At 60.4% G+C, this 57,671-nt stretch carries 43 protein-coding genes, 4 tRNA genes and 1 pseudogene (1 of these 48 running past the window's edge); 23 read left to right on the plus strand and 25 right to left on the minus strand.

Features of this window, described 5'->3' with window-relative positions; all coding sequences use genetic code 11:
* The first annotated feature begins 108 nt into the window (after positions 1–108).
* Positions 109–1,001: pseudogene (locus AC07S6_RS19755) on the plus strand (GNAT family acetyltransferase).
* Positions 1,002–1,250: 249 nt separating this feature from the next.
* Here the strand turns inward: AC07S6_RS19755 and AC07S6_RS19760 are convergent.
* The 5 genes from AC07S6_RS19760 to AC07S6_RS19780 all read right to left on the minus strand — a co-directional run bounded on the left by AC07S6_RS19760 (position 1,251) and on the right by AC07S6_RS19780 (position 7,421).
* On the minus strand, positions 1,251–2,270 hold the full coding sequence (locus tag AC07S6_RS19760; protein WP_003192309.1) for a branched-chain amino acid aminotransferase: 1,020 nt from the start codon (positions 2,268–2,270) through the stop codon (positions 1,251–1,253).
* 205 nt (positions 2,271–2,475) lie between these two features.
* A complete protein-coding gene (gene lpdA, locus AC07S6_RS19765; protein ID WP_038450611.1) occupies positions 2,476–3,855 on the minus strand; it encodes a dihydrolipoyl dehydrogenase in 1,380 nt (459 codons plus the stop codon).
* A gap of 4 nt (positions 3,856–3,859) precedes the next feature.
* Positions 3,860–5,125, minus strand: coding sequence for a dihydrolipoamide acetyltransferase family protein (locus AC07S6_RS19770; RefSeq protein WP_495112852.1), 1,266 nt, complete (start codon positions 5,123–5,125; stop codon positions 3,860–3,862).
* Positions 5,126–6,184 carry an alpha-ketoacid dehydrogenase subunit beta gene (locus tag AC07S6_RS19775; RefSeq protein ID WP_005789444.1) on the minus strand — a complete coding sequence of 353 codons (1,059 nt, stop codon included), beginning with the start codon at positions 6,182–6,184 and terminating at the stop codon, positions 5,126–5,128.
* 1 nt (position 6,185) lies between these two features.
* Entirely contained in the window at positions 6,186–7,421 is a 1,236-nt protein-coding gene (locus AC07S6_RS19780) for a 3-methyl-2-oxobutanoate dehydrogenase (2-methylpropanoyl-transferring) subunit alpha (RefSeq protein WP_003192305.1), read from the minus strand.
* A gap of 195 nt (positions 7,422–7,616) precedes the next feature.
* Between AC07S6_RS19780 and bkdR the strand changes: the two genes are divergently transcribed.
* Complete coding sequence (gene bkdR, locus AC07S6_RS19785) at positions 7,617–8,105, plus strand: Bkd operon transcriptional regulator BkdR (RefSeq protein ID WP_003174877.1); 489 nt, start codon at positions 7,617–7,619, stop codon at positions 8,103–8,105.
* A gap of 767 nt (positions 8,106–8,872) precedes the next feature.
* On the opposite strand, the gene AC07S6_RS19790 is transcribed toward bkdR, so the two are convergent.
* Positions 8,873–9,736, minus strand: a complete 864-nt coding sequence (locus tag AC07S6_RS19790; protein WP_495112853.1) for an MBL fold metallo-hydrolase — start codon at positions 9,734–9,736, stop codon at positions 8,873–8,875.
* Positions 9,737–9,830: 94 nt separating this feature from the next.
* Here AC07S6_RS19790 and AC07S6_RS19795 point away from each other — a divergent pair, with 94 nt between their 5' ends.
* The 6 genes from AC07S6_RS19795 to AC07S6_RS19820 all read left to right on the plus strand — a co-directional run bounded on the left by AC07S6_RS19795 (position 9,831) and on the right by AC07S6_RS19820 (position 20,656).
* A complete protein-coding gene (locus AC07S6_RS19795) occupies positions 9,831–10,166 on the plus strand; it encodes an ArsR/SmtB family transcription factor (RefSeq protein WP_003174875.1) in 336 nt (111 codons plus the stop codon).
* 51 nt (positions 10,167–10,217) lie between these two features.
* On the plus strand, positions 10,218–11,462 hold the full coding sequence (locus AC07S6_RS19800) for an NAD(P)/FAD-dependent oxidoreductase (protein ID WP_197881895.1): 1,245 nt from the start codon (positions 10,218–10,220) through the stop codon (positions 11,460–11,462).
* A complete protein-coding gene (locus AC07S6_RS19805) occupies positions 11,463–12,269 on the plus strand; it encodes a sulfite exporter TauE/SafE family protein (RefSeq protein WP_495112854.1) in 807 nt (268 codons plus the stop codon).
* A gap of 137 nt (positions 12,270–12,406) precedes the next feature.
* Entirely contained in the window at positions 12,407–17,680 is a 5,274-nt protein-coding gene (locus AC07S6_RS19810) for an SET domain-containing protein-lysine N-methyltransferase (protein WP_495112855.1), read from the plus strand.
* 190 nt (positions 17,681–17,870) lie between these two features.
* Positions 17,871–19,514 carry an MFS transporter gene (locus AC07S6_RS19815; protein ID WP_014719011.1) on the plus strand — a complete coding sequence of 548 codons (1,644 nt, stop codon included), beginning with the start codon at positions 17,871–17,873 and terminating at the stop codon, positions 19,512–19,514.
* Positions 19,511–20,656: an HlyD family secretion protein gene (locus tag AC07S6_RS19820; protein ID WP_003192298.1), complete on the plus strand. Its 1,146-nt coding sequence runs from the start codon at positions 19,511–19,513 to the stop codon at positions 20,654–20,656. The genes AC07S6_RS19815 and AC07S6_RS19820 overlap by 4 nt, the downstream gene beginning before the upstream one ends.
* On the opposite strand, the gene AC07S6_RS19825 is transcribed toward AC07S6_RS19820, so the two are convergent.
* The 9 genes from AC07S6_RS19825 to copC all read right to left on the minus strand — a co-directional run bounded on the left by AC07S6_RS19825 (position 20,645) and on the right by copC (position 29,194).
* Positions 20,645–21,520 (minus strand): aldose 1-epimerase, encoded by an 876-nt coding sequence (locus AC07S6_RS19825; RefSeq protein ID WP_495112856.1) that lies wholly within the window; start codon positions 21,518–21,520, stop codon positions 20,645–20,647. The genes AC07S6_RS19820 and AC07S6_RS19825 overlap by 12 nt on opposite strands.
* 163 nt (positions 21,521–21,683) lie before the next feature.
* On the minus strand, positions 21,684–22,964 hold the full coding sequence (locus AC07S6_RS19830) for a TRAP transporter large permease (RefSeq protein ID WP_014719008.1): 1,281 nt from the start codon (positions 22,962–22,964) through the stop codon (positions 21,684–21,686).
* A 1-nt stretch (position 22,965) separates the two neighbouring features.
* Complete coding sequence (locus AC07S6_RS19835) at positions 22,966–23,493, minus strand: TRAP transporter small permease (RefSeq protein ID WP_014719007.1); 528 nt, start codon at positions 23,491–23,493, stop codon at positions 22,966–22,968.
* Between the two features lie 65 nt (positions 23,494–23,558).
* On the minus strand, positions 23,559–24,521 hold the full coding sequence (locus AC07S6_RS19840) for a TRAP transporter substrate-binding protein (protein WP_495112857.1): 963 nt from the start codon (positions 24,519–24,521) through the stop codon (positions 23,559–23,561).
* 45 nt (positions 24,522–24,566) lie between these two features.
* Positions 24,567–25,442, minus strand: a complete 876-nt coding sequence (locus tag AC07S6_RS19845) for an SMP-30/gluconolactonase/LRE family protein (protein WP_130174839.1) — start codon at positions 25,440–25,442, stop codon at positions 24,567–24,569.
* Positions 25,443–25,468: 26 nt separating this feature from the next.
* Positions 25,469–26,287: an NAD-dependent epimerase/dehydratase family protein gene (locus tag AC07S6_RS19850; RefSeq protein WP_495112858.1), complete on the minus strand. Its 819-nt coding sequence runs from the start codon at positions 26,285–26,287 to the stop codon at positions 25,469–25,471.
* Positions 26,288–26,518: 231 nt separating this feature from the next.
* On the minus strand, positions 26,519–27,781 hold the full coding sequence (locus tag AC07S6_RS19855; RefSeq protein WP_495112859.1) for an OprD family porin: 1,263 nt from the start codon (positions 27,779–27,781) through the stop codon (positions 26,519–26,521).
* A gap of 183 nt (positions 27,782–27,964) precedes the next feature.
* A complete protein-coding gene (gene copD / locus AC07S6_RS19860; RefSeq protein ID WP_038450599.1) occupies positions 27,965–28,825 on the minus strand; it encodes a copper homeostasis membrane protein CopD in 861 nt (286 codons plus the stop codon).
* A 3-nt stretch (positions 28,826–28,828) separates the two neighbouring features.
* Complete coding sequence (gene copC / locus AC07S6_RS19865; RefSeq protein WP_020301677.1) at positions 28,829–29,194, minus strand: copper homeostasis periplasmic binding protein CopC; 366 nt, start codon at positions 29,192–29,194, stop codon at positions 28,829–28,831.
* A gap of 116 nt (positions 29,195–29,310) precedes the next feature.
* Here copC and AC07S6_RS19870 point away from each other — a divergent pair, with 116 nt between their 5' ends.
* Positions 29,311–29,931, plus strand: a complete 621-nt coding sequence (locus tag AC07S6_RS19870; protein ID WP_014719000.1) for a TetR/AcrR family transcriptional regulator — start codon at positions 29,311–29,313, stop codon at positions 29,929–29,931.
* A gap of 124 nt (positions 29,932–30,055) precedes the next feature.
* Here the strand turns inward: AC07S6_RS19870 and preA are convergent, their stop codons facing one another.
* The 3 genes from preA to hydA form a co-directional block, all read right to left on the minus strand.
* A complete protein-coding gene (gene preA / locus AC07S6_RS19875) occupies positions 30,056–31,330 on the minus strand; it encodes an NAD-dependent dihydropyrimidine dehydrogenase subunit PreA (protein WP_495112860.1) in 1,275 nt (424 codons plus the stop codon).
* Positions 31,330–32,697, minus strand: coding sequence for an NAD(P)-dependent oxidoreductase (locus AC07S6_RS19880; RefSeq protein WP_495112887.1), 1,368 nt, complete (start codon positions 32,695–32,697; stop codon positions 31,330–31,332). The genes preA and AC07S6_RS19880 overlap by 1 nt, the downstream gene beginning before the upstream one ends.
* Before the next feature lie 105 nt (positions 32,698–32,802).
* Positions 32,803–34,242: a dihydropyrimidinase gene (gene hydA, locus AC07S6_RS19885; RefSeq protein WP_495112861.1), complete on the minus strand. Its 1,440-nt coding sequence runs from the start codon at positions 34,240–34,242 to the stop codon at positions 32,803–32,805.
* Positions 34,243–34,835: 593 nt separating this feature from the next.
* Here hydA and AC07S6_RS19890 point away from each other — a divergent pair.
* Positions 34,836–36,323, plus strand: coding sequence for an NCS1 family nucleobase:cation symporter-1 (locus AC07S6_RS19890; RefSeq protein ID WP_057974954.1), 1,488 nt, complete (start codon positions 34,836–34,838; stop codon positions 36,321–36,323).
* Positions 36,324–36,470: 147 nt separating this feature from the next.
* Positions 36,471–37,754 (plus strand): Zn-dependent hydrolase, encoded by a 1,284-nt coding sequence (locus AC07S6_RS19895; RefSeq protein ID WP_495112862.1) that lies wholly within the window; start codon positions 36,471–36,473, stop codon positions 37,752–37,754.
* A gap of 119 nt (positions 37,755–37,873) precedes the next feature.
* On the opposite strand, the gene AC07S6_RS19900 is transcribed toward AC07S6_RS19895, so the two are convergent.
* The 3 genes from AC07S6_RS19900 to AC07S6_RS19910 are packed head-to-tail and all read right to left on the minus strand — an operon-like array spanning position 37,874 to position 43,653.
* Positions 37,874–39,289 carry an efflux transporter outer membrane subunit gene (locus AC07S6_RS19900; RefSeq protein ID WP_495112863.1) on the minus strand — a complete coding sequence of 472 codons (1,416 nt, stop codon included), beginning with the start codon at positions 39,287–39,289 and terminating at the stop codon, positions 37,874–37,876.
* Positions 39,273–40,442: an efflux RND transporter periplasmic adaptor subunit gene (locus AC07S6_RS19905; protein WP_073454061.1), complete on the minus strand. Its 1,170-nt coding sequence runs from the start codon at positions 40,440–40,442 to the stop codon at positions 39,273–39,275. The genes AC07S6_RS19900 and AC07S6_RS19905 overlap by 17 nt, the downstream gene beginning before the upstream one ends.
* Positions 40,432–43,653: an efflux RND transporter permease subunit gene (locus AC07S6_RS19910; RefSeq protein WP_495112864.1), complete on the minus strand. Its 3,222-nt coding sequence runs from the start codon at positions 43,651–43,653 to the stop codon at positions 40,432–40,434. The genes AC07S6_RS19905 and AC07S6_RS19910 overlap by 11 nt, the downstream gene beginning before the upstream one ends.
* Before the next feature lie 206 nt (positions 43,654–43,859).
* On the opposite strand from AC07S6_RS19910, the gene AC07S6_RS19915 reads away from it, so the two are divergent.
* Complete coding sequence (locus AC07S6_RS19915; RefSeq protein WP_034127951.1) at positions 43,860–44,270, plus strand: PA0061/PA0062 family lipoprotein; 411 nt, start codon at positions 43,860–43,862, stop codon at positions 44,268–44,270.
* Here AC07S6_RS19915 and AC07S6_RS19920 read toward each other — a convergent pair.
* Positions 44,267–44,428, minus strand: coding sequence for a hypothetical protein (locus AC07S6_RS19920; protein WP_164919344.1), 162 nt, complete (start codon positions 44,426–44,428; stop codon positions 44,267–44,269). The genes AC07S6_RS19915 and AC07S6_RS19920 overlap by 4 nt on opposite strands.
* 212 nt (positions 44,429–44,640) lie before the next feature.
* Here AC07S6_RS19920 and AC07S6_RS19925 point away from each other — a divergent pair, with 212 nt between their 5' ends.
* The gene (locus tag AC07S6_RS19925; RefSeq protein WP_495112865.1) at positions 44,641–45,306 is read left to right on the plus strand and encodes a cysteine peptidase family C39 domain-containing protein; all 666 of its coding nucleotides are present in this window, start codon (positions 44,641–44,643) and stop codon (positions 45,304–45,306) included.
* Positions 45,307–45,419: 113 nt separating this feature from the next.
* Here AC07S6_RS19925 and pbpG read toward each other — a convergent pair whose 3' ends face one another.
* Together pbpG and folD are read right to left on the minus strand one after the other, a co-directional pair.
* Positions 45,420–46,343 carry a D-alanyl-D-alanine endopeptidase gene (gene pbpG / locus AC07S6_RS19930; protein WP_057974949.1) on the minus strand — a complete coding sequence of 308 codons (924 nt, stop codon included), beginning with the start codon at positions 46,341–46,343 and terminating at the stop codon, positions 45,420–45,422.
* 207 nt (positions 46,344–46,550) lie between these two features.
* Positions 46,551–47,405, minus strand: coding sequence for a bifunctional methylenetetrahydrofolate dehydrogenase/methenyltetrahydrofolate cyclohydrolase FolD (folD, locus tag AC07S6_RS19935; protein ID WP_003192259.1), 855 nt, complete (start codon positions 47,403–47,405; stop codon positions 46,551–46,553).
* 275 nt (positions 47,406–47,680) lie between these two features.
* On the opposite strand from folD, the gene AC07S6_RS19940 reads away from it, so the two are divergent.
* From AC07S6_RS19940 to AC07S6_RS19985, 10 genes are all read left to right on the plus strand, one after another.
* A tRNA-Arg gene (locus tag AC07S6_RS19940) sits at positions 47,681–47,757 on the plus strand.
* A gap of 32 nt (positions 47,758–47,789) precedes the next feature.
* Positions 47,790–47,865: transfer RNA gene (locus tag AC07S6_RS19945), tRNA-His, on the plus strand.
* A 57-nt stretch (positions 47,866–47,922) separates the two neighbouring features.
* Positions 47,923–48,007, plus strand: a tRNA-Leu gene (locus AC07S6_RS19950).
* 77 nt (positions 48,008–48,084) lie between these two features.
* Positions 48,085–48,160, plus strand: a tRNA-His gene (locus AC07S6_RS19955).
* Positions 48,161–48,561: 401 nt separating this feature from the next.
* Positions 48,562–49,872: a trigger factor gene (tig, locus tag AC07S6_RS19960; protein ID WP_054917375.1), complete on the plus strand. Its 1,311-nt coding sequence runs from the start codon at positions 48,562–48,564 to the stop codon at positions 49,870–49,872.
* Positions 49,873–49,963: 91 nt separating this feature from the next.
* On the plus strand, positions 49,964–50,599 hold the full coding sequence (gene clpP / locus AC07S6_RS19965) for an ATP-dependent Clp endopeptidase proteolytic subunit ClpP (RefSeq protein WP_003192255.1): 636 nt from the start codon (positions 49,964–49,966) through the stop codon (positions 50,597–50,599).
* Between the two features lie 112 nt (positions 50,600–50,711).
* Entirely contained in the window at positions 50,712–51,995 is a 1,284-nt protein-coding gene (gene clpX, locus AC07S6_RS19970; RefSeq protein ID WP_003192254.1) for an ATP-dependent Clp protease ATP-binding subunit ClpX, read from the plus strand.
* A gap of 189 nt (positions 51,996–52,184) precedes the next feature.
* On the plus strand, positions 52,185–54,581 hold the full coding sequence (lon, locus tag AC07S6_RS19975; protein ID WP_495112866.1) for an endopeptidase La: 2,397 nt from the start codon (positions 52,185–52,187) through the stop codon (positions 54,579–54,581).
* Positions 54,582–54,730: 149 nt separating this feature from the next.
* Complete coding sequence (locus AC07S6_RS19980) at positions 54,731–55,003, plus strand: HU family DNA-binding protein (protein ID WP_003174819.1); 273 nt, start codon at positions 54,731–54,733, stop codon at positions 55,001–55,003.
* Positions 55,004–55,231: 228 nt separating this feature from the next.
* A complete protein-coding gene (locus AC07S6_RS19985; protein WP_495112867.1) occupies positions 55,232–57,106 on the plus strand; it encodes a SurA N-terminal domain-containing protein in 1,875 nt (624 codons plus the stop codon).
* Positions 57,107–57,306: 200 nt separating this feature from the next.
* Here AC07S6_RS19985 and nhaA read toward each other — a convergent pair whose 3' ends face one another.
* Positions 57,307–57,671 carry the end of a Na+/H+ antiporter NhaA gene (gene nhaA / locus AC07S6_RS19990; RefSeq protein WP_032903442.1) on the minus strand. Its footprint extends 979 nt past the window's final position, so 365 of the gene's 1,344 nt are visible here — the last part of the coding sequence; its start codon lies beyond the right edge, outside the window; its stop codon occupies positions 57,307–57,309.

The following is a 57,671-nucleotide window of genomic DNA, read 5'->3' on the forward strand; positions in this document are numbered from 1 at the left end:
GCGGTGTGTCAGCCCCATTCATCTGGCTGGCCCACCGCTATCGCAGGCAAGCCAGCTCCCACATTGGTATTGTGGTGATTGTTATCGCTGTGTCAGCCAGGAGGAACCATGTCTACCGCTGTTCGCCTTGCCCAACCTTCCGATGCCGAAGGTATCAGCCACGTCATCCTGGCTGCGCTGCACAGCAGCAACGCACGTGATTACCCCGCGGATGTGATTGCGCGGGTTGCCAGCAACTTCACCCCCGACGCTGTGCTGGCATTGCTCCAGCGGCGGGTAGTGTTGGTGGCGACTCAGGATCAACTGATCGTCGCTACGGCCGCACTGGATGGCAATGTGGTGCGCTCGGTGTTCGTCAACCCGGCGCTGCAAGGGCAGGGCATTGGCCGATTGTTGATGATCGAGATCGAACTGCGCGCCCGTGAAGCCGGCGTGACGGTCTTGAGCGTGCCGTCCTCGCTGACGGCGCAAGCCTTCTACGCCAAGTTGGGTTTTCACAACGTGCGTGACGTGTACCACGGCAATGAGCGCACGTTGGTGATGGAAAAACGCTGTTGTCCCGCCACCCCATCGGGCCTTATCGCGACCGTCAACACCGTGCCCAGGTGATTGAGTTATGGCAGCAGGCGTTTGGCTATGACACCGCGCATAACCTGCCGAGCCTGGCGATTGATAAGAAACTGGCGGTCAACGACGGGTTGTTCTTCGTTGCCACCGACAACAAAGCCGTGATCGGTACCATTCTCGCCGGCTATGACGGGCATCGTGGCTGGTTGTATTCGGTGGCGGTGCATACCGACTATCGGCGCCATGGCCTGGGATCGTCGCTGGTGCGCTATGCCGAACAGGCGTTGACGGCGCTGGGTTGCATGAAGATCAACCTGCAGATCACCGGCGGCAATGACGTGGTGGTGGGGTTTTATGAGGCGTTAGGGTATGGGGTGGAGCCGAGGATCAGTATGGGCAAGAAGATTGGCGAGAATATTGCGCCACGCTCTTGAAGGTGCAGAAACCAGTGTGGGAGCTGGCTTGCCTGCGATAGCGGTGGGCCCTTGATCGTTCCCACGCTCTGCGTGGGAATGCCGCCTGGGATGCTCCGCGTCCCGCCGGACAACAGGTGACGCGGAGCGTCAGGGGATGCATTGCATTCCCACGCGGAGCGTGGGAACGATCATATGCTGACTGACAGATCGCTATCGCAGGCAAGCCAGCTCCCACAGGGTTTTGTGGTGTCGCTGGCTTTGTGGCTGTCAGACCTTGACGATCCAACCCGCTGGCGCTTCCACGTCACCGGTCTGCACACCGGTCAGCTCTTTGTAGAGCTTCTGGGTGATCGGGCCGACTTCGGTCTCGCTGTGGAACACATGCAGCTTGCCGTTGTACTGAATGCCGCCGATAGGCGAGATCACCGCAGCGGTACCGCAGGCGCCGGCTTCCTTGAATTGGTCCAGCTTGTCGATGAACACTTCGCCCTCGACCACTTCCAGGCCCAGGCGGGTCTGGGCCAGTTCGATCAGCGACAGGCGGGTGATGCCTGGCAATACCGAAGGCGACTTCGGCGTGATGAACTGGTTGTCGTGGGTGATCCCGAAGAAGTTGGCCGAGCCGACTTCTTCGATTTTCGAGTGGGTCATCGGGTCCAGGTAGATCGCGTCGGCGAAACCGGATTTCTTCGCTTCCGAGCCGGGCATCAGGCTGGCGGCGTAGTTGCCACCGACCTTGGCGGCACCGGTGCCTTGCGGCGCGGCGCGGTCGTAGCCGGAGATCTGGAAGTTGTGCGGCACCAGGCCGCCCTTGAAGTAGGCACCGACCGGGATGCAGAACACCGAGAAGATGAACTCCGGCGCGGTACGCACGCCGATGTTGTCACCGGTGCCGATCACGAACGGGCGCAGGTACAGCGCGCCGCCACTGCCGTACGGCGGGATGAAGCGCTCGTTGGCCTTGACCACTTGTTTGCAGGCGTCGATGAACGCGTCGGTCGGCACTTGTGGCATCAGCAGGCGGCCACAGCTGCGCTGCATGCGGGCGGCGTTCTGGTCCGGGCGGAACAGGTTGATCGAACCGTCCTTGCAACGGTAGGCCTTCAAGCCCTCGAAGCATTGCTGGCCATAATGCAGGGCAGTGGAGCCCTCGCTGATGTGCAGCACGTTGTCGTCGGTCAGGGTGCCAGCTTGCCATTCGCCGTTTTTCCAGACCTGGAGAAACCGCTTGTCGGTCTTGATGTAGTCAAAACCCAGCTTGTCCCAATTGATGCTCTCGTTACCCATGACACCCTCTATCTCTGGTCAAGTCGGATTTTTTTTCTGGATGGGCGCAACAATACTGCATTCTTGGCCGGTGTGGGAGCGGGGCGGCGGACCATTCAACCTCTGCATTGGCTGATCCACCGCTATCGCGGGCAAGCCCGGCTCCCACATTGGAATGCATTCCAAGTGTGGGAGCTGGCTTGCCTGCGATAGCCACGCCACGGTTTTACAGGTGCAACGCGTGCCCCAATGCCCGCAACGCCGCTTCCTGCACCGCTTCACCCAGGGTCGGATGGGCATGAATGGTGCCGGCCACATCCTCCAGGCGCGCGCCCATTTCCAGGCTCAGGCCAAACGCAGTGGAGAGTTCCGAAACCCCAGCCCCCACCGCTTGCCAGCCAACAATCAAGTGATTGTCACGTCGCGCCACCACCCGCACGAAGCCGGCTTTGGACTCCAGCGTCATGGCCCGGCCATTGGCGGCGAAGGGGAAGCTCGACACAATGCAATCCAGGCCGGCAGCCTTGGCCTCGTCCGGGGTCTTGCCGACCACCACCAGTTCCGGGTCGGTAAAGCACACTGCCGGAATTGCCGCCGGGTTGAATTCGCGGGCCTTGCCGCTGATCAGTTCGGCAACCATTTCGCCCTGGGCCATGGCCCGATGCGCCAGCATCGGCTCGCCGCTGAGGTCACCAATGGCGTACACGTTGCGCATGCTGGTCTGGCAGCGGCTGTCGATCTTGATCGCCGCGCCGTTCATGTCCAGGTTCAGCGCTTCGAGGTTCCAACCCTGGGTGTTGGGTTTGCGCCCCACGGCGACCAGCACCTGGTCGGTGTCCAGCGCCAAGATGTCGCCGTTGGGGGCGCGCACCTGCAGTTTGCCGTCGGCAAAGCCGGTGACGCTGTGTTCCAGGTACAGCTTCACGCCGAGTTTCTTCAGGGATTCAGCCACCGGCAGGGTCAGCTCGGCGTCGTAGGCCGGCAGGATGTGCGCCTGGGCCTCGACCACACTGACGTCGGCACCCAGCTTGCGATAGGCAATCCCCAGTTCCAGGCCGATATAACCACCGCCCACCACGATCAGGCGCCGGGGCACATGGGTCGGTGCCAGGGCTTCGGTGGAGGAGATAATCGGCCCGCCAATCGGCAGCATCGGCAGGTTGACGCTTGTCGAGCCGGTGGCCAGCAGCAGGTGTTCGCACTGGATGCGCTGCTCGCCCACCTCGACAGTCTTGCCGTCGATGACCTTGGCCCAGCCATGGATCACCTGCACCTTGTGCTTCTTCAACAGCGCGGCCACGCCGGTGGTCAGACGGTCGACGATGCCGTCTTTCCATTCCACGCTCTTGCGGATGTCCAGGGTCGGTACATCCACTTCAATGCCCAGTTGCGAGCCCTGGCTATGGTGCACGGTTTGCTGGAACTGCTCGGCCACATGGATCAGCGCCTTGGAGGGAATGCAGCCGATGTTCAGGCAGGTGCCGCCCAGTGCCTGGCCTTCCACCAGGATGGTGGGGATGCCCAGTTGGCCTGCGCGAATCGCCGCCACATAACCGCCGGGGCCGCCGCCGATAATCAGCAGCGTGGTATGCAATGTCTGAGTCATGCCCTTACTCCAGGAACAGGCTGGCGGGTTGTTCGAGCAGGCCGCGAATGGCCTGGATGAATTGCGCCGCGTCCATGCCATCGACCACGCGGTGATCGAAGGAGCTGGAGAGGTTCATCATCTTGCGCACCACGATCTGGCCCTTGATCACCATCGGCCGCTCAACGATGCGGTTGACGCCGACGATGGCCACTTCCGGCAGGTTCAGCACCGGCGTGCTGACAATGCCGCCCAAGGCGCCAAGGCTGGTCAGGGTGATGGTGGAACCGGACAGCTCATAGCGGCTGGCCTTGCCTGTGCGTGCGGCATTGGCCAAACGCACAATTTCTTCGGCAGTGCCCCACAGGCTGCGGGCTTCGGCGTGGCGCACCACCGGCACCATCAGGCCCACGTCGCTCTGGGTGGCGACGCCCACGTGCACGGCACCAAGGCGAGTGATGACCTGGGCTTCGTCGTCGTAACGCGCATTGATCTGCGGGAAGTCGCGCAAGGCTACCACCATGGCCCGCACGATAAACGGCAGCAAGGTCAGCTTGCCGCGTGTCGCGCCGTGCTTCTCGTTGAGGTGCACGCGCAACTCGTCGAGGGCGGTGACGTCGATTTCTTCCACGTAGCTGAAATGCGCGGCGCGCCGGGTGGCGTCCTGCATGCGCTGGGCGATCTTGCGGCGCATGCCGATCACCGGGATTTGGTGTTCGTCGTTGCGCTCGGCGTAAGGGTTGGCGACACTGGCGCCCGTTGCCGTGCCCTGGCGCAAGTAAGCCTCCAGGTCTTCATGCAGAATCCGGCCGGCAGGCCCTGTGCCCTGGACCAGGCGCAGTTGAATCCCGGCATCCAGCGCGTGTTTGCGCACGGCCGGCGAGGCCAACGGGCGTTCGCTGGCTTCACGGGCCACGGGCGCTTGCGGCGCTTTCACTGCTGCAGCGGGCTTGCTTTCTACCGGGGCCTGTACCGGTTTGGCTTCGGCCACAGGCGGCGCGGCCTTCGCCGGCTCGGCAACCACCGGTACATCCTTGGTATTGCCTGCACCTTCCACTTCAATGCTGATCAAAATACTGCCCACTGCCATGACCTCACCCGGCTCACCGCCGAGGGAAATCACTTTGCCGTGGACCGGCGAGGGAATATCCACCATCGCCTTGTCGGTCATCACATCCGCCAGCACCTGGTCTTCAACCACCAGGTCGCCGACCTTTACATGCCATACCGACAATTCAACTTCCGCGATGCCTTCGCCAATGTCCGGCATCTTGATAACGTGCGTGCCCATTCAGACCTCCATGACCCGTTTCAACGCCGCGCCCACTCGGGACGGCCCTGGGAAATACGCCCACTCCTGCGCGTGCGGGTAGGGAGTGTCCCAACCAGTGACGCGTTCGATCGGCGCTTCCAGGTGGTGGAAGCAATGCTCTTGCACCAGCGAGACCAACTCGGCACCAAAGCCGCAGGTGCGCGTGGCCTCATGCACCACCACGCAACGGCCGGTCTTTTTCACCGACTTGACGATGGTCTCCAGGTCCAGCGGCCACAGGCTGCGCAGGTCGATGACCTCGGCGTCGATGCCGGTTTCTTCAGCGGCGACTTGCGACACATACACGGTGGTGCCGTAGGTCAGCACGGTCACGGCCGAACCCGGACGCACGATGGCGGCCACGTCCAGCGGCACGGTGTAGTAACCGTCCGGCACCTGGGCTTGGGGGTGTTTGGACCACGGCGTTACCGGGCGGTCGTGGTGGCCATCGAAAGGGCCGTTATACAGGCGCTTGGGTTCGAGGAAGATCACCGGGTCATCGTTTTCGATGGAGGCGATCAGCAGGCCCTTGGCGTCATAGGGGTTGGACGGCATCACCGTGCGCAGGCCGCAGACCTGGGTGAACACCGCTTCGATACTCTGGCTGTGGGTCTGGCCGCCATAGATGCCGCCACCGCAGGGCATGCGCATGGTCAAGGGCGCAGTGAACTGGCCGGCCGAGCGATAACGCAGGCGTGCCGCTTCGGAAATGATCTGGTCGGTGGCGGGGTAGACGTAGTCGGCGAACTGGATTTCCGCTACCGGGCGCAGGCCGTAAGCGCCCATGCCCACGGCCACGCCGACGATGCCGCTTTCCGAGATGGGGGCGTCAAACACCCGCGAGCTGCCGTACTTGGTCTGCAAGCCTTCGGTGCAACGGAACACGCCGCCGAAGTAACCGACGTCCTGGCCGAACACCACCACGTTGTCGTCACGCTCAAGCATCACATCCATGGCCGAGCGCAGGGCCTGGATCATGGTCATGGTGGTGGTGGTCATGGCGGTTTCCAGTTCGATACTGTTGTTGTGGTCGTTCATGTCACACCCCCAGCTCTTGACGCTGGCGCTTCAAGTGCTCCGGCATCTCTTTATAGACATCCTCGAACATGGTCGCGGCGCTTGGAATCTGGCCACCGGCCAGGGTGCCGTACTGTTCGGCTTCCTTCTGCGCCTTGACCACTTCGGCTTCAAGTTCTGCACTGACCGCCGCATGTTCCTCTTCGGACCACTGGCCAATCTTGATCAGGTGCTGCTTGAGGCGCGCAATCGGGTCGCCCAGGGGGAAGTGGCTCCAGTCATCGGCGGGGCGATATTTGGATGGGTCATCGGAGGTGGAGTGTGGGCCGGCGCGGTAGGTGACCCACTCGATCAGGGTGGGCCCCAGGTTGCGGCGTGCACGCTCGGCAGCCCAGGCCGAGGCGGCGTACACGGCGATAAAGTCGTTGCCGTCCACGCGCAGGGAAGCGATGCCGCAACCCACGCCGCGTCCGGCGAAGGTGGTGGCTTCACCGCCAGCGATGGCCTGGAAGGTGGAGATCGCCCACTGGTTGTTGACCACGTTGAGGATCACCGGCGCGCGGTACACGTGGGCGAAGGTGAGGGCGGTGTGGAAGTCCGATTCAGCGGTGGCGCCGTCGCCGATCCAGGCCGAGGCGATCTTGGTATCGCCCTTGATCGCCGAGGCCATGCCCCAACCCACGCCCTGGACGAATTGGGTGGCGAGGTTGCCGGAAATAGTGAAGAAGCCCGCCTCCTTGACCGAATACATGATCGGCAACTGGCGGCCCTTGAGGGGGTCGCGCTCGTTGGACAGCAGTTGGCAGATCAGGTCCACCAGCGGCACGTCGCGGGCCATCAGGATGCTTTGCTGGCGATAGGTGGGGAAGCACATGTCGTCGATATTCAAGGCCAGGGCCTGGGCGCTGCCGATGGCTTCTTCGCCAAGGCTTTGCATGTAGAACGACATTTTTTTCTGACGCTGGGCGACCACCATGCGGTTGTCGAAAATGCGCGTCTTGAGCATGGCGCGCATGCCGCGGCGCATGATCTCGGTGGAGACACCTTCGGCCCACGGGCCCAGGGCCTGGCCCTGATCGTCGAGCACACGGATCAGGCCCTTGGCCAGGTCGGCGGTGTCGGCGGGCTCTACGTCGATGGCGGGTTTGCGTACCAGGCCGGCGTCGGTCAAACGCAGGTAGGTGAAGTCGGTCTTGCAGCCTGGGCGGCCCGAGGGTTCGGGAACGTGCAGGCGCAGCGGTGCATACGGCTGGGTCATGGCTTTCTACGCTCTATCTTGTGAATTTCTTGTAGTGGGCGCGCTAGCTGACAGTCAGTCTTCGGGTAGAAGAAATCTTGTCCTACAACAATCATAGGCGTGGCGTAGAAGAATATTTATCTGTGTTTCATTGCGCTCACGGTCATTTGCGGATAAAAAAACTGCATAAACATAATAAACAGGTGATTTTGTCTCATGCGCAAACTGGACCGTACCGATATCGGCATTCTCAACGCCCTGCAGGAGAATGCCCGGATCACCAATGCCGACCTGGCCCGCTCGGTCAACCTGTCGCCCACGCCGTGTTTCAACCGCGTCAAGGCGATGGAAGAACTGGGGCTGATTCGTGAGCAGGTCACGCTGCTGGATGCTGATTTGCTGGGGCTGCACGTCAATGTGTTCATCCATGTGAGCCTGGAAAAACAGAACGAGCTGGCGCTGCAGCAATTCGAAGGGGCGATCTCGGATCGGCCTGAGGTGATGGAGTGCTACCTGATGGCGGGAGATCCGGATTATTTGATCAGGGTGCTGGTGCCGACGATCCAGTCGCTGGAGCGCTTCATGATGGACTTTTTGACCAAGGTGCCGGGGGTGGCGAACATTCGCTCCAGCTTTGCCTTGAAGCAAGTGCGCTACAAAACCGCGCTGCCGTTGCCGGCCAACGGCATCAGCCTCGGCTCCTGATTCAACACGGGACAAAATGTGGGGCTTGCCTGTGTTGACGGCCTGCCAGCCGACGCCAACCTACCTGATACCCCACGATCCAACTGTGGGAGCTGGCTTGCCTGCGATGGCGGCCTGACAGCCGACGCCAATCTACCTGACACCCCCGCAGTCCAAATGTGGGAGCTGGCTTGCCTGTGATGGCGGCCTGCCAGCCGACGCCAACCTACCTGACACCCCCGCAGTCCAAATGTGGGAGCTGGCTTGCCTGCGATGACGGCCTCCCAGGCGACACATATCTACCTGGCACCCCCGCAATCCAACTGTGGGAGCGGGCTTGCTCGCGAAGGCGGCCTGGCAGGCGACACAGTTGGATTGTGTACATATCCATTCCTGCGGTAACGGCCACCTAGGGTTCCGCTTTTACAGCGGGTCACTTTTGGAAAAGAGCCCCAAAAGTAACCAAAAGGGCTCTTGCCCCACCACTCGGCACCTCGCCCAGGCTCGGTGTGCCCGTAATCCGCCAGTGATTTGGGGGGCCGCCGCCACGCGCCATCCATGGCGCGGGGCGGCTAAACCGGCATCCCTGCCGGTTTACCCCCCAAATCCCTGTCGAATTCCGGCCATCGTGGTTTAACGGGGCGCCTAAGATCAACAGCAGATCAAGATCAAGATCAAGAGCGGCTCGCTTCGCATCGTGGTTACCGTTTGCTGCGACAGCCTAAAAAGTTGTGTAGATACCTATGGCTATCGCAGTTCAAGCCAGCTCCCACAGGGGATCGGTGTTTCTAGAGTTGGTTGAGGGGGATTTTCAGGTACGTCACGCCGTTCTCTTCCGCCGGCGGCATATTCCCCGCTCGCACATTCACCTGGATCGCCGGCAGCAACAAGGTCGGCATTCCCAACCCGGCATCACGCTGGGTGCGCATCTCTACAAACGCCGCTTCATCCACGCCGTCATGCACATGGATATTGCCCGCCCGCTGTTCCGCCACGGTGGTCTGGCATTTGGCTTCTCGACCCTCGGGCGGGTAGTCATGACACACGTACAACTTGGTGTCCGAAGGGAACGCCAACAGCTTGCGCATCGACGCGTACAACTGCCGCGCATCGCCGCCGGGGAAGTCGCAGCGGGCGGTGCCGACGTCGGGCATGAACAGGGTGTCGCCCACCAGGATCAAGCGGCCATCGATCAAATAGGCCATGTCGGCGGGGGTGTGTCCGGGCACATGCAACGCCTGGGCCTTCAAGTTGCCGATATGAAAGACTTCATCCGGCGCAAACAGGTGATCGAACTGCGAGCCGTCCACGCGAAATTCCGGCTCGAGGTTGAACAGGTTTTTGAACACGCCCTGCACCTTGCTGATCGACTCGCCTATCGCGATCTTGCCGCCCAAGGTGCGACGCAGGTAGGGCGCGGCGGACAGGTGGTCGGCATGGGCGTGGGTTTCCAGCAGCCACTGCACGTGCAGGCCATGCTCGCGCACAAAGGCGATCACCTTGTCGGCTTGTGCCGTATCGGTGCGCCCCGAAGCCGGGTCGTAATTGAGCACCGAGTCGACGATGGCGCAGGGGCCGTCATCGGCTTCATAGACGATATAGGTGTAGGTCGACGATGCGTCATCCAGAAAGGCTTGAATCAACGCTGGCATGGCGGCTGTCTCTGCTGAAGAAAAAAGTGGTTACAATCAGTTTACGTTTACACATAATGTTTTGAGCTTAAGTGACATAAAGGACCCGAGGCAAATGGAATCTACGTTGAGTGAGGGCGAGGTCGCCCAGTTGCGTGCATCGGCGTCCAAGGCCTGTGCCTTGCTCAAGGCCCTGGCCAACGAAGATCGCTTGTTGATCCTGTGCCAGTTGACCCAGGGCGAGCGCAACGTCGGCGAGCTGGAAGCCCTGACCGGCGTACGCCAGCCCACCCTGTCACAACAGTTGGGCATCCTGCGCGATGAAGGGCTGGTCGCCACCCGTCGGGAAGGCAAATACATTTTCTACGGGCTGGCCAGCCACGAAGTGATTCAAGTGATGAAAACCCTGTCCGGGCTGTATTGCGGCGCGGTCATAAAAAGCTGGGCGTGACGCCATCCGGCAGCGACCCTTGTGTGCATTGACTCAAAAAGGCAGTAGACAATGACCGAACAACACTGGGGACCCACCATCAGTGGCGATATCGTAGTCATCGGCGGCGGCTCGGCAGGCATCGGCCTGCTGGCCAGCCTGCTCAAGCGCGACCCGCAGCTGAACATCACCCTCATCGAACCTAACGACTACCACTGCTACCAACCGGCCTGGACCCTGGTCGGCGGCGGCGCCTACGACCTGCACAAGACCCGCCGGCCCCTGGCCGATGTGCTGCCCAATGGCGTCAGCTGGGTGCAGGCCGCCGTCAGCGAAGTGCTGCCCGATGAAAATACGCTGGTGCTCGACAGCGGCCAGCGCGTCACCTGGAAGAACCTCATCGTCTGCCCCGGCCTGCGCCTGGCCTGGGAAAAAATCGAAGGCCTGCAGGACACCCTTGGCCAGCACGGTGTCACCTCCAACTACAGCTACGAGCACGCCGCGTATACCTGGCAGTTGGTGCAGCAACTCAAGGGTGGCAAGGCGTTGTTCACCCAGCCGGCGATGCCGATCAAATGTGCCGGCGCGCCGCAAAAAGCCCTGTACCTGTCCTGCGACCACTGGCTCAAGCAGGGCGACCTCAAACACATCGACGTCGAATTCAACCTGGCCGGTGCCGCGTTGTTCGGTGTGCCAACCTTTGTGCCGCCGCTGATGAAGTACGTCGAAAAATACAACGCCCGCCTGGCGTTCAATTCCAACCTGGTGAAAGTCGACGGCCCGGCGCGCAAAGCCTGGTTTGAAGTCAAAGACGCCGAAGGCAACGCGACGGTCGAAGAGAAAACCTTCGACATGCTCCACGTCGTACCGCCGCAGTTGTCCCCGGACTTTATCCGCCAGAGCCCGCTGGCCGATGCCGCCGGCTGGTGCGAAGTGAACCCCCACAGCCTGCAACACCTGCGCTACCCACATATCTTCGGCCTTGGGGATGTGTGCGGCACCACCAACGCCAAGACTGCTGCGGCGGTGCGCAAGCAAATCGTGGTGGTGGCGGAAAACCTGCTGGCCCTGCGCAAACAGGCGCCATTGCCGCTCAAATACGACGGCTACGGTTCCTGCCCACTGACGGTGGAAAAGGGCAAGGTGGTGCTGGCCGAGTTTGGCTACGGCGGCAAGTTGCTGCCGACCTTTCCCCTCGATCCCACGCAGGCACGCCGTTCGATGTGGTTCCTCAAGGCCACGCTGCTGCCGTGGTTCTACTGGAACGGCATGCTCAAGGGCCGTGAGTGGCTGACCCGCCTGAGCAAGGTGGACTGAATGCTGCTTGCCAGTCTGTTAGGGGTGTTGATGGGCCTGGTCATGGGCCTGACCGGCGCAGGCGGCGGCATCCTCGGGGTGCCGGCGTTGGTGCTGGGGCTGGGCTTGACCATGACCCAGGCAGCGCCGGTGTCATTGCTCGCGGTGGGCGCAGCGGCGGCGGTCGGGGCCATCGATGGTTTGCGCCATGGCCTGGTGCGTTACCGTGCGGCGTTACTGATCGCGTTGCTCGGCGCGCTGTTTTCGCCGTTGGGCGTGTTCGTCGCCCACCAACTCTCGGAACCGGTGCTGATGGGCCTGTTCAGCGCGCTGATGGTGCTGGTGGCCTGGCGCATGCTGCAACGGGAAAAGCGCGAGGCCGGGCCGAGTGACCATGGCTCGGCGTCGTGGGGCCAGAAGAACTGCATGCTCAACCAGCAGACTGGGCGCCTGGCCTGGACCGCCAAATGCAGCGCCACCCTGGCGGCGTTGGGAGCGGTGACCGGCGCCGTTTCAGGTTTGCTGGGCGTGGGCGGCGGCTTCCTGATCGTACCGGCGTTCAAGCAGCTCACCGATGTGCAGATGCGTGGCATCGTCGCCACGTCGTTGATGGTGGTCAGCCTGCTGTCGCTGATCGGCGTGGCCGGTGCGTTTCATGCGGGCGTGAGCATCGAGCCGGTGGGCTGGGTGTTTATTGGTGCGAGCGTCGTCGGCATGTTGGCGGGAAGGCGGTTGTGTTCGGTGATCCCCGCGCGGGTGTTGCAAGTGGGGTTTGCCAGCCTATGTGGGGTGGTGGCGATTGGCATGCTAACCAGCGCGTTGCTCTGACGCTGTACCCGTGCGCTGTCACGAAATCTTGTACTTGGTCAGGAACCTCCTCATTGAGCGCTGACACTCAGTGAACGGCCGCAAGCGCCGAAACGCGCTTTTGCCTGGATGATTCTTCGACTATGCACAGGCGCTTTATGACAATTACCGCAGCACATACGCATTTTTCGCTTCCCTTGCCAGACGCTGAAAAACGGCCATCGCCCGTGGCCGATGACCTTGAACCCTCGATGACGCCCCAGCGTCCCAGCCAGAATTTGCCATTACCCAACAGTCCTGTGTTCTCACTGGGCCCTTTGGGCGGGGCATTGTCCTGGCCAAATCCCTTGAGTGCAGACGAGCAGCGGCGCTTGCGTCTTGTGACGATGAATTACGCACACCCTCTGGGCGACCAGCCGCTGGTGCTGCAAACCAAGGGTGGCGTACTGGAGTTCCTGCGCTATCGCCAGCCGCTGCCGGCAGAGGCGGGGAACGATCCGGCCAAAATACTCGAAGCGCTGGTCAATTCCCCCCAAGGGCAACGGATGGGCAAAGCGCTGCAGCAAGCGATGCAAGGTATTGACAGCGAAAGTAGCGCGAGAGACTACTTGCTGGCCGCCATCCTATTGCAGTTGGACCCTGAGTCGATCACCGCACCCGATCGCAACAAGGTCGCCGGGTTCGATCTGAGCAGTGACACCCATCAAGGGCACACCGCAGCCACGGTAGTGGCCAGCTTGGCCGAGCATTTGAGCAATACTGGCAAAAGCAGTGCTGCACTGGCGAGCGTCGGTGCGTACCTGTTGCTGGCCAAATCGGCGCCGCAGTTTCTGATCAAAGATATTCCTGCGACGGTGAAAGTCGGCAGCCAGGCATGGGCCAGCCTGGCGATTGCTGCGATGACGATTGAGGCGCAGACACCGGGCAAAGTCCCCGGCATGACGTTTGCCCAGGTCATGAGCGAGGCGCAAGAAGCGCAGCGGGTTGACCCGGCAGTCACCCAAGCGGCACAAACGGTGGCGTTACTGGACTGGGCCGTGGCCAGTGGCGTTCTCACAAAAAGACAGAATGGCGACTATCTGCCCGCGCAACTTGAATCGGCAAGAACCGCATTCAACGCGCAGCTGGACACCCGGCTTGCTGCCTCCCAGGCACTGGACAATGCATTGCCCACGCGAAAAGAGATCGTAATAGCGACGCTCAAAGAGCGATTTGGCGACCTTGGCGCGTTTTTCGAAGAAAAAGTATTTGCTGTTGATCAACACTATGTGGCGATTGAAGGGGGAGGGCTTTCGCTTGTGGATATCGCCATGATCGACTGGCTGGAACCCCGGCCTTTCAAAGCGCATGAACCCAGCAGTTCACTCAAAGGCAATGACCTGCAAAGGGTCTTGAAGGCTTTGAACGCTAACCGGCAATTTGGCGTGCCAGCAGAATTCGAACGGCAGTTCAGCCGTGCGATCAAGGACAAAAAAGCCGCCGTCAATACAACGGTCCGGCACATGATCGCGCAGCTGCCGCTGGAGGATCGCCAGCGCCTGGAGTTTGGAAAAATAAGCTTTTTCCAGGAAGGCTCATACGTCATGGATGGGCATTTCAATAATACGTATGGGCAAAATAAACCGGGACTGCTGGTCAAGACCGAGCTGCACGGTACATCCCACGCTTACGTCATCGACTTCAATAAAGGCACGATTGAAAGGGCGAGCCTTCACGATGCGAGGATCAAGGAGTCCAGGGAGGGCAACAAAGTTGCGACGACCAAAGCGTTCACGCCCAGCCATGAAGCCGATGATCTGGGGCGTGAGCGACCGCTGAATAACTCACCATGGGATAGCTTTGTCAGCGCTCGATCCCATGCGATCGGCACGGCTTTCGTGGAACATCTTGAACTCGATGATCCGGCTATCAAGCAGCAAGCTCGCGGGCAGACCGCTCTGGACACGGCGAACGCGCAGTTGAGCGAGTTTTTGTTGAACCTGATCCCGTTCAGGTCCGCCATCGTCAACTTTCAGAATGGCCAGTACGGCACAGGCACATTCGATCTCTTGCTGGATGTTTTCGGCTTTCTTACCACTGGCGCCGCTACCGCCGGAAAACTCCTCAAGGTCGGCCGCTCTGCGCTTTCCACCGGCGCAAAAGCATTGCGGGCGGCCAAGGTCATCGGTGTGGCGGCCATTGATGTGCTCAACCCTGTGGGCGGGGTGGGTGATTTGCCCCGGTTGGTGGCCAGCGGTGGTCTTTATGTGCTGTCCAAAGGCGTCAAGGCCATCAACAAGCTAAGAGGCGCCACGGGCAGTTACGAGGTGTTGAAAACTATCAGCAAACAATATGAAGGCGCCGCAACAGGCACTGTGAAGGTGGCAGGCCAGACGGTGGAGGGAGCCGCGGTGCTCAAGGGCGGCAAGTGGTATGCATTCGATGCCGACACGATGCGACCTTACGGCAGCCCGCTGGAAGAGTTCAGGGCCTCGACCCAGGCTGTTGCCGGCGAGGTGGACACGGAGCACCTTGATCAGTTGAGCGAGCTGAGCCATGAGGTGTTCGGGCACTTCAAAGTGCCTGAATCCAAAATCGCAGGGCTCACACGCAACAGCCAGGGCGTATATGTGGCAGCCGATGGGCACTCTTCGCACATACGCCATATCGACAGCAACGGTGACACAGCGGTGTATGAGGTGCGCCAGGTGTCTCGCACGGAAGACGGCACTGTGCAGGCCCGGGTTTATCACAACAACCGGCAGACCGAGCTGCTGGTCCAGCATATACAGGGTGACGAATGGCAACGCCTGGGCGCACCCGGTGGCGGGCAGATCACTGCTGAGCACTTGAAGGCCTGGGAGGCCTTGTCGCCGGATGAACAGGCCAGTCTTACCCGCAAGGGCTTTGCCAAAAAGAATAAACTTACCCAGAAAACCTTTGAGTTCTTTGTGAAGCCTGACGGTCAGTTGAGCGATAGCGGCGTGATCGTGCGTGACCGCCCCGCCAACGCATTCTCCGATAAGGTGACCGAAACGCATGTGCGTGATTGGAAAAACATGACCCAAGCGCAGCGTGACGAAATGACCCAGGAAGGTTTTGCCGTTCTTCATAATCTTCGGCCGGGCACGTTCAAAACGTATGCGCGCAAGGACGGCACCCTGATGAGCCGCGGGGAAACGCTGATCAACTCCTCCATTCGCACCAAAAACAACCAGATTACCGATGAGCATTTACGTCAGTGGAATGAGCTTTTCGGGCAACCAGACAACACATTGACGTCAGCACAGTTCGTGAGCCAGCACGGGCTAAGCCAACGTAGCTGGGCGCAGTACGTCAACGCGGATGGTTCGTTGAAGGAGGCGGGCGCGCAGCGTCTGGAACGCGCACAGCAAAACGCAGCGCGGGCGTCCACCGTTCAGGCCCCGCCCCCCATGGCTGATCATTTGCGCGCTTGGCAGGCGTTATCATTGGAGCAGCAGCAAAGCCTTACCCCCGCAGGCTTTGCCCGGCAGCAACATATCCACCCAAAAGTGTTCAAGCGCTATGTAAAACCAGATGGCCAGTTGACCGCTACCGGCGTGGCGCTACGCGACCGTGCACCCAATACGCCATTTTATGCCGTGACTGAAACCCATATCCGTGATTGGCAAGACATGCCCCAGACGGCGCGTGACGAAATGACTATCGAGGGGTTTGCCGAGCTTTATCACGTTAATCCAGGCTCATTCAAAACCCATGTGCGGCGAGACGGTACATTGGGGCCGGTCGGTAGAGAACTGATGGACAGGGTGGCCGGTGTGGCCCCTAACAAGATTACCGATGACCACCTTCGCCAGTGGAAAACCTATTTCGAGGACCCGAATAACACGGTCACCCAAGCGCAGTTCACGAGCGAGAACGGGCTCCATCCAGCCACTTGGAGAGACTGGGTCAACGTTGATGGTTCCTTGAAAAAGACCGCCAGCGAACGTCTTGAGCGCGCCGCACTGGGCCCGATCGCCCATGTTCCGAGGGCGCCCATGGAGTTGATCACGGCTGGGCATTTGCGCGAGTGGGAGGCGTTGCCGCCCGCGCAGCAACGAAGCCTTACACGCAGGGGCTTTGCTCGCCAGAAACACATATCTGCGAGAACCTTTGAGTATTACGTGCAGCCTGACGGCAAACTGAGCCCTGCCGGCGTGACGGTGCGCGACCGCTCTGCCAACATGGCGGCGGGTAGGGTGACCGAAACGCATATCGATATGTGGCAAAAGCTGACACAGCAGGAGCGTGACGCCATGACCATGGAGGGGTTCGCCGTTCAGCATAACCTGAATGTGCATTCGTTCAGAGCGCATGTCCGCACTGATGGTGGCCTGTCGGCGGCCGGCGAAGCCCTGATGAAGAATGTAACCGAGGGCGCCTATCGCAGGATTACCGCTGACCTTTTACGCCAGTGGCAAGCGCTTGCCGAGAGCCCAGGCAACTCCGTCACGCAGGCGCAGTTTGTGCAACAGCACAGACTCAGTCCAGACCTATGGGGTAAGTACGTTAAAGCGGATGGCTCATTTACAGCGATCGCCTCGCAACGTCTCGGACGGTTACAGCAAGGCACTGGGCCGTTTCCCGTTCCAGAGCAACCGGCTGCAGATACTTCACGAAAACGCCCCGCATCAGAGCCCTTGGACCCGCCGCAATCAAAGGTCGGTGCCGGCACAACGCAAGGCCTGGAGGCCCCAGCCCCCTCTTCGGCAGCCCAGCCCGTGGTGATCAAGGTTGAACCCAGCGACTTCCCGACATTACCTCCTCATCAAATCGACAACACGCTGCCGATTCTGCAGGACCCGGTGAACCCCAGAATCAGCTTGACCCAATCACTTGAAGGCCCGATCGATGACATCCGCATCTCCTACTGGAATGGCGTGCTCGACGGCCTTGATAGCCCGACTAAAGCGAGGGTTTCAGCACAGATCAAGGCATCGATCAAAGACTGGCTGCGCACCGAAGGTCAGCATCAGGCCCGATTTGATGATGCCCTGGAAGTGGTCACGCCGTTGGACGATGGTGGGCCGGCTCGCGGCGCTTCGGTATGGGCGCGGCGCGATATCCCCCAATATGAAGTGCTTGGCCCTTATGCAGGCAAATACCATGCAGACGAAGCGTCACTGTTCGAGGAGCAGCGCAAGCAGGGTTCGCGGGCTGTAATGACTTACCTGTTCGGTACGCGCTCGGGTACCCGGACGGTGAGCGGCCTGCACACTGGCAACACCCTGAGCCTGATCAATACCTCGCAACTGGGCGAGGGGCCTGTGTGGATGTCCAACAATGTCGTGTCCATCGCGGTCGGGAAAAACCTGACGTTCTATGTGGCGCTCAAGGACATCAAGAGAGGCGAGGAGCTACTGCTGGACTATGGACCGTTCTATAAGCCGGTGCCTGATATAGCGATCAAGCCGGACCCTGATCGCTGAGTTCAAGCGCTGGGCATGTAGCCCGAACGAAGGGGCAAGACAAATGATCCCAGGCAGTGGACCCCATTTGACTGTGCCCCATTGACGATCAATTGCGTCCTCAAGATGGCAACATGAACGCCTCTCAGGTTACTGTTCCTCTGTGTAACGGATTCACCGGCCTTGCACCCCGGCTTACCAAGGTCACCGAATGGATAAATACACACCCCACACCTGGCAACCCCACGAGCGGCCGAGCCTGCCTGGCTCGCCGTCGACGCCGCTGCACCCTACGCATAAGCGCTGGCTCTTCGCGCTGGTCGGCGTGCTGGTGGCAATCACCGGCGGCTTGGGTAACGCCCTGGTCATCGCCAACCTGCAATACCTGCAAGGCGCCCTGGGCGCGACCACCGCGGAAATGGCCTGGCTGCCCGCCGCCTATGTGATGACCAACGTGTGCATGAACCTACTGCTGGTGAAGTTTCGCCAGCAGTTCGGCCTGCGTGCGTTTACCGAGGTGTTCCTGGTGCTCTACGCGCTGGTGACCTTCGGCCACTTGTTCGTCAATGACCTCAGTTCGGCAATTGCGGTACGGGCCGCCCATGGCATGGTGGGTGCGGCGCTCAGTTCGTTGGGCTTGTACTACATGATCCAGGCATTCCCGGCCAAGTGGCGGCTGAAAGCGCTGGTACTGGGGCTGGGCACCGCGCAGTTGGCGTTACCGCTGGCGCGGCTGTTTTCCGAAGACTTGCTGCAAATCGCTGAATGGCGCGGGCTGTATTTGTTCGAACTGGGCCTGGCGCTGATCTGCCTGGGCTGCGTGTTCCTGCTCAAGCTGCCGCCGGGTGATCGCTTCAAGACCTTTGAAAAACTCGATTTTCTAACCTTTGCCATCCTCGCCAGCGGCGTGGCCTTGCTCTGCGCTGTGCTGTCCCTGGGGCGTATTGACTGGTGGCTGGAAGCGCCGTGGATCGGCGTGGCCTCCGCCTGTTCCCTGGTGCTGATCATGGCGGGGCTCGCCATCGAGCATAACCGCAGCAACCCGATGCTGATGACGCGCTGGCTGGGCAGCGGCGTGATGATCCGCCTGGCGTTGGCGGTGGTGCTGATTCGCATGGTGCTGTCCGAGCAATCCACCGGTGCGGTGGGGTTCATGCAGATGTTGAACATGAGCTACCAGCAGATGCACACCCTGTACGTGGTGATGCTGGCCGGGGCGATTGCCGGGCTGGTGGTCAGCGCGTTGACGATCAACCCGGCGCATTTGCTGATGCCGCTGATCATCTCCCTGGCGCTGATGGCGACCGGTTCGGTGATGGACAGTTTTTCCAGCAACCTGACCCGTCCGCAGAACCTGTATATCAGCCAGTTCCTGCTAGGCTTCGGCGGTACATTCTTCCTCGGGCCGACCATGGTGCTGGGCACCAAAAACGTACTGACCAACCCGCGCAACCTGGTGAGCTTCTCGGTGATGTTCGGGATCTGCCAGAACCTTGGCGGCCTGATCGGCGCGGCGTTGCTGGGCACCTTCCAGATCGTGCGCGAGAAGTATCATTCGAGCATGATCGTCGAGCACCTGACTCTGATCGATCCGCTTGTGGCGGCGCGGGTGCAGAGTGGTGGGGCGGCCTATGGCAAGATCGTCGCTGACCCGGAACTGCGCAACCTCATGGGCATCCGCAGCCTGGCCACGGCGGCCACCCGTGAGGCGAACGTCATGGCTTACAACGATGTCTTCATGCTGATCGCGATTATCGCGATCCTGACCATGCTGTGGATCTTCACCCGCAGCCTGTGGCTGATGAGCACTACCAAGGCAACTCCTCCTGTTCAACCCAGCGGCGCAACTTCATGACTGAACCTTCAACCACCACCACGACTGCCATTGCCGCCACGCCGGAAGGCAGCACGCCACCGGGCGCGGTACCCACCCAATTGCGGCCCTTGCGCGTGCGGATCATCTCGTCCCTGGGCTTTGCCGCCATCGCCATCATCGGTGTGCTGATCGTGTTGTACGCCTGGCAACTGCCGCCGTTCAGCAGCGCGGTGGAAACCACCGAAAACGCCCTGGTGCGTGGGCAGGTGACGATTATCGGCCCGCAACTCAGCGGCTATGTGTTCGAAGTGCCGGTGCAGGACTTCCAGTACGTCAAGACCGGCGACCTGCTGGTGCGCCTGGATGACCGTATCTACAAGCAACGCCTCGACCAGGCCCTGGCGCAACTGGCGGTGCAGAAGGCCTCGTTGGCCAACGTGGTGCAGCAACGCAACAGCGCCGAAGCGACCATCAAGCTGCGCCAGGCCGCGTTGGTCGACAGTCAGGCTCAGGCACGCAAGAGCACTGCGGATTTGCGCCGCAATGAAGAACTGATCAGCGATGGTTCGGTGTCCAAACGCGAACTGGACGTGACCCGTGCCGCCAACGCGCAGACCATCGCTGCCGTGGCCCAGGCCCAGGCCAGCCTGGAAATTGCGCGCCAGGATTTGCAGACGGTGATCGTCAACCGCGGCTCCCTGGAGGCAGCTGTCGCGAGCGCCGAGGCGGCGGTGGAACTGGCGCGCATCGACCTGTCCAATACCCGCATCACGGCGCCACGGGATGGTCAGTTGGGGCAGATCGGCGTGCGCCTGGGCGCTTATGTCAATTCCGGCGCGCAACTGATGGCCCTGGTGCCCAAGCAGTTGTGGGTGATTGCCAATATGAAAGAAACCCAGATGGACAATGTGCAGGTCGGCCAGCCGGTGACATTCACCGTGGATGCGCTGAACCACCGCAAATTCCATGGCACGGTGCAGCATATTTCCCCGGCCACCGGTTCCGAGTTCAGCCTGTTGCAGGCGGACAACGCCACCGGCAACTTCGTCAAGATCGCCCAGCGGGTGCCCGTGCGCATCACCGTGGATCCGGATCAAGCCGAGAGTGAGCGCTTGCGGCCGGGGTTGTCGGTGGTGGTGAGTATCGACACGGCAGGGCGTCTCAAAAATTCACCGCCCTGACACTGACACGCTTGGCGTGTATTTCAGGTTGAAATTGAGGTGGGTTGACTGGCCTTGCTCCAACAGCTTCAGGCCAGGCTTGCCCGCCAGGTGATGGGCATTGACCGGATGGCTCACCGGCTCGATGCAGAAAAACTCCAACCCCGGCGGGCAGTACAACAGGAAATAATCGGCGCCGCTGGCCTGGCATTCGAGACGGTAGCCAAGCTCCGGTTGTTCGATCAGGCAGTGCCCATCCCAGCCGCAAAAGCCGTTGTCCACCAGCCCCTCTGGCAATCCTTTGAGTTGCCGGAAATCCCAGGCTTCGGGAACCGGTGCCAACTCGGTGGGCAGCTTGGCTGCATCACTCATCCACACTTGCCCAGCCTTGGCCTGCAGCCGCGTACCCGGCCAGCGCGGCAAGTACGGATGCAAGCCCAGCCCATGCCACGCGGGTTGCTCGGCCAAGTGAGTTACACACAATTGGATATTCAACTCACCGTTGTTCAAGCGCAACCGCTGGCGGGCGTGATAGGCGAAGGGTGTGGCGCATTCCAATTCCAGCACCACTTCATGCGTGGTATGGCTCACCACCTGCCATGCCTGCTGCCAGGCCGAGCCGTGAATCGGTAAAGGATCAGTGAGGCTATTAGCTGCCAGTGCCAGCCAACCACCGGGGTTGTCGAACCCGCCTTGGGCGATTCGGTTGGACCAGGGTGCCAAGGGATAGCAACCCAGCTTGCCCGGCAGCCCGGTATTGATCGCCTGTGCATCGCTGTGCCGTAACAGCGGCTGCCCGGTGGCGCGCACCGTCCAGTTGACGAGGCTGCCGCCGATGGCGGGGGCGAGCACCAGATGGGTGAATTGATCCGAAAGCTCAATCACGATTGACCTGCCTGATGAAGTCAAAACAAACACTGAGGATGCAAGTGTGGGAGCTGGCTTGCCTGCGATAGCGACCTGTCAGTCAATGCATCCGTGACTGATACACCGCTATCGCAGGCAAGCCAGCTCCCACAGCTGCTCACTTTTGTTTCTGAAAGAAGGTTTACAGCACCAAGTGGGGCAACCACAGCGACAACGCCGGGATGTAGGTCACCGCAATCAGCACCAAGAACAACACCGCATAAAACGGCAGCAGTGCCTTCACGGTTTTCTCGATACTGGTCTTGCCCACCGCCGCACCAACGAACAGCACCGCGCCCACCGGCGGGGTAATCAGGCCGATACCCAGGTTCACCAGCATGATCATGCCAAAGTGCACCGGGTCGACGCCGATGCCCAGGATCACCGGCATCAGGATCGGCGTGAGGATCAGAATCAGCGGCGCCATGTCCATCACCGTGCCCAGCAACAACAGCATGACGTTGATGCACATCAGGATCACGTAGCGGTTGTCCGACAGGGTCAGGAACAGCGTGGTGATCTTCGCCGGGATCTGCATCAGGGTCATGATGTAGCCGAAGCTGGCGGCGAAGGCGATCAGGATCATCACGATGGAAATGGTGCGCACCGTGCGGTGCATCAGCTTGGGCAGCTCGCGCCATTTGTAGTCGCGGTAGATGAACATGGTCACGAAGAATGCCCACAACACCGCAATCGCCGCCGACTCGGTGGCGGTGAAGATGCCCGAGAGGATGCCGCCGAGGATGATCACCATGGCCATCAGGCCCCAGAGCGCATCGGCGGCGATCTTCAGCGCCTGCTTCAAGGGGATGACTTCGCCTTTGGGGTAGTCGCGCTTTTTCGCGAAGATCAGGCAGAGCACCATCAGGCACGCGCTCATCAACAGGCCCGGCACCACACCGGCCATGAACAGCGAGGCGATGGAGACCGTGCCGCCTGCCGCCAGGGAGTACAGCACCGAGTTATGGCTGGGCGGCGTCAGCAGCGCCTGCACCGAACCGCTGACGGTCACGGCGGTGGCGAATTCGCGCGGATAACCCCGCCGTTCCATTTCCGGGATCAGCACCGAGCCGACCGAGGCGGTATCGGCCACGGATGAGCCGGAAATCGCGCCAAAAAACGTCGAAGCCATGATATTGACCAGAGACAACCCGCCACGCACAAAGCCCACCAGCACCCCGGCAAAGGCCACCAGGCGCCGCGACATGCCGCCCTCGGCCATGATCGCCCCGGCCAGCACGAAGAACGGAATCGCCATCAGCGAAAACTTGTTCACCCCACCGGCAATCTGAATCATCAGGGCCTGGAACGGGATGTCGATCCACCACGCGCCAATCAGCGCCGACAGCCCCAACGCGTAGGCCACCGGCATGCCGATCAGAATCAATACAACAAAGCTGCCCAACAGAATCAATGCGTCCATATCAGGCGGCCCCTTCGTTTTCTTCAACCAAGTCGAAGCGCACCACCTTGCGGTTGCTCTGGTCACCGAACAGCAGCTTTTCGACCACGAACACCAGGGTCAGCACGCCGCCAATCGGGATCGGCATGTAGGTGATGCCCACGCGCAGGGTAGGGATGGCGCTCATGAATTGGTTCCAGGTGGACAGGCACAGCTTGGTGCCCCAAATCGTCATGAACACGCAGATGGTGCCCATCAGCAGTTGCGAGAGGATGCCGACGAGGCGGCGTTGGACAGGCGGCAAGCGGTCAGTGATCATCGCCACCGACATGTGCGCACCGGCACGGTAACTGGCAGCGGCGCCGATAAAGGTGAACACCAGCATCAGCAGGATGGCGGTGGGCTCCGGCCAGCTGGAACCGGTGCCGAGGGCGTAGCGGGTGAAGATACCCCAGGGAATGATCAAGGCCACCCCCAGGACCGAAAGGCCGGCGACCCAGATACAGGTCATGTAAAGGCGGTCATTGAAGCGCAGCAGTAAAGTCTTCATGGCGTTCACCGTGACCGGGCGCGTCGATGCCGACCGCGCCGGGCCTTATGCAGGGGCAGGGGAGGTTATTGAACCGCGTCGATGCGCTTGATCATGTCCGCATACGGCGCACCGTACTTGGCACGCACCTGGACGGTGGCCTCATAGAAGGGCTTTTTATCGACGGTGATGAACTCCACGCCGGCCTTCTTGAGTTTCTCTTCACTGCTGGCGGACTTGGCGTCCCAGAGCACGCGCTCATCAGCCTGGGCGGCCTTGGCAGCGGCCTTGACCATGTCCTGCTGGGCGGGGTCGAGCTTGTTCCAGGTGATTTTCGACATCACGATGGGTTCAGGCAGGATCAGGTGTTCGGTGAGGGTGTAGTACTTGGCGTTCTGGAAGTGGTTGTGTTCCAGCAAGGTCGGCGGGTTGTTTTCCGCGCCGTCGATGACCCCGGTCTGCAGGGCGCTGAAGATCTCGCCGGTGTCCATGGCAATGCCGTTGGCGCCCATGGCGTTGAAGGCTTCGATGAAAATCGGGTTGCCTTGCACGCGGATCTTCATGCCCTTGAGGTCTTCGATCTTGCGCACCGGTTTTTTGGTATAGAGGTTGCGCGTGCCGCCATCCATCCAGGCCAGGGCCACCAGGCCGAACTCGGAGTTGGTGATCTTGGCGAGGATCTCGTCGCCGATCTCGCCATCGATGACCTTGCGCATATGCGCCTGGTCGCGGAACACGAACGGCAGGTTGAACACGTTCACGTCCGGCACCACCGGGCCGACGATGCCGAGACTGACGCGGGTCATTTGCACGGCGCCAACCTGGGCCTGTTCGACCACTTCCTTCTCGGAGCCCAGCACACCGCCGGGGAAGTACTTGAAGGTCAGCTCGCCGTTGCTCGCCTTGGTCAGGGCCTTGCCCATGTTCTCTTCGGCGACCACGGTGGGGTAGCCAGCGGGGTGGATGTCGGCGAACTTGATTTCCAGCGCGTGGGCGGCGCTGCTGAGGGTGAAGATTGCAGCGGCGAGCAAGGTGCGTTTGAAGTCCATGGAAGTCACTCCTGTCTTGTTATTGTTGTATTCAAGGCACAGCGATTAAACGATGAAGCGGGGTTCGGGCAGCCCTTGGACGCCGGGGTTGAGGGCGAACACGCCACCAGACAGCGACTGCTCACTCGGGTCGTCACGGATGGAAGTGACGTACAAGGTGTCCAGGCGGCTGCCACCGAAGGCGCACATGGTGGGTTTTTTCACGGGCACGCTCAGGGAGCGGTCCAGGCGGCCGTCGGGGCTGAAACGGTGAATCAGTCCGGCGTCGTTAGCGCAGATCCAGTAGCCGCCCTCGGCGTCCACGGCTGCACCGTCGGGCCGCCCGGGGAAGTCGTTCATATCAACGAACAGGCGGCGATTGGACGGTGTGCCGGTCTCGATGTCGTAGTCGAACGCCCAGACCTTTTGCACCTTCGGGTGCGAATCGGAAGCGTACATCGTGCGGCCATCGGGGCTGAAGGCCAGGCCGTTGAGGGTGATGAACCCGTCCAGTTGCGCGTGGGGCGCAGCCCCGGACCCATAGCGATAAAGGACGCCTTCGGCGGCGTTCAAGCCCATGTCCAGCACCATGCTGCCGGCCCAGAAACGGCCCTGGCGATCGCAGCGGCCATCGTTCAAACGCATGTCCTTGCGCGAATGCTCGAGGCTGGCCAGCGGCACGGTGTCGAGGCTGCCGTCGTTGTGGGGTGTGAGTTGGAAGAAGCCGGTTTGCATGCCAGCGACCCAATTGCCTGCCTGGGTGCGCGCAATACAGGCGAGCATCTCTGGGGCTTTCCACGCTGCCAGATGGCCGGTGGCGGCGTTCCAGCGTTGCAAGCCACCGTTGGGGATATCCACCCAATACAGCGCGTTTTCTTCAGGCACCCACACCGGGCATTCGCCCACGGCATTGCGGGCATCGACAATCAATTCAGCAGTCATGGTCATTCCCTTGGGTTGCTGGGCACTCAGTCACCGAACGGCCCCGCCGCGCAGAACGCACCGCCCTGGTAGACCTTGGCCGGGTCATCGGCGGCCACGAGCGGTTGGGTTTCGATCTGGGCGCGGAACACTTCGGAGCTGTCCTTGGGGGCAAAGCCCAGGTGCGCGGCGTAGCGGTTGTCCCACCAGGTATCGAGGTTGGCCGACATGCCGTACACCACGGTATGGCCGACGTTGGGCGTGTACAGCGCGCGTTCGAGCAGTTGGGTCAGGTCGTCGAAACTCAGCCAGGTGTGCATCATCCTTCGGTTCTGCGGTTGCGGGAACGAGGAGCCGATACGGATGCTCACGGTCTCGATGCCGTAGCGGTCGAAATAGAAACTGGCCATGTCTTCGCCGTAGGACTTGGACAGGCCGTAGTAACTGTCCGGGCGGCGCGGGGAATGGGCGTCAAGTTGCTCGCCCTGTTTGTAGAAACCGATCACGTGATTGGAACTGGCGAAGATCACCCGCTTGACCCCGTGGCGGCGGGCGGCTTCGTAGATATGGAACACGCCACTGATATTCGCGCCCAGTACTTCTTCGAACGAGCGTTCCACCGACACGCCGCCAAAGTGCAGGATGGCGTCGACGCCCTTTACCAGCTGATGCACGGCGTGTTTGTCGGAAAGGTCGCAGGTTTGTACCTCTTCGCGAGCATCGGTGGCGGGGGCCATTTCAGCGATATCCGAAAGGCGCAGCACTTGGGCATAAGGACGCATGCGTTCACGCAGGACTTTGCCCAGGCCACCGGCGGCGCCGGTGAGCAGCAGGCGGTTGAAGGGAGCGGGGGTGGTGGTGGTCATGGGCCTTCCAGATTTTTGTTGTAGGTTGTCGTATGACTATGGGGGAAATAGTGTTAGGGATTCCTGGTGTTGTCAACTTCCTTCCAGGCGCATGAGATCAAAGGTGGGAGCTGGCTTGCCTGCGATAGCGGTGAGTCAGAAAAGAATGTGGTAACTGGCCCGCCGCTATCGCAGGCAAGCCAGCTCCCACATGGATAGGTGGCACCTTTGAGATCGGATTTGCCTTTGGAGCTACAACAACGAAATCGGATAGCTGATAAAAATCCGGTTCTCGTCGAACTCGTTATTGCTGAAATCCCGGCGCATGGTCGAGTTGCGCCACTTCACATTGAGGTTCTTCAGCGCACCGCTCTGCACCGTGTAGGCCAACTCCGACTCACGCCCCCACTCCTTGCCGTCGGTGATTGCCCCGGTGTGTACATTGCTGCCGCTGATATAGCGGTTCATCAGGGTCAGCCCCGGAACGCCGAGCACCACAAAGTTGAAGTCGTGGCGCACCTGCCAGGACTTTTCCTTGGCGTTGTCGTAGCTGGCGTTGTAGCTGTCGTTGGCCAGAGTGCCGCCGCTGGTGCCGTTGATGCGCATCCAGGCGCTGTCGCCGCTGAGTTTTTGCAGGCCAACGTAGAAGGTGTGGCCGTTGTATTTGGCCGAGAGCAGAGCGAACAGGGTCTTGTTATCGAGGTCGCCGGCCAGGGCGCTGCCGTCTTCCTTGCCGTTGAAGAACCCGAGGTTGGCGCCCAGAGTCCAGTCGCCCAGCGGCTGGCTGTGGGTGAGGTTGAGGTACTGCTGTTGGTAGATATCAGTCAGTTCGGCGTACCACAGGCCGACCTGGGTACGTTTGTCGTTGAAGGTGTATTCGCCGCCGCCGAAGTTGAAACGGTCCGAAGTGAACGCGGCTTTGCCGTTCATGAACATGTCTTCCATGCTCGCGTCGTTGCGCGGGCTGTTGCCGCGAAACTGGCCACCGTAGAGCGTCAGGCCGGCGATTTCATTGGAGGTGATTTGGCCGCCACGAAAGGTCTGGGGCAGGGAGCGGCCATCATCGGAACGCAGGATCGGCAGCACCGGCATCCATTCGCCAACCTTCAACTCGGTCTTCGACAGCCTGGTTTTCAGCGCGACACCCAGACGCCCGAAATTGTCGGCGGGGCGGCCATCGTCATGCACCGGCAACAGTTGGGTGCCGGCGGTGCCTTTGCCGCCATCAAGCTTTTGCGAATACAGGCCCAGCACGTCAATCCCGAAACCGACCGTGCCCTGGGTAAAGCCGGACTTGGCATCAAGGATAAAATTCTGCGTCCACTCTTCGGCCTTGCCCTGGGGGTTGGTCGGGTTGGTGAAGTTGCGATTGAAGTAGGCATTACGCAGGTTGAGCGTGGCCTTGGCGTCGTCGATAAAGCCTTCGGCGTTGGCACCCAGCGGCAGGGTGATGGCCAGGCTGCCGAGGCCGAGAAGGCTCAGGCGCGTGCAGGAATGACGGGCGGATTGACTCACAGTGAGGCTCCCTTTGCTTTGTTGTTTTTATTATTTGTCATACGTTGTCGTACAACATTGAGTGCGATATTTGCGAGGTTTTTAGGGCGTGTCAAGCAGAAGTTATACGATGACTTGGGTGAAACGATTCAACTGATGGGGGCACGGTCAGTGTGGGAGCTGGCTTGTATTGCACAAGACTCTTCAGCCCGCCATGACCATCGGCGGCAGGGTGCCAAGCAGGGAAACCGCAGCCACCGCTGCAATGCCCAACAGCCACTCCATCATCACGCTGGCTTTCAAACTGCCCAGGCGTTGCTCGCAGCGTTTGATACGCAACCGATTCAACAGCGCCAACCCGAGCATGCCCAGCACCAGCCCCACCTTGATCAGCAAAATCAAGGCAAACCCTTGGAACAGCGGCGTGGGCCACAGTTGCCCAGTGAGCACCCGCACGTTGATCAAGCCAGTCACCAACAGGCCGGCGACCAGGCCATATCCCACACCACTGAAGCGGCGCAAAATCGGCTTTAGGCGATGGTCTTGCGCATGCCTGAGGATCAGCACCAACACCAGCAACCCCCCGAGCCAGGCCCCCACGCACAGCAGGTGCACCACCTGGTTAAGGATCAGCAACCGCCCACTCAGCCCGTCGAGCATGGCGCCGTGGCCTACGGGGGCCAGGGTCGCCAGCAGCAGGGCGAGCAGCGGCAAGCGCAAGGCCGGCCAGGGCTTGATCAGCACGATCACCAGCAGCAGGTTAAGCAGCAGATGCCAGGTCCATACCTGGCCAAAAAAGGTCTTGCCCAGCACCAACTGCACGGTGGCCGGTTGCAGCGCCGAGTCCCAACTGCCAGCCATGCTGGCGGTGATCAACAGCAGCCACGCAACCCCGGTGAGCAGCCCCAGGCCGGCCAGGCCACGGGTGATGCGCAGCAATTGCCGGTCCAGTGTCGGCTGCACGACGTGAGCGCCGAGCAGCCAGGGCCTGAACACCCAGGCCCCGAACATCAGCAACACGACGCAAAAGTGCAGGAAGCGGCACAGCACCAGCAGGGTTGCCATGGGTTATTGGCCGACCTTGAAGCTGTAAGTGCCTTCGCTTTTGTGAGTGTCGACGGACACCGCATGCCATTCGACCTTATACGTGCCGCTTGCCAGCGGAGCGGCAGGCGTGACCACCAGGGTTTTCTTGTCGGCGTCCGGGGTTTCCAGGCCCTTGATGGCAATTTCGGTGCCGTCCTTGCTCAGGGAGACCTTGGTAAAGGTGGCTTCGACGCCTTCGCTGAAGGTCAGGCGCAGGTCTTTGGGTGCGGCGACTTTGCTGTCAGCCGCAGGCTCCGCGCTCTTGAGGTGGGCGTGGGCAAACGCCGTGGAGGCGCCCAGCAGGGCAGTGAACAGGACAGCAGCGGTCATGGACTTCTTGAGCAACATTGTTCAATACCGATCAGAGGATAGGAGCCGGCAGTGTACGAAGTTTCGGCTTGGCCTGTCGCCCCGATCTAGAGCCGGTGGTAGTCTTTAGGCCGTGTTGTTGTCAGGGAGCCCTTATGGGCAATCACAAGATCGGAATTCGTCGGGTCAACGTCGAGAAAATCCTGCTGGCGGCGGAGAAGGTCTTCGCCAACAAAGGCTATGGCAGCACCGCCATGGCCGACATCGCCGAAGAAGCGCAACTGCCGCGCTCCAACCTGCATTACTACTTCACCACCAAGAGCGAGCTGTACAGCGCGGTGCTGTTCGACCTGCTGGAATTGTGGAAGCAGGACGCCCTGAGCTTTGAAACCTTCGACGACCCTCGGGTAGTGCTCAGCAGCTACATCCGCGCCAAGATGCAGCGCTCGCGCACGCGCCCGTATGGCTCCAAGGTCTGGGCCAATGAAATCATCCACGGCGCGCCCACACTCGGCGAGGCCCTGGATGAAAGCCTGTACGACTGGGCCAAGATGAAGGAAGCGAAGATTCGCCAATGGGTGCAAGACAAACGCATCCTGCCGGTGGAGCCCTCGAGCCTGCTGTACATGATCTGGGCCTCGACCCAGCACTATGCCGACTTCGACCATCAGGTGAAGATTCTGAATGATCACCAGCCGTTGTCGGACAGGCAGTTCGAGAAGGCCATTCAGACCGTGACCGGTGTGATTTTGCGCGGGATTGGGTTGGAACCCTGAGCTGATCGTTCCCACGCTCCGCGTGGGAATGCCACCCTCGACGCTCTGCGTCCGCTCTTGCCAGGGTGACTCGGAGCGTCACAGGATGCGTTCCCACGCGGAGCGTGGGAACGAGGGGCAAGGATTACACCGCTTCCCGGTAAGGATTGCGCGGGTCCTGCGTCCAGTTCAAAAACGGCTTGCCGGTATCGATCGGCACCATCTCGATGCAGTCGGCCACCGGGCAAGTGATCTGGCACAGGTTGCAGCCCACGCACTCATCGTCGATCACCTCATACCGATGCGTGCCATCGGCCTGCTTCAAGCTGGCGATGGCCTGGTGCGAGGTGTCCTCGCAGGCAATATGGCAACGCCCACAGCCAATGCACGCCTCTTGATCAATCTTGGCGATGACCTGGTAGTTGATGTCCAGGTACTTCCAGTCGGTGGTATTGCCCACCGCCCGCCCGGAAAACGCCTGCAGGTTGGCATGGCCCTGGCTGTCCATCCAGCGCGACAAGCCGTCCTTCATCTCTTCAACGATGCGAAACCCATGCAGCATCGCCGCCGTGCACACCTGCACCGCGCCGCAGCCCAGGGCGACGAATTCCGCGGCGTCGCGCCAGGTACCGATGCCGCCGATGCCGCAGATCGGCAGGCCGTTGGTCTGTGGGTCACGGGCGATTTCGGCGACCATGTTCAACGCAATCGGCTTGACCGCCGAGCCGCAGTAACCGCCATGGGTACTCTGGGTGCCGACCACCGGCAGCGCGACCATGCGTTCCAGGTCCACGCTGGTGATGGAGTTGATGGTGTTGATCAGCGACACCGCATCGGCGCCACCGCGATAGGCCGCTCGCGCCGCCACGCGGATATCGGTGATGTTCGGCGTGAGTTTGACGATCACCGGCAGCGAGCAATAGGTCTTGCACCAGCGCGTCACTTGCTCCACGTACTCCGGCACCTGGCCGACGGCGGCGCCCATGCCCCGTTCGGGCATGCCGTGAGGGCAGCCGAAGTTCAGCTCGATGCCGTCGCAGCCGGTCGCCTCTACCAAGGGCAGGATGTTTTTCCAGGACGCTTCGACACAAGGCACCATCAGCGAGACGATCAGTGCGCGGTCCGGCCAGTCCTTTTTCACCTGGGTGATTTCCCGCAGGTTGATCTCCAGGGAACGGTCGGTGATCAGTTCGATATTGTTGATGCCGAGCACTTCGCGGTTGGCGCCATAGTGCGCGGAGTAACGCGACGACACGTTCACCGCCGCCGGGTCTTCCCCCAGGGTTTTCCACACGACGCCACCCCAGCCGGCCTCGAAGGCGCGCACCACGTTGTAGGCTTTGTCGGTGGGCGGCGCGGAGGCCAGCCAGAACGGATTGGGCGCTTTGATACCGGCGAATACAATCGAGAGATCGGCCATTACGCAGCCTCCACAGTCAGCATGAGTTGGGCATGCATGGCTTCAGCGGCCCGCTTGCCATGTTGTACCGCCTGAACGGTTAGGTCCTGGCCGAGGCTGACGCAATCACCGCCGGCATACACCCCTGGGATGCTGGTGCGCAGTTGCTCATCGACGAAGATGCGCTCGCCGACGCGATGCAGTTGCTGGGCCAGCGGATCGTGCAGGGCGTCGTTGTCGAAGCCTTGCCCGATCGCCTTGAAGATCGCGTCGGCGGCCAGTTCGAAGGTTTCCCCGGTAGGCAGCAGGCGACCGTTTTCCAGGCGGGTGCGGGCAAAGCGCATGCCGCGTACGCGGCCTTGGTCATCGAGCAGGACCTCGTCGGGTTGGGCCCAGGTCAACAGCCGTACTTGATTGGCCTTGGCGATGTCCTGTTCGTGGTGGGTTGCGCCCATGTCGGCCAGGCCACGGCGGTATACCAGGTTGACATCGCGGGCACCGAGGCGGGCCATCTGCACGGCCATATCAATGGCGGTGTTGCCGGCGCCGAGCACGATGCAGCGGTCGGCCAAGGGCAGTCGGGTGAGGTCGTCGGCCTGGCGCAGTTCGCGGATATAGTCGGTGGCGGCGAGCAGGCCGGGGGCGTCCTCAAAGGGCAGGCCCAGCTGTTTGCTGGCAGCGAGCCCCAGGCCGAGGAACACCGAATCGAACTGATGGTGCAGTTCGCTCAAAGTCAGGTTGTCACCCAGGCGCTGGCCGTGGCGAACCTCGATGCCGCCAATCTGCAGGAGGAAATCCAGTTCCTTCTGGGCGAAGTCGTCCACCAGTTTGTATTTGGCGATTCCGTATTCATTCAGGCCGCCGGCTTTTTCCCGCGCCTCGAATATCACCACGTCATGACCGTGCAAGGCGGCGCGGTGAGCGCAGGCCAAACCGGCAGGCCCGGCGCCGACCACGGCGATACGCTTGCCGGTGGACGCGGCGCGTTGGAACGGGTGTTCGCTGAAGTGCGCGTTGTCGATGGCGTAGCGTTGCAGCAGGCCGATCAGCACGGGGGCGCATTCTCCGGCGTTATTGCGTACGCACGCTTGCTGGCAAAGGATTTCCGTCGGGCACACCCGTGCGCAACTGCCACCGAGAATGTTGGCCGAGAGGATTTTTTGCGCGGCCCCCTGCACGTTTTCGGTGTGGATATTGCGGATGAACGAGGGGATATCGATCTCGCTGGGGCACGCATTCACACAAGGCGCGTCGTAGCAGTACAGGCAGCGCGAGGCTTCCAGTTGGGCCTGGCGGGCGTTGAGGGGCGGTGCCAGGTCGGTGAACTGGCTGGCGAGGGTAGCCCCGTCTTCGCGGGGGTGGGGGAGGTGGGTCAGGGTCTGGATCACGGTGTTGGCCTCACGGTTATTGAGGTGCTGCCTCTGATGGGCGATCGTTCCCACGCTCTGCGTGGGAATGCCTCACTGGACGCTCCGCGTCCGCTTTTTCTGGACTCAGCGGTTCACGGCCACTGGCTTGCAAAGCGCTGCCCGCTTGCTCAACTGTTCGAACACCGACGGATACGCCGGCCGCTCCACATATCGTCCGGCCCCTCGCTCGGCGCGCAGGTCACCATCGGCCCACACCAGCTTGCCCTGGCTGATGGTGTGGCTGGGCACGCCGCGCACGGTCTTGCCTTCGAAGATGTTGAAGTCCACCTGCTGATGGTGGGTCTTGGCGGAAATGGTCCGCGTGCCCTCGGGGTCCCATAGCACCAAGTCGGCATCGGCGCCTACGCGTATCGCGCCTTTGCGTGGGTAGAGGTTGAAGATCTTTGCGGTGTTGGTGGAGGTCAGCGCGACAAATTCCTGCATCGACAAACGCCCGGTATTGACGCCTTCGTGCCACAGCAGCGCCATGCGGTCTTCAATGCCGGCGGTACCGTTGGGGATCTTGCTGAAGTCGTCACGCCCGGCGGCTTTTTGCTCGGCGCAGAAACAGCAGTGGTCGGTGGCGGTGGTGTGCAGGTTGCCCGCTTGCAGGCCGTGCCACAGCGCCTCTTGATGCCCGCGTGGGCGGAATGGCGGGCTCATTACATAGCCGGCGGCGGTCTGCCAGTCGGGGTGCTGGTACACACTGTCATCGAGCAACAGGTGGCCGGCGAGCACTTCACCGTACACCGTCTGGCCTTTGCCTCGGGCATAGGTGATTTCATCCAGGGCTTCCTTCGTCGACACATGCACCAGGTACAGCGGCGTGCCGATGGTCTCGGCAATCCGGATGGCACGGCTGGCCGCTTCGCCTTCCACCTGGGACGGGCGCGACAGCGGATGGGCTTCCGGCCCGGTGATGCCCTGGGCCATCAGTTTGCGTTGCAGGTGATACACCAGCTCGCCATTTTCGGCATGCACGGTGGGCACTGCGCCGAGTTCCAGGCAGCGTTCGAAACTGGCGACCAAGGTGTCATCGGCCGCCATGATCGCGTTCTTGTAGGCCATGAAATGCTTGAAGCTGTTGATGCCATGATGGCTGACCAGCTCGGCCATTTCCTCACGTACCTGCTCACTCCACCAAGTGATTGCTACGTGAAACCCGTAGTCGGCGGCGGACTTTTCGGCCCAACCGCGCCACTGGTGGAAAGCTTCCATCAGCGATTGCTGCGGGTTGGGAATCACGAAGTCGATGATTGACGTGGTACCACCGGCCAAGCCTGCCGCCGTACCACTGAAAAAGTCTTCACTGGCCACCGTGCCCATGAAGGGCAGTTGCATATGGGTATGGGGGTCGATGCCGCCCGGCATCAAGTATTGGCCGCTACCATCGAGTATTTCAGTGCCTGCGGGAATATCCAGATTCATGCCAATGGCGCGAATTAGACCCTCTGCACATAACACATCGGCGCGGTAACTTTCATCATGGGTAATAACGGTGGCGCCACGGATCAACAGCGACATGTCGAGTTCCTCACAGGCTTGACCGGCTTGTGCCAGTTCTAAGTGTTGTAATACTGCGTACCGAGGGTAGGTTAATTCCTGTCATCGGTGACAGGAATAGAAGCTAGCCCGAGTTTTTAGAATGAGCAAGCAGATTTTTCGCAAACTTATGTGTGTTTTATCTTGTTGATATTTATAAGAAAAATCCTTTTTTCACCAAAATGAAGCATGCCCACCCTGTTTTGACGCACTTGACAGGTTCTTGATCTGATCAATATTTCTTATTGCAAATCAGGCGCTTGAGATATGCCGCTTGACGCCGTCGAGAAATAAAAATAATTGTGATGCACCAGATTGAGACCTGAAGGTTCTGGCAACTTGCGTATTGTTTAGCCTGACGCATGCGGCAAGTACCGCAGGTTCAATTTGAAAGCTGATAAACATCAGCAAGTTATACAAGCGGTGCGGGTTCAGAGGCGGTTGTCGGCACGGTTATTGAGTGCACGGGCAGTTGGCCGGAACCCTGGATGTCATGTTGTTGATGCGGTACTCCGGCCACCTGAACCTGGCGTGCAGGTGAGCAACAATAATTTTAAAAAAACCGTGGAGCGGCCATGCAACAGAACAGATCGCAAGTCATCGAGCGCAACGGCCTGTACGAACTCGACGCCGGCCCCGACGTCCTCGACAGCCCTCGCTACAACCACGATATGGCACCTACCAAAGTACACGAGCGCACCTGGAACAAATGGCACATCACGGCGCTGTGGGTCGGCATGTCGATCTGCGTGCCCACCTACACACTGGGCGGGGTGCTCACGGCGTATTTCGGGCTGTCGGTGGGGGAGGCGCTGATGGCGATCCTGCTGGCCAATATCGTGGTGTTGATCCCGCTGACCCTCAACGCGTTTCCCGGCACCAAGTACGGCATTCCGTTTCCGGTGCTGTTGCGTTCGTCCTTTGGCATCCTCGGCTCCAACGTACCGTGCCTGATCCGCGCGCTGGTGGCCTGCGGCTGGTTTGGTATCCAGACGATGTTCGGCGGGCTGGCGATCCACCTGTTCCTGGGCTCGATTTTCGACGGCTGGAAAGCCCTCGGCGGTACCGGTGAGGTGATCGGTTTCATGCTGTTCTGGTGCTTGAACCTGTGGGTGGTGCTGCGTGGCGCCGAGTCGATCAAGCGCCTGGAAACCTTGTCGGCGCCGTTATTGGTGGCGGTGGGGGTTGGGCTGCTGGTATGGGCGATGCCCAACGTGTCCCTCAGCGAGTTGATGGCGATCCCACCCAAGCGCCCCGAAGGCGCCAGTCTCACCGGTTACTTCATGGCGGGGCTCACGGCGATGGTGGGTTTCTGGGCCACGTTGTCATTGAACATTCCAGATTTCAGCCGCTACGCCAAGAGCCAGAAAGACCAGATTCTGGGGCAGATTTTCGGCTTGCCGCTGACCATGTTCCTGTTCGCTGCCCTCGGCGTGGTGATGACCGCCGCCTCGGTGAAACTGGTGGGGGTCAGCGTCTCCGACCCGGTGAGTCTGATCGGGCATATTCAGAGCCCGGTGTGGGTGGCCATCGCCATGGCGCTGATCATCGTCGCAACCTTGTCCACCAATACCGCGGCGAACATCGTCTCGCCCACCAACGACTTCCAGAACATCGCGCCCAAGCTGATCAACCGCACCACGGCGGTGATCCTCACCGGCCTGGTAGGGCTGGCGCTGATGGCCCATGAACTGCTGAAAAAACTCGGGCTGATCGTCTCGGACGTGAGTCTTGAAACCGTGTATTCCAATTGGCTGCTGGGTTATTCGAGCCTACTGGGGCCGATTGCCGGGATCATGGTGGTGGACTATTTCATCACCCGCAGACAGCAGTTGGACCTGGCCGGCCTGTACCGCGATGACGTGTACCCGGCCTGGAACTGGAGCGGCTTTGTCGCCTTTGGCGTACCGGTGGTGCTGACGCTGCTGTCGCTGGGCAGCGATGCGTTCAGCTGGTTCTACAGCTACGGCTGGTTCACCGGCTCGGCGTTGGGCGGGGTGTTGTATTACGGCTTGAACGCCAAGCGCGGGGCGAGCCCGATCACCGCCAAGGCGCCGTTGTAAACCACGGTCGAGGTGGGAGCTGGCTTGCCTGCGATAGCGGACTATCAGTTAAAGCCGTGTCGCCTGACACACCGCCATCGCAGGCAAGCCAGCTACCACAGTTGACCGCGTCAATTCATAAGAACCTGTAGCTTGAGGAGACCCCCCATGAACGCTGCCCTCGACGTTCTGCAATCGCCCCATCAGCACATCAACCGCGACCGTCTGTGGCAGTCGCTGATGGACCTGGCCAAACTCGGCGCCACGCCCAAGGGCGGTGTGTGTCGCCTGGCCCTCACCGACCTCGACCGCAAGGCTCGCGACCTCTTCGTGCAGTGGTGTGAAGCGGCGGGTTGCACCGTGACCATCGACGGCATCGGCAATATCTTCGCGCGTCGTCCCGGTCGCAACCCCGACCTGCCACCGGTGATGACCGGCAGCCATATCGACACCCAGCCCACCGGCGGTAAGTTCGACGGTTGCTTCGGCGTGCTGGCCGGTGTGGAAGTGCTGCGCACCCTCAACGACCTCAAGGTGGAAACCGAGGCGCCGCTGGAAGTGGTGGTGTGGACCAACGAAGAAGGCTCGCGCTTCCCGCCGTGCATGATGGGCTCTGGGGTGTTTGCCGAGAAGTTCAGCCTGGCCGATACCCTGGCCAAGGTCGATACCGACGGCGTCAGCGTAGGAGAGGCGTTGAACGCGATTGGCTATGCGGGAACGCGGCCGGTCAGCGGGCATAAGGTCGGCGCGTATTTCGAGGCCCATATCGAACAAGGGCCGATTCTGGAGGATGAACACAAAACCATCGGCGTGGTGCTCGGCGCCCTCGGGCAAAAGTGGTTCGACCTGAAGCTGCGTGGTGTTGAAGCCCATGCCGGCCCTACACCCATGCACTTGCGCAAGGACGCCCTGGTCGGCGCGGCAGCGGTGGTGGCCGCCGTGAACGCGGCGGCGTTGGCGCATCAGCCCCATGCATGCGGCACGGTGGGGTGCCTGCAAGCGTATCCGGGATCGCGCAATGTGATTCCCGGTGAAGTGCGCATGACCCTGGATTTTCGTCATCTTGAACCGGCGCGGCTGGATTCGATGATTGCCCAGGTGCGTCAGGTGATCGAAGACACCTGCGCCCAACATGGCTTGAGTTTCGACATGCAGCCTACGGCGGACTTCCCGCCGCTGTACTTCGACAAAAGCTGCGTGGAGGCGGTGCGCAATGCCGCCAATGGCTTGGGCTTGTCGAACCTGGACATCGTCAGCGGGGCAGGGCACGACGCGATCTTCGTCGCTGAGCTTGGCCCGGCGGGGATGATCTTTGTACCGTGTGAAGGCGGCATCAGCCATAACGAAATCGAAAATGCCGCGCCGGATGACCTGGCGGCGGGGTGTGCGGTGTTGTTGCGGGCGATGGTGGCCGCTTCAGCAGCCATCGCCAGCGGCCAGCTCGCGGCCTGATCGTTCGCACGCTCCGCGTGGGAATGCACCCTGTGACGCTCTGCGTCACGATTTTAGAGGCAGACGCAGAGCGTCCTGAGCGGCGTTCCCACGCAGAGCGTGGGAACGATCAGTGGGTATTAACCCGGCTGCCAGCCGCCGCCCAGTGCGGTCAACAGCCCTACGCTCGCCTGCAACTGCCGGGTCTGCACCGCCTGCAACGTTCTCTGTGCCTGCAACGCGGCGGTCTGGGCGGTGACCACGTCCAGGTAACTCACCGCCCCAGCCTGATAGCTGTTCATCGCCAAGGCCTGGGTATGTTGCGCCGCCTCTGCGGCCGCTTGCTCGTCCTTGGCTTGCTGCTGCAAATCCCGCAGTTGCGCGAGGTTATCTTCCACCTCGCGCACGGCTTTCAATACGTGGCTACGGTACTGTGCCGAGGCTTCCTCGAATTCGGCCTTGGCCTGGCGCTCGTTGGCGCTCAAGCGTCCGCCATCGAAGATCGGCAGGTTCATCAGCGGCCCCAGTGCCCAATACCGGTTGCCGGCGGACAGCAGGTTGCCAACGCCTTGGGTCTGCCCGCCCAGCACACCGGTCAAACTGAAATCCGGAAACCACGCCGCCTTGGCCACGCCGATCGTTGCGTTGGCCGCAAACACGCGACGTTCAGCTGCGGCAATGTCCGGACGACGCTGCAGCAGGTGGCTGGGCAACTGCGCCGGAATGCCTGGCAACGCCATTAACTGCGAGCTGGGCGGCAGTGAAAACTCACTGGCCGTCACGCCCACCAATTCGCCGATGGCATGCTCGGCGAGGTTGCGCTGGCCACGCACTTCGTCCAGCTGCGCCTTGGCTTCGGCCAGTTGGTTTTGCGCGCGGGTCAGGTCCAGTTCCGACGCAATCTGGCCTTCATAACGGCTGCGGGTCAGTTGCATCGCTTGGCTGAAGTCCTGCAACGACGTGTTGAGGATTCGGCCCTGTGCATCCAGCCCATTGAGCTGCACATAAAGGCTCGCCAACTGCTGTTGCAGGCTCAAGCGCACCACCGCCAAATCATCAAAGGACGCTTGTGCCTGGGCATCGCCCGCGGCGACCTGGTTGCGGATTCTGCCCCACAGGTCGAGGTCGTATCCCAGGGAGAACCCAGCGGTATTGCTGTTGTACACCGACGGCTGTGTAGTGCCGCGTAGCGGTCGTGAATCCGATTGACGTTGGCGCAGCGGTTGCGCGCTGGCGGTGATTTGCGGGAAAAGGCCCGCGTGCAGTTGACTGGCATAGGCCTGGGACGCATCGAAGTGCGCCAGCGCCGCGGCCAGGTCCGGGTTGGCCTTGAGCAGTTGCTGTTGCAGCGCGTTCAGGCGCGAATCGTTGTAAAGCTGCCACCACGGGGGCGCCAGTTGATCCGACGGTTGCGCGCTGTGCCAGGGGCCATCGCTGGTTTGTTCGCGGTAGTGGGCGGGCAGGTCAATCGACGGCACCGTATAGGTGGGCGCCATCGAGCAACCCTGCAACGCCAGCACCATCAGTGCCGCCAGCGGCTTAAGCCTTGGGCGCATGCGCACCTCCCGAGGCGGCGGCCAGTTGCACTGGGTCGCCTTCGCGCAGGGCGTCGGGCGGGTTGTCGATGATGCGGTCAGCAGGCTTCAGGCCTTGGTCGATCACCAGGCGCTCGCCGAGGTCCAGGCCAATATGAATGTCTTGCAGGTGCACATGATTGCGCCCGTCCAGCACCGCAACCTGGGTGCCCTGGGCGCGGAAGATCAAGGCGCTGGCCGGGATGCTTACGCCATGGGTGTCAGCCGGAATCGGTAGGGTGACTTCGGCGTAGTCGCCCGGCAGCAGTTCGCCGTTGGGGTTGTCGGCGACGAACTGGGCCAGCAGGGTGCCGGAGCGGCGGTCGATGGCGGTGGAGTCACCGATCAGGCGTGCCTTGAAATGCTCGCCGGGGTGCTCGGGGACGGTCAGTTCGGCCTCAAGGCCCGCATGAATGACCGCTGCATAGTTCTGCGGCACCGGCACGTACAAGCGCAATTGGTGGGTGTCGGCAATGTTGAACAGTTCCGGATCGCTGGCGTTATCGGCTTTGATCAACTGGCCGATGTCCGTGTTGCGGGCGGTGATGGTGCCGGCGAACGGCGCGCGCAGGGTCTTGTAGCTTTCCAGGGCGCACAGTCGCGCATAGTCTGCTGCAGCGGCTTCGGTGTTGGCCTTGGCGGCTGCGGCGTTGGAGGTTTTCTCATCGGCGTCCTGGCGCGATACCGAATGGCTGGCCAGCAGGTTTTGCCAGCGTGTCGCCGTGGTGGCTGCCAGGCGTGCATTGGCTTGTTGCTGGATCAGGCGCGCATGGGCCTGGGCCAGTTGTTGGTCGAGGTCGGGGCTGTCGATTTCGGCGAGGATTTGCCCGGTCTTGACCTGGGTCCCGATGTCGACTTTCCAGTCCTTCAAGTAGCCGCTCACCCGCGCATGGATAGCCGCCTTGCTCCACGCCTCCAGGTGGGCGGGCAGGCGCAGGGTGTCACCGCCGGCGTTTGGCTTGGGTTGGAACACCATCACCTGGGGGACGGCGGCGGCTTCGGTCCAGGCAGTGACCGATTGCTCGTGCAGCGTACGCGCGTGCAGGCCGCTGGCGACCAGCAAGGCAGCCAACGTCAGGCCACCGACACCCAGGAGCATCAGGCGCTTGCGCGAGGGTTTTTGATCAGGCGACATGGGGCGTTTCTCCAGCAGTTGCGCGAGTAGGATGACGACCGTGGACCAGGCTGAAGACCACGGGAACAAACAACAAAGTGGCGATGGTGGCGAAGACCAGGCCACCGATGACCGCCCGGCCGAGCGGGGCGTTCTGCTCCTCGGAAATCGCCAGGGGCAACATGCCAATGATCATTGCCAGGGCGGTCATGCACACCGGGCGAAAGCGTGTGTAGCCGGCTTCCAGCGCGGCTTTCAACGCATCGCCGTGTTCGGCCAGGCGCTCACGGCAGAAGCTCACCACCAGGATCGAGTTGGCGGTCGCCACACCCATGCACAAGATGGCCCCGGTGAGTGCTGGCACCGACAACGAGGTGCCACTGAGGAACAGCATCCACACGATGCCCGCCAATGCTGCCGGCAACGCCGTGATGATCACAAAGGGGTCAGCCCACGATTGGAAGTTGACCACGATCAGCAAGTAGATCAGCACCACCGCGCCGAGCAGTCCGAAGCTCAAACCACTGAACGCCTCATGCAGCGCATCGATCTGCCCGTGCAGGCTGATGGTCGCGCCTTTGGGGCGCATGGACGCTGTGTCATCCAGCACCTTTTGCACATCGCGGGCCACACCGCCGAGGTCGCGACCTTGCACGTTGGCGTACAGGTCCAGGGTCGGTTCGATGTTGTAGTGGGTCACCACGGCCGGGCTTTGTACCCGGGAAATAGTCGCCACGCCGCCGAGGATTTGCGCCTGGCCATTGGCACCGGTCACCGGCAGCGCTTCAAGGGACGGCAGGCTGTCGAGACGGTATTGCGGGGTGGCCGCGACGATGGAATAAGACACGCCATTGGCCGGGTTGAGCCAGAAGGTCGGCGCGGTTTGCGAGCTGCCGGCGAGGGAGGCGACCATGCTGTTGGTAACATCACGCTCGGTAATGCCCAGGCCGTTAGCGCGCATGCGGTCCACGTTTACTTGCAGCGAGGGGTAGCCGGTGGACTGCTGGATGCGCAGGTCGGCAATCCCCGGTACATGCTGCAAGCGCCGTTCAAGCTCGACGGCATAAGCGCGGTTTTCTGCGTCATTGCGCCCGGAGATTTTGACGTCCAGCGGGGCGGGGGCGCCGAAGTTGAGGATCTGGCTGCTGATGTCGGCGGGCAGGAACGCAAAGTGGCTGCCGGGGAAACTTTGCGGCAGGGCTTCGCGCAGTTTTTTCACATAGCCGGCGGTGGGCGCGTGGTGCGTTTTCAAGCTGACTTGAATATCGCCATCCTGCGGGCCGATGGTGCCGCTGCTGCTGTAGGCCATGTCGATGCCGCTGAGCGGAATGCCAATATTATCGACGATGGTGTCCAGCTCTTCGGCGGGGATGACCTCGCGGATCCGCGCTTCGATGCGGTCGAATGCCGCGGCGCTTTCCTCGATGCGCGTGCCCAGTGGCAAGCGCACATGCAGGGCCAAGGCACCCGCATCGGTGGCCGGGAAAAAGTCCTGGCCCAGGCTCGGCAACAATAGGAACGACGCGAGTATGCAGGCCAGGAACCCGACAATGAAGCGCTTGCGTGCGCCCAGTGCCAGCGTCAGCAGGCCATGGTAGGTGTCGCGGACATTGGAAAAGTGCCGCTCGAATCCCTGTTGAAAATTCAGCACCGATTGCAGCAACGCATTGCGTGGTTTCGGGTGTTGTTCACCCTCGTGGTGATTGATGAATGCATCTTCCGGATGATGCCCCGCGCCTGCCTCCGGCCTATGTGGTTTGAGCAAATACATCGCCAGCGTCGGCACCAGGGTACGCGAGAGAATGAACGAACTGGCCATGGCAAAGATCACCGCCAGCGCCATTGGCCGGAACAGGTAACCGGCGATGCCTTGCAGCAAAAACATCGGCACGAACACGATGCAGATGCACAACAGCGAGACGAACGCCGGGCCGACGATTTGCGCGGCGCCGTCGAGAATCGCGGCCTTCACCGCCTTGCCTTGCTCCAGGTGCCAGTTGATGTTTTCGATGGTCACCGTGGCGTCGTCCACCAGGATGCCCACCGCCAACGCCAGCCCGCCCAATGTCATCACGTTGAGGGTTTGCCCACTGACGGCCAACAGCGCGATGGCCGAGAGCACTGCCAGGGGAATCGACGCGGCGATGATCAAGGTCGAGCGCCAACTGCCGAGAAACAGCAGGATCATCGCACTGGTGAGCAGTGCGGCAATGATGCCTTCCTGGGCCACGCTGCCCACCGACTGCTTGACGAACACCGAGGCATCGCCCAGCAGCGAGGTTTTCAGCGACGGTGGCAAGGTTTCGTTGATGCGCGGCAGCATCTGGCGGATACCGTCGATGATCGACAGCGTGGAGATGCTGCCGTTTTTCAGCGCCGGCATCAGCACGGCGCGATGGCCGTCGACCCGCACGATATTGGTTTGCGGTGGTGAACCGTCGCGCACATGGGCCACTTGGCCGATGGTGATCAGCGCACCGTCGACGGTCTTGATCGGCAAGTCGTTGAGCTCATCAATCGCCTTGGGGCTGTTGTTGAGCAGGATCGTGTATTCGTTGGGGCCGAGCTTGGCGGTGCCCACCGGGATGATCTGGTTCTGCAGCGCCAGGGCGGTGCCCACGTCCTGGGCCGACAAGCCTTTGGCGGCCAGGGCTTGAGGGTCGAGGTCGAGGGTGATCTGTCGTTGCTTGCCACCCATTGGGGTGGGCATGGCCAGGCCGGGCAGGGCGCTCAAGGGCAGGCGGATATTGTTCTGCACCAGGTCGCGAATTTTGGCTTCCGAAAGGCTGGGGCTGGAGAACGCCATTTGCAGGATCGGCACCGTGGAGGCGCTGTAGTTGAGGATCAGCGGCGGGGTGATGCCCGGTGGCATTTGCTTGAGCACGGTTTGTGACACCGCCGTGACCTGGGCATTGGCGGTACGGATATCGACGCCAGGCTGGAAGAAGATCTTGACGATGCCCATGCCGGGCAACGATTGCGACTCGATATGTTCGATGTCGTTGACGGTGGTGCTCAGGGAGCGTTCGTAGGTGTAGATCACCCGGCCGGCCATGGCGTCCGGAGACAGGCCGTTGTACTGCCACACCACGGCGACCACGGGAATGCCGATATCGGGAAAAACATCCGTGGGCGTACGCAGGGCCGCCATCGGCCCGATGATGCAGATGAATATAGCCAGCACGATGAAGGTGTACGGCTTGTGCAGTGCGGTCTTTACCAGCCCGAGCATGCGTGAGTCTCCGAGAAGAGCAGGATTGCAAACCCCGGCAGTCTTGACCGACCCACCTAACACGCACCTTTCAGCCAGGTGAAGGAAGTTTTAGTCAAGGGCTGAAGATACTTTCATAGGGATTCATTTGTTCCAGGAAGGGCGGCTCATCAAGCTTGTCAGCCATCGGATACGAGCTTTTCATTCATGCCCTTTGGAGCCCTGTCATGTCACTCAAACCACTGTTGTTAGTTCCCGTCCTTGGCTTTGTCTGTTTACTGTCGGCCTGCGCCGGCCCGATCCCCAAGGCGGACCCCAGCGAAGCCTGGATCGGCTTGCAGGAAGAAGCGCCGAATGACCTGATGGCCGAGCGTGTCGATGGCAAGCGGGTGGACGATGGGCGCTATTTTGAGGTGACCCCGGGTGACCATCGCCTGGACGTGACTTTATTTGAAGACGAGCCGGGTGATGACAACCAGCAGGACTGCCAGGGCCGCATCGAGTACAAGCATTTCAAGGCAGGTGAGCACTACACCCTGGTGGAGTCGAGCCTGGGCACCACGGTGCGCGCGTCTCTTGAGGACGGCCACGGCAAGGAAATTGCCGCGACCCAGGACTTCAATTGCATGCCTGGCTAGGCGTGATGCGCCGTCGCCTTGTGCGGTTCTGCGGGTGCAGCAGGTTTGACGTGGGGGTGATGATGCCGGCGCGTCACGCGCATGACTCCCCACAGCATGGCGGCGGCGACGGCCAGCCAACCACAGATCAACAGGAAAATCGTTGTCGCAAGGCTCATTCGGGCCTCCTTTCGCCCACTTGGGGCACACACAGTCTTCTCAATGGACAGTCTAGTCAGCTGGCGGTTGCCTGCTATTGACCAATGGTCGAGTCGGTCCAACTTCTTTGCTCTATCAGCGCCGCTTTACTGAGCCAGTGGGCTATACCGGCGGGGCGGGGCGCCCTATGATCGGAGGCCTTTACCGGCAGTTGATCAAGAGAGTGAAAAAATTGCGCTTACGGTCGAACCTTAAAACCTCCTTGCTGCTCGCCGCTGCCCTTGGGCTGGCGGCCTGTGCCAGCAGCACACCATCGAAACTGCCAGGCTTGCCGGAGCGCGTTGAACTCACTGGCGTGCCGACCTTTCGCAGCGAGGCTTATCAGAGCGGTCCTGCGGCACTTGCCAGCATGCTGTCGCAACAAGGCATTGTCATGACACCGGGTTTGCTTGATAAACCGCTGCACCTGCCCGGCGCCGAGGCGGACCTTGAGCGCAACATGCAAGTGCTGGCACGTGAATACGGGCTGATGGTGTATCCACTGGAGGCCAAGCTGACCGCCGTGCTGGCGCAGGTGGCGGCGGGTTACCCGGTGATGGCGCGGATCAACGCCAGTTATTGGTCCGGGTCGCGCTATGTCGTGGTGGTGGGGTTCAACCAACAGAAGAGTACGGTGCTGTTGCGCTCAGGCAACGAGCGCCGGCTGATCATGAGCTTCAGCGACTTCGAGTCGGCGTGGACGAGCGCGGGCCATTGGGCCATTCTGACCCAGCGCCCGAGCCAGTTGCCGGCCAATGTGGATGCGCAGCGCTGGCGCGATGCGGCCAATGCCACGGCGCAGGCGGGGCAGGAGCAAGCGGCGGCCCAAGCGCTCAAGGTGTTGGCAGAGAAGAAGTGAAGCTCAAATAATGTGGGAGCGGGCTTGCTAGCGAATGCGGGGTGTCAGTCGCTACATTCATGGCTGACCCACCGCATTCGCGAGCAAGCCCGCTCCCACACTAAAACCGTTGCTTATCGACGTACTTCCGTAGCGGTCGCTCGGTTCTTGAGGTTTTTATCGGCCTTGTAACGCAGCGCTACATCCGGCACTGCGCCGCCTTTGCCAGTCTCGACCCAGCTACGAATACGGCTGGCATCGGCAAAATGGGTGAACTTGCCAAAGGCATCCAGGATCACCAGCGACACCGGGCGATTGCCCATGCTCGTCACCAACACCAGGCAATGGCCGGCCTGGTTGGTGAAGCCGGTCTTGGTCAGCTTGATATCCCAATTGGCGCGGTTGATCAGGTGGTCGGTGTTGGAGAAGCCCAAGGTGTAATTAGGCTTGCGGAACGACACGGTCTTTTCCTTGGTGGTGCTCAACTGGCTCAGCATTGGAAACTTGCGCGCATAGGCCAGCAGCTTGCTCAGGTCGCGGGCGGTCGACACGTTATGAATCGACAGTCCGGTGGGCTCTACGTAGTGGGTGCTGGTCATGCCCAGGGATTTTGCCTTGGCGTTCATCGCGGCAATGAAGGCCGCGTAGCCACCTGGATAGTGGTGGGCGAGGCTGGCGGCGGCGCGGTTTTCCGAAGACATCAGCGCGATCAGGAGCATTTCCTTGCGTGGCATCTGGCTACCGATCTTCACCCGGGAGAACACGCCTTTCATCTCGGGCGTATCGGTGATGTTGATGTCGATGTACTCGTCCATATTCTGCTTGGCTTCGAGGACGATCAGGCCAGTCATCAGCTTGCTCACCGAGGCGATAGGTACCACCACGTCAGGGTTGCTGGAATAAATGACTTTATTGGTCTGCAAGTCGACCAGCATGGCGCTGCCGGAGGCGATCTGCAGCTTGGAGGCGTCACGCGGGGCCAGGGTGGATTCGGCGGCGTGGGCGAAGGTGCCTGTTAACGCAAAAAACAGGCTAACGATAGAAAGACGAATTTTCACGCGGCTGAACTCGCTAAAAAGTAAGGAAATGCCGTTGTAGAACGGGTCTTATGAAAAATGACGTTACATTTTAGGAGTATGGATGAAGAACTGTCGAATGTTCTTCTAGAACCAGACGAAAGTGCTTAAAAACTAAGAAAAAACGGTTTTTTTACGCGTAATAAAAAGCCCTGCGCTAAGGCAGGGCTTTTTCATTACGTCTGGTTATTAACCGTGCAGGGTTTCCGCTGCATATAAGGTGTTTTCCAGCAGGCAGGCCCGGGTCATCGGCCCGACACCGCCAGGGACCGGCGTGATCCAGCCTGCTCGGGGCAGGGCGGTTTCATACACCACGTCGCCCACCAACTTGCCGTCTTCCTGGCGGTTGATACCCACGTCAATGACGATGGCACCCTCCTTGATCCACTCACCCTTGACCAGGCCCGGCTTGCCGGCGGCGACTACCACCAGGTCGGCACGGCCGACGTGGCCGGCGAGGTCCTTGGTGAAGCGATGGGTGACGGTCACGGTGCAGCCGGCCAGCAGCAGCTCCATGGCCATCGGGCGACCGACGATGTTCGATGCGCCCACCACCACAGCGTCAAGGCCGTACAGGTCGACACCGGTGCTTTCCAGCAGCGTCATGATGCCTTTAGGCGTGCATGGGCGCAGCAGGGGAATGCGTTGGGCCAGGCGGCCGACGTTATAAGGATGGAAACCGTCGACGTCTTTGTCCGGGCGGATGCGCTCCAGCAGCTTGGAGGCGTCCAGGTGCTCAGGCAACGGCAGTTGCAGCAGGATGCCGTCCATGCCCGGGTCATCGTTGAGGCTGTCAATCAGGTCGGTCAGGGCCTGTTGAGTAGTGTCCGAAGGCAAGTCGTAGGCCTTGGAAATAAAGCCGACCTCTTCACAGTCTTTACGCTTGTGCGAGACATAAACCTGAGAGGCAGGATCGCTGCCGACCAGGATCACCGCGAGGCCAGGCGTGCGCAGGCCTTGCTGGCTGCGCTCGGTGACTCGTTTGGCGATCTGCTGGCGCAGGCTGGCGGCGATTGATTTGCCGTCGATAAGTTGTGCAGTCATTACGCGTGATTAACCATCGAGAGGGGGAAGAAAAGTGCGCGCATTCTCGCATGCCAAGGCGCGAGGGCAAAGGCGCTTGGTCTGCAAATTGCCCTAACCCCTTAAATAAAATCAGTTTTTTTCAAAAAAGATTTGACGGGTTTCCAGGGCATCTATACTATTCGTCGCACTTGTCGGGCACAGCCTAGCACTGGTTAAGAAGGTCAAGCAGAATAGTTGTACTGCAAGGCTGGAAGCACTTAGTTTGTAATCCTCCAAGAGTACAGATTAATAAGGCGCCCGTAGCTCAGCTGGATAGAGCATCCGCCTTCTAAGCGGATGGTCGCAGGTTCGAGTCCTGCCGGGTGCGCCATTAGGCAGCTTTGGCACAAGTAGCGCTATATGGTGGGCGTAGCTCAGTTGGTAGAGCACGGGATTGTGACTCCCGTTGTCGAGGGTTCGATCCCCTTCGTCCACCCCATATTCTGAAAGGCGCCAGATTTAACAGTCTGGCGCCTTTGCTTTAAGAGCTTCAAGCGCGGATGTGGTGGAATTGGTAGACACACTGGATTTAGGTTCCAGCGCCGCGAGGCGTAAGAGTTCGAGTCTCTTCATCCGCACCAATTAAAGCTTTTCCCGGTCGTCAGGCGGGGCAGGGCTCAACAAAGAAGTGGTTTGGTTTCTTTGTTAACGCAATATGGTGGGCGTAGCTCAGTTGGTAGAGCACGGGATTGTGACTCCCGTTGTCGAGGGTTCGATCCCCTTCGTCCACCCCATATTCGAAAGGCGCCAGATTTAACAGTCTGGCGCCTTTTTTGGTTTTGGCGGTTTGATATTGGGTGGTCGCAGGTGCTGGGCTGCCCCGGCAGGGCGTGTCGTCGTATTTATGTATCTCGATGATGCCGCGTTGCTTGCTCGCCTTGTTCGCAGGGCGGGCCGCCAGGGAGATGAATGCTTGTTCCTTCTATATATAGAGAGGGGCGGCGCAGGGCCCTGGCGCAATTTGGCTGTATTTGTCACCGGGGCGAGGTACTTCAGTGCTTTCGTACCGATAAATTGCCGGCTGTTTTCCGCTGTGTTTTCAGTAGGGTGACTTCTTGAGTTTGACCCACTAGAATGCATGCCCTTGATTGGGGTCGGAAATGGCCGGCTAATGTCTGTGCAACGAGGAATATCCATGCAAGTTTCTGTTGAAAATACTACTGCTCTCGAGCGCCGCCTGAGCATCACCGTGCCGGCAGAGCGTATCGAGACTGCGGTCAACAAGCGTCTGCAGCAGACTGCCCAAAAGGCCAAGATCGCTGGTTTCCGTCCAGGCAAAGTGCCGATGAGCGAAATCAAGCGTCGTTTTGGTGCCGATGCGCGCCAGGAAGCTGTAGGTGACGTGATCCAGGCTTCCTTCTACGAAGCCGTTGTCGAGCAGAAGCTGAACCCTGCTGGCTCGCCTTCGATCGAGCCCAAGTCCCTGGAAGCGGGCAAGGACCTGGAATACGTTGCCGTATTCGAAGTGTTCCCGGAATTTGAAGTGGCCGGTTTCGACGGTATCGAAATCGAGCGTCTGAGCGCCGAAGTGGCCGATTCGGACCTGGACAACATGCTGGAAATCCTGCGCAAGCAGAACACTCGTTTTGAAGTGGCCGACCGTGCCGCCCAGAACGAAGACCAACTGAACATCGATTTCGTTGGCAAGGTTGACGGCGAAGTCTTCGCTGGCGGCTCCTCCAAGGGCACTCAGCTGGTGCTGGGTTCCAACCGCATGATCCCTGGTTTCGAAGACGGCCTGGTTGGCGCCAAAGCCGGCGAAGAGCGCGTTCTGAACCTGACTTTCCCTGCTGACTACCAGAACCTGGACCTGGCTGGCAAAGCCGCCGAGTTCACCGTTACCGTCAACAGCGTTTCCGAGCCTAAGCTGCCAGAGCTGAACGAAGAGTTCTTCGCTCAGTTCGGTATCAAGGAAACCGGCATCGAAGGCTTCCGCACCGAAGTTCGCAAGAACATGGAGCGTGAGCTGCGCCAGGCTATCAAGTCCAAGGTCAAGAACCAGGTCATGGACGGTCTGCTGGCCGCCAACCCAATCGAAGTGCCTAAGGCCCTGCTGTCCAACGAAGTGGATCGCCTGCGCGTTCAAGCGGTTCAGCAGTTTGGTGGCAACATCAAGCCTGACCAACTGCCGGCCGAGCTGTTCGAAGAGCAAGCCAAGCGCCGCGTTGTGCTGGGCCTGATCGTGGCTGAAGTGGTCAAGCAGTTCGACCTCAAGCCAGATGAAGACCGCGTTCGCGAAATGATCCAGGAAATGGCTTCGGCCTACCAAGAGCCTGAGCAGGTCGTGGCTTGGTACTACAAGAACGAGCAGCAGATGAACGAAGTACGTTCGGTTGTGCTGGAAGAACAAGTTGTGGATACTGTTCTGCAGAAGGCTAAGGTGACCGATAAAGCGGTCTCTTACGAAGAAGCAGTCAAACCGGCGGAAGCAGCACAAGCCGACTGATTGTCCAACTCGTTGGAAATTCAACCATAAGCCAGCCTCGCGCTGGCTTATGCGTTTTCAAGACATGACTATTTGGGAGTAACTGCAGAGCATGTTCCGTAATTCCTATATTCAGCAGAACTCTGATATCCAGGCCGCAGGCGGCCTGGTCCCGATGGTTGTCGAGCAGTCCGCTCGTGGCGAACGCGCCTACGACATCTACTCGCGCCTGCTCAAGGAGCGAGTGATCTTTCTGGTTGGCCCGGTAGAGGACTACATGGCCAACCTGATTTGTGCGCAATTGCTGTTCCTTGAAGCGGAAAACCCGGACAAGGACATCCATCTCTACATCAACTCACCGGGCGGTTCGGTGACTGCGGGCATGTCGATCTACGACACCATGCAGTTCATCAAGCCAAATGTGTCGACCACCTGTATTGGCCAGGCGTGCAGCATGGGCGCCTTCCTGCTGACCGCGGGTGCCGAAGGCAAGCGTTTCTGCCTGCCGAACTCGCGCGTGATGATTCACCAGCCGCTGGGCGGTTTCCAGGGCCAGGCGTCGGATATCGAAATCCACGCCAAGGAAATCCTCTTCATTCGTGAGCGTCTCAACACGCTGATGGCCAAGCACAGCGGGCGCACCCTGGAAGAAATCGAGCGCGATACCAACCGTGACAATTTCATGAGCGCTGAAGCCGCCAAGGAATACGGGTTGATCGACGCAGTGATCGACAAGCGCCCCGCTTAATATAAGCCGCTCAAAATAGGGCTGGTCGGCATGTCCGACCACTGGCGGGCTTGAAAAAGCCCGCATAAGCCTTCATCTTGTGTTGCAAGCCTATCGGATTTGGATCGAACGAATGACTGACACCCGCAACGGCGAGGACAACGGCAAGCTGCTCTATTGCTCCTTCTGTGGCAAAAGCCAGCATGAAGTACGCAAATTGATTGCCGGCCCCTCGGTGTTTATCTGCGACGAATGCGTCGACCTGTGCAATGACATCATCCGTGAGGAGGTGCAGGAAGCCCAGGCCGAGAGCAGTGCGCATAAATTACCTTCGCCTAAAGAAATCAGCGGCATCCTTGACCAGTACGTCATTGGTCAAGAGCGTGCAAAGAAGGTTCTGGCCGTAGCGGTGTACAACCACTACAAGCGCTTGAACCAGCGTGACAAGAAAGGTGACGAGGTTGAACTTGGCAAGAGCAACATCTTGCTGATCGGTCCTACAGGCTCGGGTAAAACCCTGCTTGCAGAAACCCTCGCTCGCCTGCTGAACGTTCCGTTCACCATCGCCGACGCCACCACCCTCACCGAGGCTGGCTACGTGGGTGAAGATGTCGAGAACATCATTCAGAAACTGCTGCAGAAGTGCGACTACGACGTAGAGAAAGCCCAGATGGGTATTGTCTACATCGACGAGATCGACAAGATCTCGCGCAAGTCGGACAACCCGTCGATCACCCGGGACGTTTCCGGTGAGGGCGTGCAGCAGGCCCTGTTGAAACTGATCGAAGGCACGGTTGCTTCCGTTCCGCCACAAGGCGGCCGCAAGCACCCGCAGCAGGAATTCCTTCAGGTGGATACGCGCAACATCCTGTTCATTTGTGGCGGTGCGTTCTCCGGTCTGGAGAAGGTGATTCAGCAGCGTTCCACCCGTGGCGGCATTGGTTTCAGTGCGGAAGTGCGTAGCAAGGAAGAAGGCAAGAAGGTGGGCGAGTCCCTGCGTGAAGTCGAGCCTGACGATCTGGTCAAGTTCGGTCTGATCCCGGAATTCGTTGGCCGTCTGCCGGTCCTGGCCACGTTGGACGAGTTGGATGAGGCGGCTTTGATCCAGATCCTCACCGAGCCGAAAAACGCCCTGACCAAGCAATACGGCAAATTGTTCGAGATGGAAGGTGTAGACCTCGAGTTCCGTACCGACGCGCTGAAATCGGTGGCCAAGCGGGCACTGGAGCGCAAGACCGGTGCACGTGGCCTGCGTTCTATTCTCGAAGGCGTATTGCTCGACACCATGTACGAAATCCCCTCGCAGTCCGAGGTGAGTAAAGTGGTGATCGACGAAAGCGTGATCGAAGGCAAGTCCAAGCCACTGTATATCTACGAAAACAGTGAGCCGGCTGCCAAGGCTGCACCCGACGCGTAAGCGTTCAGCAGTTGCGGTACAAGCAAGGGGCCTTTAGGGGCCCCTTGTTTTTTTGGGGGCTTTTCTCGGAGCGGTGGTTAAATTCGCGTGTATTCATGCGTTTAACTACTGGCATTGAGCTTGTTTTTTTTGCATGTAACCCCCATCTTGGTTTCAAGCTTATTTTTGAACTGTCATAGAGGCGAAATCATGAAGACAACCATCGAATTGCCTCTCCTGCCGTTGCGTGATGTCGTCGTCTATCCGCACATGGTTATCCCGCTGTTCGTGGGGCGCGAGAAGTCTATCGAAGCCCTCGAGGCCGCGATGACGGGCGACAAGCAAATCCTGCTGTTGGCCCAGAAGAATCCTGCTGATGATGATCCAGGTGAAGAAGCCCTGTATCGCGTCGGCACCATTGCCACTGTCCTGCAATTGCTCAAACTGCCCGATGGCACCGTCAAGGTGTTGGTCGAAGGTGAGCAGCGCGGCGCCGTAGAGCGTTTCATGGAGGTGGACGGCCACCTGCGCGCAGAAGTGGCGCTGATCGACGAAGTCGAAGCCCCGGAGCGGGAGTCCGAGGTGTTCGTGCGCAGCCTGCTCTCGCAATTCGAGCAGTATGTGCAGTTGGGCAAGAAAGTTCCGGCTGAAGTCCTGTCGTCCCTCAACAGCATTGATGAGCCAAGCCGCCTGGTCGACACCATGGCCGCCCACATGGCGCTGAAGATCGAGCAGAAGCAAGACATCCTCGAAATCATCGACCTGTCGGCCCGTGTCGAACACGTGCTGGCGTTGCTGGATGGCGAAATCGACCTGCTGCAGGTTGAGAAACGCATCCGTGGCCGTGTGAAGAAGCAGATGGAGCGTAGCCAGCGCGAGTACTATCTGAATGAGCAGATGAAGGCCATTCAGAAGGAGCTCGGCGACGGCGAGGAAGGCCACAACGAAATCGAAGAGCTGAAGAAGCGTATCGATGCCGCTGGCCTGCCCAAAGACGCCCTGACCAAGGCCACCGCCGAGCTGAACAAGCTCAAGCAGATGTCGCCTATGTCGGCCGAAGCCACCGTGGTGCGCTCGTATATCGACTGGTTGGTGCAAGTGCCGTGGAAGGCCCAGACCAAGGTGCGCCTGGACCTGGCCCGTGCTGAAGAGATTCTCGACGCTGACCATTACGGCCTGGAAGAGGTCAAGGAGCGCATCCTTGAGTACCTCGCCGTGCAAAAGCGTGTGAAAAAAATTCGCGGGCCGGTGCTGTGCCTGGTCGGGCCTCCAGGTGTGGGTAAAACATCCCTGGCGGAATCGATTGCCAGCGCGACTAACCGCAAGTTCGTGCGCATGGCCTTGGGTGGCGTGCGTGACGAAGCGGAAATCCGTGGTCATCGCCGTACCTACATCGGTTCGATGCCAGGAAGATTGATTCAAAAGATGACAAAGGTGGGTGTACGCAACCCGCTGTTCCTGCTCGATGAAATCGACAAAATGGGCAGCGATATGCGTGGCGATCCGGCGTCGGCCTTGCTCGAAGTGCTTGATCCCGAGCAGAACCATAATTTCAACGACCATTACCTGGAAGTCGACTACGACTTGTCTGACGTAATGTTCTTGTGCACCTCCAACTCCATGAACATTCCGCCAGCCTTGCTGGATCGGATGGAGGTGATTCGTCTGCCGGGCTACACCGAAGACGAGAAGATCAACATCGCAGTCAAGTACCTGGCGCCCAAGCAGATTTCGGCCAACGGCCTGAAGAAGGGCGAGATCGAATTCGAGGTCGAGGCGATCCGTGACATCGTGCGCTACTACACCCGCGAGGCCGGTGTACGGGGCCTTGAGCGCCAGATTGCGAAGATCTGCCGCAAGGCGGTGAAGGAGCACGCGCTGGAAAAACGCTTCTCTGTGAAGGTGGTCGCCGATTCCCTGGAACACTTCCTGGGCGTGAAGAAATTCCGCTACGGCCTGGCCGAGCAGCAGGATCAGGTCGGCCAGGTGACTGGCTTGGCGTGGACCCAGGTGGGTGGCGAATTGCTCACCATCGAAGCGGCGGTGATTCCGGGCAAAGGCCAGTTGATCAAGACCGGTTCCCTGGGTGATGTGATGGTCGAATCCATTACCGCCGCACAGACCGTGGTACGCAGCCGCGCCCGCAGCCTGGGCATCCCGCTGGACTTCCACGAGAAGCACGACACCCATATCCACATGCCGGAAGGGGCGACCCCCAAAGACGGCCCTAGCGCTGGCGTAGGCATGTGCACGGCGCTGGTATCAGCGTTGACCGGCATTCCTGTGCGCGCCGATGTGGCGATGACCGGGGAAATTACCTTGCGTGGCCAGGTATTGGCGATCGGTGGTCTGAAAGAGAAATTACTCGCTGCGCACCGAGGTGGAATCAAGACCGTGATCATTCCTGAAGAGAATGTTCGCGACTTGAAGGAAATTCCTGACAATATCAAGCAGGATCTTCAGATTAAACCGGTTAAATGGATTGACGAGGTCCTGCAAATTGCGCTGCAATACGCGCCGGAGCCCTTGCCGGATGTGGCCCCGGAGATCGTCGCGAAGGACGAAAAACGCGAGTCCGATTCCAAGGAAAGAATTAGCACGCATTAATGTGTTGGAGCCTGGGGGGCTTCCTTGACAGCTTTTTAGAGCCCTTGTTATAAAGCGGCTCTTAAGTGTCTGTAGGCCATTCAGCACTGGTTTTGCTTTTTACCAAAAAACTTAGAATCATACTCAATAGATATATAAGGGGACTTAGAGTGAACAAGTCGGAACTGATTGATGCTATCGCTGCATCCGCTGATATCCCGAAAGCTGCTGCTGGCCGTGCGCTGGACGCAGTAATCGAATCCGTCACTGGCGCTCTGAAGGCCGGCGACTCCGTGGTACTGGTAGGCTTCGGTACTTTCTCTGTGACTGACCGCCCAGCTCGCACTGGCCGTAACCCACAGACCGGCAAAGCACTGCAAATCGCTGCTGCCAAGAAACCAGGTTTCAAAGCCGGTAAAGCCCTGAAAGAAGCCGTTAACTAAGCTTCGTTCAAGCCTTTGCTTACCCGGGTCGGACGCAGGTCTGGCCTGGCAGCGGAGCGGTAGCTGACCTACGTATCGGGTCGCCACGCCGGGGGTGCAGATTCGAACCCCCGTCCGCTCCGCCAGTTACGAGAAGGCGCATCCTCGGATGCGCCTTTCTTCTATCCGGACTCTACCCACGCTCCACGGTTGCCTAATTTTTGAAGTTCAACCGTTTCTGGGGGACGCATGCTGCAAAATATCAGGGACAATTCACAAGGCTGGATTGCCAAGACCATTATCGGGATCATCGTCGCTTTGATGGCGTTCACCGGTATCGAAGCCATTTTCCAGGCTTCGGGTAATAACAAGCAGGACGTGGCCAAGGTCAATGGTGAAGAAATCACCCAGACCGAACTGAGCCAAGCCGTCGATATGCAACGGCGCCAGCTGATGCAACAGTTGGGCAAGGATTTCGATGCTTCCCTGCTGGACGAAAAACTGCTGCGCGATGCTGCCCTCAAGGGCCTGATCGACCGCAAGCTGCTGCTGCAAGGTGCTGCCGATTCCAAGTTCGGCTTCTCGGAAGCGGCGCTGGACCAGGTGATCCTGCAGACGCCGGAATTCCAGGTGGACGGCAAGTTCAACGCCGAACGCTTTGACCAGGTGATCCGCCAGCTGGGCTATAGCCGCATGCAATTCCGTCAGATGCTGACCCAGGAAATGCTGATCGGCCAGGTTCGCGCAGGCATCGCCGGCAGCGGGTTTGTTACCGACGCCGAGGTGCTGGCATTTGCCCGTCTGGAAAAACAGACCCGCGATTTCGCCACCGTCAACATCAAGGCTGACCCCGCGGCGGTGAAACTCACCGACGATGAGGTCAAAGCCTATTACGACCAGCACGCCAAAGAGTTCATGACCCCGGACCAAGTGGTCATCGACTATCTGGAATTGAAGAAGTCGTCCTTCTTCGACCAGGTTACTGTCAAGGACGATGAGCTGCAGGCTGCCTACGAGAAGGAAACCGCCAACCTCGCTGAACAGCGTCGTGCCGCGCACATCCTGATTGAAGTCAACGACAAGGTCACCGAGGCGCAAGCCAAGGCCAAGATCGAAGACATCCAGGCGCGCCTGGCCAAGGGTGAGAAGTTCGAAGCCCTGGCCAAGGAGTTCTCCCAGGATCCAGGTTCGGCCAACAATGGCGGCGACCTCGGTTTTGCCGGCCCTGGTGTTTACGACCCGGACTTCGAAACCGCCTTGTACGGCTTGAAGCAAGACCAGGTGTCGGCGCCGGTGCGCACCACCTTCGGTTGGCACCTGATCAAGTTGCTGGGCGTTGAAGCGCCTGAAGTGCCATCGTTCGCCAGCCTGAAAGACAAGCTGACCCGCGAGCTCAAGGCACAGCAGGTTGAACAGCGTTTTGTCGAAGCGACCAAGCAATTGGAAGATGCGGCATTCGAAGCCTCTGACCTGGCCCAGCCGGCGTCTGACCTGAAGCTGACCGTCCATACCTCCGCGCCGTTTGGCCGCGAGGGTGGCGAAGGTGTAGCGGCCAACCGTGCCGTGGTCACTGCCGCATTCAGCCCGGAAGTGCTGGATGAAGGTGCCAACAGCAGCGCCATCGAACTGGACCCGGAAACCATCATCGTGCTGCGTGCCAAGGAGCATCTCAAGCCGGCCCAACTGCCGCTCGAGAAGGTCGAGGCGGCCATTCGCACCCAGATGACCAAGGAGCGCGCAAGCGCTGCTGCCAAAGCCCGTGCCGACGAGTTGATCGCCAGCCTGCGTGATGGCAAGACCGCGCTGGACCAGCCGGTTGACGGCCAGGCCTGGAAGGTGACTGAGGCAGCTACCCGTGGTCAGGACTCCATCGACCCGGCCGTGCTGCAAGCCTTGTTCCGCATGCCCAAGCCTGCGGCCAAGGACAAGCCGACCTTCACCACCGTGAGCCTGCGCGATGGCAGCCTGGTGATCGTGCGCTTGAACGGCGTGAACGAAGCGGCGGCCCCTACGGACGAAGAAAAGGCGCAATACCGCCGCTTCCTCGCTTCCCGTATTGGCCAGCAGGACTTCGCGGCCTACCGCAAGCAGCTGGAAACCCAGGCAGACATCAAGAAGTATTGATGCCGGCCTGAATAAAAAGACCCCGACCTGAAAAGGCCGGGGTCTTTTTTTGCCCTTGATAAAGCGGCTACTCAGTTAAATGGGACTGTCACTGTGGCGAGGGAGCTTGCTCCCGTTGACTGCGCAGCAGTCCCGGCTTTTTAGGGCCGCTTCGCGACCCAGCGGGAGCAAGCTCCCTCGCCACAGGTTAGTGCTCTGCCTCAGATAGGCTTGGCAGCAAACTTGAGCTTGCCCCACGTCAACCCGATCACCGCCGCCAGGGTTGAAGCCGCCAATACGCTCAATTTCGCAGCCGACAGCAGGGCAGGGTCGGAAAATGCCAGGGACGAGATAAAGATCGACATGGTGAAACCGATCCCCGCTAGCAGGCCGACCAGGCCAACGCCCGTCCAGGTCACACCGTCAGGCAGTTTGCAGATGTTGAGCTTGACCAGCGCCAGGCTCGCCAGCATCACGCCCAGAGGCTTGCCGAGCACCAAGGCGAAGACGACACCCATAAATACGCCATGGGCCAGCGGGTCATCCAGATTGAAACCGTCCAGGCTCACACCGGCGTTGGCCAATG

This window comes from Pseudomonas sp. GW821-FHT07B01 (assembly GCF_059419065.1).

Excerpts from the sequence above, each read along its gene's own strand:
- AC07S6_RS19760 (WP_003192309.1), bottom strand. The coding sequence starts at position 2,270 with ATGGGTAACGAGAGCATCAATTGGGACAAGCTGGGTTTTGACTACATC.
- lpdA (WP_038450611.1), bottom strand. The coding sequence starts at position 3,855 with ATGACTCAGACATTGCATACCACGCTGCTGATTATCGGCGGCGGCCCC.
- AC07S6_RS19770 (WP_495112852.1), bottom strand. The coding sequence starts at position 5,125 with ATGGGCACGCACGTTATCAAGATGCCGGACATTGGCGAAGGCATCGCG.
- AC07S6_RS19775 (WP_005789444.1), bottom strand. The coding sequence starts at position 6,184 with ATGAACGACCACAACAACAGTATCGAACTGGAAACCGCCATGACCACC.
- AC07S6_RS19780 (WP_003192305.1), bottom strand. The coding sequence starts at position 7,421 with ATGACCCAGCCGTATGCACCGCTGCGCCTGCACGTTCCCGAACCCTCG.
- bkdR (WP_003174877.1), top strand. The coding sequence starts at position 7,617 with ATGCGCAAACTGGACCGTACCGATATCGGCATTCTCAACGCCCTGCAG.
- AC07S6_RS19790 (WP_495112853.1), bottom strand. The coding sequence starts at position 9,736 with ATGCCAGCGTTGATTCAAGCCTTTCTGGATGACGCATCGTCGACCTAC.
- AC07S6_RS19795 (WP_003174875.1), top strand. The coding sequence starts at position 9,831 with ATGGAATCTACGTTGAGTGAGGGCGAGGTCGCCCAGTTGCGTGCATCG.
- AC07S6_RS19800 (WP_197881895.1), top strand. The coding sequence starts at position 10,218 with ATGACCGAACAACACTGGGGACCCACCATCAGTGGCGATATCGTAGTC.
- AC07S6_RS19805 (WP_495112854.1), top strand. The coding sequence starts at position 11,463 with ATGCTGCTTGCCAGTCTGTTAGGGGTGTTGATGGGCCTGGTCATGGGC.
- AC07S6_RS19810 (WP_495112855.1), top strand. The coding sequence starts at position 12,407 with ATGACAATTACCGCAGCACATACGCATTTTTCGCTTCCCTTGCCAGAC.
- AC07S6_RS19815 (WP_014719011.1), top strand. The coding sequence starts at position 17,871 with ATGGATAAATACACACCCCACACCTGGCAACCCCACGAGCGGCCGAGC.
- AC07S6_RS19820 (WP_003192298.1), top strand. The coding sequence starts at position 19,511 with ATGACTGAACCTTCAACCACCACCACGACTGCCATTGCCGCCACGCCG.
- AC07S6_RS19830 (WP_014719008.1), bottom strand. The coding sequence starts at position 22,964 with ATGGACGCATTGATTCTGTTGGGCAGCTTTGTTGTATTGATTCTGATC.
- AC07S6_RS19835 (WP_014719007.1), bottom strand. The coding sequence starts at position 23,493 with ATGAAGACTTTACTGCTGCGCTTCAATGACCGCCTTTACATGACCTGT.
- AC07S6_RS19840 (WP_495112857.1), bottom strand. The coding sequence starts at position 24,521 with ATGGACTTCAAACGCACCTTGCTCGCCGCTGCAATCTTCACCCTCAGC.
- AC07S6_RS19845 (WP_130174839.1), bottom strand. The coding sequence starts at position 25,442 with ATGACTGCTGAATTGATTGTCGATGCCCGCAATGCCGTGGGCGAATGC.
- AC07S6_RS19850 (WP_495112858.1), bottom strand. The coding sequence starts at position 26,287 with ATGACCACCACCACCCCCGCTCCCTTCAACCGCCTGCTGCTCACCGGC.
- copD (WP_038450599.1), bottom strand. The coding sequence starts at position 28,825 with ATGGCAACCCTGCTGGTGCTGTGCCGCTTCCTGCACTTTTGCGTCGTG.
- copC (WP_020301677.1), bottom strand. The coding sequence starts at position 29,194 with ATGTTGCTCAAGAAGTCCATGACCGCTGCTGTCCTGTTCACTGCCCTG.
- AC07S6_RS19870 (WP_014719000.1), top strand. The coding sequence starts at position 29,311 with ATGGGCAATCACAAGATCGGAATTCGTCGGGTCAACGTCGAGAAAATC.
- preA (WP_495112860.1), bottom strand. The coding sequence starts at position 31,330 with ATGGCCGATCTCTCGATTGTATTCGCCGGTATCAAAGCGCCCAATCCG.
- hydA (WP_495112861.1), bottom strand. The coding sequence starts at position 34,242 with ATGTCGCTGTTGATCCGTGGCGCCACCGTTATTACCCATGATGAAAGT.
- AC07S6_RS19890 (WP_057974954.1), top strand. The coding sequence starts at position 34,836 with ATGCAACAGAACAGATCGCAAGTCATCGAGCGCAACGGCCTGTACGAA.
- AC07S6_RS19895 (WP_495112862.1), top strand. The coding sequence starts at position 36,471 with ATGAACGCTGCCCTCGACGTTCTGCAATCGCCCCATCAGCACATCAAC.
- AC07S6_RS19900 (WP_495112863.1), bottom strand. The coding sequence starts at position 39,289 with ATGCGCCCAAGGCTTAAGCCGCTGGCGGCACTGATGGTGCTGGCGTTG.
- AC07S6_RS19905 (WP_073454061.1), bottom strand. The coding sequence starts at position 40,442 with ATGTCGCCTGATCAAAAACCCTCGCGCAAGCGCCTGATGCTCCTGGGT.
- AC07S6_RS19910 (WP_495112864.1), bottom strand. The coding sequence starts at position 43,653 with ATGCTCGGGCTGGTAAAGACCGCACTGCACAAGCCGTACACCTTCATC.
- AC07S6_RS19915 (WP_034127951.1), top strand. The coding sequence starts at position 43,860 with ATGTCACTCAAACCACTGTTGTTAGTTCCCGTCCTTGGCTTTGTCTGT.
- AC07S6_RS19920 (WP_164919344.1), bottom strand. The coding sequence starts at position 44,428 with ATGAGCCTTGCGACAACGATTTTCCTGTTGATCTGTGGTTGGCTGGCC.
- folD (WP_003192259.1), bottom strand. The coding sequence starts at position 47,405 with ATGACTGCACAACTTATCGACGGCAAATCAATCGCCGCCAGCCTGCGC.
- tig (WP_054917375.1), top strand. The coding sequence starts at position 48,562 with ATGCAAGTTTCTGTTGAAAATACTACTGCTCTCGAGCGCCGCCTGAGC.
- clpP (WP_003192255.1), top strand. The coding sequence starts at position 49,964 with ATGTTCCGTAATTCCTATATTCAGCAGAACTCTGATATCCAGGCCGCA.
- clpX (WP_003192254.1), top strand. The coding sequence starts at position 50,712 with ATGACTGACACCCGCAACGGCGAGGACAACGGCAAGCTGCTCTATTGC.
- lon (WP_495112866.1), top strand. The coding sequence starts at position 52,185 with ATGAAGACAACCATCGAATTGCCTCTCCTGCCGTTGCGTGATGTCGTC.
- AC07S6_RS19985 (WP_495112867.1), top strand. The coding sequence starts at position 55,232 with ATGCTGCAAAATATCAGGGACAATTCACAAGGCTGGATTGCCAAGACC.